The organism is Actinomycetospora sp. NBRC 106375 (assembly GCF_030269665.1).
In the GTDB taxonomy this organism is placed as follows: Bacteria; Actinomycetota; Actinomycetes; order Mycobacteriales; family Pseudonocardiaceae; genus Actinomycetospora.
This window is the reverse complement of sequence record NZ_BSTS01000001.1, coordinates 512241-566973: the sequence shown is the minus strand read 5'-3', so window position 1 is coordinate 566973 and position 54733 is coordinate 512241. Positions and strand designations below refer to the sequence as shown.

General features: G+C 74.8%; 62 protein-coding genes (2 of these 62 only partly in view). 35 read left to right on the top strand and 27 right to left on the bottom strand.

Annotated features, from left to right (window positions below; translation table 11 throughout):
- The 7 genes from QSK03_RS02760 to QSK03_RS02730 all read right to left on the bottom strand — a co-directional run.
- Positions 1-138, bottom strand: partial view of a DUF5995 family protein gene (locus QSK03_RS02760; protein WP_285648419.1) — the start only. 426 nt of this gene lie to the left of the window's left edge; 138 of the gene's 564 nt are visible here — the first part of the coding sequence; the start codon lies at positions 136-138; the stop codon falls past the left edge of the window.
- On the bottom strand, positions 135-3362 hold the full coding sequence (locus tag QSK03_RS02755; RefSeq protein WP_285648418.1) for a helix-turn-helix transcriptional regulator: 3228 nt from the start codon (positions 3360-3362) through the stop codon (positions 135-137). Before QSK03_RS02755 ends, QSK03_RS02760 begins: the two co-directional genes overlap by 4 nt.
- A 270-nt stretch (positions 3363-3632) precedes the next feature.
- Positions 3633-4787, bottom strand: a complete 1155-nt coding sequence (locus QSK03_RS02750) for a cobalamin-independent methionine synthase II family protein (protein ID WP_285648417.1) — start codon at positions 4785-4787, stop codon at positions 3633-3635.
- A 148-nt stretch (positions 4788-4935) separates the two neighbouring features.
- Positions 4936-5754 carry an IclR family transcriptional regulator gene (locus QSK03_RS02745; protein WP_285648416.1) on the bottom strand — a complete coding sequence of 273 codons (819 nt, stop codon included), beginning with the start codon at positions 5752-5754 and terminating at the stop codon, positions 4936-4938.
- A 4-nt stretch (positions 5755-5758) separates the two neighbouring features.
- Positions 5759-6832, bottom strand: a complete 1074-nt coding sequence (locus QSK03_RS02740) for a histidine phosphatase family protein (protein WP_285648415.1) — start codon at positions 6830-6832, stop codon at positions 5759-5761.
- Positions 6829-7767, bottom strand: coding sequence for a catechol 2,3-dioxygenase (locus QSK03_RS02735; protein WP_285648414.1), 939 nt, complete (start codon positions 7765-7767; stop codon positions 6829-6831). Before QSK03_RS02735 ends, QSK03_RS02740 begins: the two co-directional genes overlap by 4 nt.
- A gap of 10 nt (positions 7768-7777) precedes the next feature.
- A complete protein-coding gene (locus tag QSK03_RS02730; protein WP_285648413.1) occupies positions 7778-8692 on the bottom strand; it encodes a catechol 2,3-dioxygenase in 915 nt (304 codons plus the stop codon).
- A gap of 125 nt (positions 8693-8817) precedes the next feature.
- On the opposite strand from QSK03_RS02730, the gene QSK03_RS02725 reads away from it, so the two are divergent.
- From QSK03_RS02725 to QSK03_RS02695, 7 genes are all read left to right on the top strand, one after another.
- Complete coding sequence (locus QSK03_RS02725; RefSeq protein WP_285648412.1) at positions 8818-9507, top strand: hypothetical protein; 690 nt, start codon at positions 8818-8820, stop codon at positions 9505-9507.
- Complete coding sequence (locus QSK03_RS02720) at positions 9504-10295, top strand: IclR family transcriptional regulator (RefSeq protein WP_285648411.1); 792 nt, start codon at positions 9504-9506, stop codon at positions 10293-10295. Before QSK03_RS02725 ends, QSK03_RS02720 begins: the two co-directional genes overlap by 4 nt.
- Complete coding sequence (locus QSK03_RS02715) at positions 10296-11084, top strand: 2-keto-4-pentenoate hydratase (protein WP_285648410.1); 789 nt, start codon at positions 10296-10298, stop codon at positions 11082-11084.
- Complete coding sequence (locus QSK03_RS02710) at positions 11084-11851, top strand: 2-keto-4-pentenoate hydratase (RefSeq protein ID WP_285648409.1); 768 nt, start codon at positions 11084-11086, stop codon at positions 11849-11851. Before QSK03_RS02715 ends, QSK03_RS02710 begins: the two co-directional genes overlap by 1 nt.
- Before the next feature lie 28 nt (positions 11852-11879).
- Positions 11880-12110 (top strand): 2-hydroxymuconate tautomerase, encoded by a 231-nt coding sequence (gene thmT, locus QSK03_RS02705; RefSeq protein WP_285648408.1) that lies wholly within the window; start codon positions 11880-11882, stop codon positions 12108-12110.
- Positions 12107-12448 carry a Rieske (2Fe-2S) protein gene (locus QSK03_RS02700; protein ID WP_285648407.1) on the top strand — a complete coding sequence of 114 codons (342 nt, stop codon included), beginning with the start codon at positions 12107-12109 and terminating at the stop codon, positions 12446-12448. Before thmT ends, QSK03_RS02700 begins: the two co-directional genes overlap by 4 nt.
- A 102-nt stretch (positions 12449-12550) precedes the next feature.
- Complete coding sequence (locus QSK03_RS02695) at positions 12551-13399, top strand: proprotein convertase P-domain-containing protein (protein ID WP_285648406.1); 849 nt, start codon at positions 12551-12553, stop codon at positions 13397-13399.
- 559 nt (positions 13400-13958) lie between these two features.
- On the opposite strand, the gene QSK03_RS02690 is transcribed toward QSK03_RS02695, so the two are convergent.
- Genes QSK03_RS02690 through QSK03_RS02680 form a run of 3 tightly spaced genes read right to left on the bottom strand, consistent with a single transcriptional unit; the run spans position 13959 to position 16643 of the window.
- Positions 13959-14198, bottom strand: coding sequence for a hypothetical protein (locus QSK03_RS02690; RefSeq protein ID WP_285648405.1), 240 nt, complete (start codon positions 14196-14198; stop codon positions 13959-13961).
- Between the two features lie 11 nt (positions 14199-14209).
- Positions 14210-15559: a Rieske 2Fe-2S domain-containing protein gene (locus QSK03_RS02685; protein WP_285648404.1), complete on the bottom strand. Its 1350-nt coding sequence runs from the start codon at positions 15557-15559 to the stop codon at positions 14210-14212.
- A gap of 37 nt (positions 15560-15596) precedes the next feature.
- Positions 15597-16643, bottom strand: a complete 1047-nt coding sequence (locus QSK03_RS02680; RefSeq protein WP_285648403.1) for a GlxA family transcriptional regulator — start codon at positions 16641-16643, stop codon at positions 15597-15599.
- 72 nt (positions 16644-16715) lie between these two features.
- Between QSK03_RS02680 and QSK03_RS02675 the strand changes: the two genes are divergently transcribed.
- From QSK03_RS02675 to QSK03_RS02665, 3 genes are read left to right on the top strand one after another with little or no spacing between them, the layout of a single operon-like run.
- On the top strand, positions 16716-18026 hold the full coding sequence (locus QSK03_RS02675; protein WP_502872114.1) for an MFS transporter: 1311 nt from the start codon (positions 16716-16718) through the stop codon (positions 18024-18026).
- A 9-nt stretch (positions 18027-18035) separates the two neighbouring features.
- Positions 18036-18656 carry a carboxymuconolactone decarboxylase family protein gene (locus QSK03_RS02670; protein ID WP_285648402.1) on the top strand — a complete coding sequence of 207 codons (621 nt, stop codon included), beginning with the start codon at positions 18036-18038 and terminating at the stop codon, positions 18654-18656.
- 10 nt (positions 18657-18666) lie between these two features.
- Positions 18667-19434 (top strand): IclR family transcriptional regulator, encoded by a 768-nt coding sequence (locus QSK03_RS02665; protein WP_285648401.1) that lies wholly within the window; start codon positions 18667-18669, stop codon positions 19432-19434.
- A gap of 3 nt (positions 19435-19437) precedes the next feature.
- On the opposite strand, the gene QSK03_RS02660 is transcribed toward QSK03_RS02665, so the two are convergent.
- From QSK03_RS02660 to QSK03_RS02650, 3 genes are read right to left on the bottom strand one after another with little or no spacing between them, the layout of a single operon-like run.
- Positions 19438-20706, bottom strand: coding sequence for an MFS transporter (locus QSK03_RS02660; protein WP_285648400.1), 1269 nt, complete (start codon positions 20704-20706; stop codon positions 19438-19440).
- Between the two features lie 50 nt (positions 20707-20756).
- A complete protein-coding gene (locus tag QSK03_RS02655; protein ID WP_285648399.1) occupies positions 20757-21854 on the bottom strand; it encodes a PEP/pyruvate-binding domain-containing protein in 1098 nt (365 codons plus the stop codon).
- Entirely contained in the window at positions 21851-23659 is a 1809-nt protein-coding gene (locus QSK03_RS02650; RefSeq protein WP_285648398.1) for a PEP-utilizing enzyme, read from the bottom strand. Before QSK03_RS02650 ends, QSK03_RS02655 begins: the two co-directional genes overlap by 4 nt.
- A 182-nt stretch (positions 23660-23841) precedes the next feature.
- On the opposite strand from QSK03_RS02650, the gene QSK03_RS02645 reads away from it, so the two are divergent.
- Positions 23842-24597: an SDR family oxidoreductase gene (locus QSK03_RS02645; protein ID WP_285648397.1), complete on the top strand. Its 756-nt coding sequence runs from the start codon at positions 23842-23844 to the stop codon at positions 24595-24597.
- A 136-nt stretch (positions 24598-24733) separates the two neighbouring features.
- Here the strand turns inward: QSK03_RS02645 and QSK03_RS02640 are convergent, their stop codons facing one another.
- The 9 genes from QSK03_RS02640 to QSK03_RS02600 all read right to left on the bottom strand — a co-directional run bounded on the left by QSK03_RS02640 (position 24734) and on the right by QSK03_RS02600 (position 31850).
- Positions 24734-25465: a pentapeptide repeat-containing protein gene (locus tag QSK03_RS02640; protein WP_285648396.1), complete on the bottom strand. Its 732-nt coding sequence runs from the start codon at positions 25463-25465 to the stop codon at positions 24734-24736.
- 40 nt (positions 25466-25505) lie between these two features.
- Entirely contained in the window at positions 25506-26018 is a 513-nt protein-coding gene (locus QSK03_RS02635; protein WP_285648395.1) for an SRPBCC domain-containing protein, read from the bottom strand.
- On the bottom strand, positions 26015-26347 hold the full coding sequence (locus tag QSK03_RS02630) for an ArsR/SmtB family transcription factor (protein ID WP_285648394.1): 333 nt from the start codon (positions 26345-26347) through the stop codon (positions 26015-26017). Before QSK03_RS02630 ends, QSK03_RS02635 begins: the two co-directional genes overlap by 4 nt.
- Positions 26348-26399: 52 nt before the next feature.
- Positions 26400-27635, bottom strand: a complete 1236-nt coding sequence (locus QSK03_RS02625; protein WP_285648393.1) for a cytochrome P450 — start codon at positions 27633-27635, stop codon at positions 26400-26402.
- A gap of 44 nt (positions 27636-27679) precedes the next feature.
- Complete coding sequence (locus QSK03_RS02620) at positions 27680-28669, bottom strand: AraC family transcriptional regulator (protein WP_285648392.1); 990 nt, start codon at positions 28667-28669, stop codon at positions 27680-27682.
- Between the two features lie 7 nt (positions 28670-28676).
- On the bottom strand, positions 28677-29084 hold the full coding sequence (locus QSK03_RS02615) for a tautomerase family protein (RefSeq protein ID WP_285648391.1): 408 nt from the start codon (positions 29082-29084) through the stop codon (positions 28677-28679).
- Positions 29084-30118 carry a 4-hydroxy-2-oxovalerate aldolase gene (gene dmpG / locus QSK03_RS02610; protein ID WP_285648390.1) on the bottom strand — a complete coding sequence of 345 codons (1035 nt, stop codon included), beginning with the start codon at positions 30116-30118 and terminating at the stop codon, positions 29084-29086. The genes QSK03_RS02615 and dmpG overlap by 1 nt, the downstream gene beginning before the upstream one ends.
- The gene (locus QSK03_RS02605) at positions 30115-31056 is read right to left on the bottom strand and encodes an acetaldehyde dehydrogenase (acetylating) (RefSeq protein ID WP_285648389.1); all 942 of its coding nucleotides are present in this window, start codon (positions 31054-31056) and stop codon (positions 30115-30117) included. The genes dmpG and QSK03_RS02605 overlap by 4 nt, the downstream gene beginning before the upstream one ends.
- A gap of 74 nt (positions 31057-31130) precedes the next feature.
- Positions 31131-31850, bottom strand: a complete 720-nt coding sequence (locus QSK03_RS02600) for an IclR family transcriptional regulator (RefSeq protein WP_285648388.1) — start codon at positions 31848-31850, stop codon at positions 31131-31133.
- A gap of 109 nt (positions 31851-31959) precedes the next feature.
- Between QSK03_RS02600 and QSK03_RS02595 the strand changes: the two genes are divergently transcribed.
- The 10 genes from QSK03_RS02595 to QSK03_RS02550 all read left to right on the top strand — a co-directional run bounded on the left by QSK03_RS02595 (position 31960) and on the right by QSK03_RS02550 (position 39469).
- On the top strand, positions 31960-32940 hold the full coding sequence (locus QSK03_RS02595) for a DODA-type extradiol aromatic ring-opening family dioxygenase (RefSeq protein WP_285648387.1): 981 nt from the start codon (positions 31960-31962) through the stop codon (positions 32938-32940).
- Positions 32940-33752, top strand: coding sequence for a class III extradiol ring-cleavage dioxygenase family protein (locus tag QSK03_RS02590; protein ID WP_285648386.1), 813 nt, complete (start codon positions 32940-32942; stop codon positions 33750-33752). Before QSK03_RS02595 ends, QSK03_RS02590 begins: the two co-directional genes overlap by 1 nt.
- On the top strand, positions 33752-34042 hold the full coding sequence (locus QSK03_RS02585; RefSeq protein ID WP_285648385.1) for a BMC domain-containing protein: 291 nt from the start codon (positions 33752-33754) through the stop codon (positions 34040-34042). The genes QSK03_RS02590 and QSK03_RS02585 overlap by 1 nt, the downstream gene beginning before the upstream one ends.
- Before the next feature lie 4 nt (positions 34043-34046).
- Complete coding sequence (locus tag QSK03_RS02580; protein WP_285648384.1) at positions 34047-34379, top strand: BMC domain-containing protein; 333 nt, start codon at positions 34047-34049, stop codon at positions 34377-34379.
- Complete coding sequence (locus QSK03_RS02575) at positions 34376-34621, top strand: EutN/CcmL family microcompartment protein (RefSeq protein ID WP_285648383.1); 246 nt, start codon at positions 34376-34378, stop codon at positions 34619-34621. The genes QSK03_RS02580 and QSK03_RS02575 overlap by 4 nt, the downstream gene beginning before the upstream one ends.
- A 67-nt stretch (positions 34622-34688) precedes the next feature.
- Positions 34689-35789 (top strand): PEP/pyruvate-binding domain-containing protein, encoded by a 1101-nt coding sequence (locus tag QSK03_RS02570; protein WP_285648382.1) that lies wholly within the window; start codon positions 34689-34691, stop codon positions 35787-35789.
- Positions 35779-37602, top strand: a complete 1824-nt coding sequence (locus QSK03_RS02565) for a PEP-utilizing enzyme (RefSeq protein WP_285648381.1) — start codon at positions 35779-35781, stop codon at positions 37600-37602. Before QSK03_RS02570 ends, QSK03_RS02565 begins: the two co-directional genes overlap by 11 nt.
- Entirely contained in the window at positions 37599-38306 is a 708-nt protein-coding gene (locus tag QSK03_RS02560) for an HAD-IA family hydrolase (protein ID WP_285648380.1), read from the top strand. The genes QSK03_RS02565 and QSK03_RS02560 overlap by 4 nt, the downstream gene beginning before the upstream one ends.
- Before the next feature lie 40 nt (positions 38307-38346).
- Positions 38347-38796: a RidA family protein gene (locus QSK03_RS02555; protein WP_285648379.1), complete on the top strand. Its 450-nt coding sequence runs from the start codon at positions 38347-38349 to the stop codon at positions 38794-38796.
- Complete coding sequence (locus QSK03_RS02550) at positions 38786-39469, top strand: alpha/beta hydrolase family protein (protein WP_285648378.1); 684 nt, start codon at positions 38786-38788, stop codon at positions 39467-39469. Before QSK03_RS02555 ends, QSK03_RS02550 begins: the two co-directional genes overlap by 11 nt.
- A gap of 55 nt (positions 39470-39524) precedes the next feature.
- Here QSK03_RS02550 and QSK03_RS02545 read toward each other — a convergent pair whose 3' ends face one another.
- Positions 39525-40373 carry a mycofactocin-coupled SDR family oxidoreductase gene (locus QSK03_RS02545; RefSeq protein ID WP_285648377.1) on the bottom strand — a complete coding sequence of 283 codons (849 nt, stop codon included), beginning with the start codon at positions 40371-40373 and terminating at the stop codon, positions 39525-39527.
- 183 nt (positions 40374-40556) lie between these two features.
- On the opposite strand from QSK03_RS02545, the gene QSK03_RS02540 reads away from it, so the two are divergent.
- From QSK03_RS02540 to QSK03_RS02525, 4 genes are all read left to right on the top strand, one after another.
- Positions 40557-41453, top strand: a complete 897-nt coding sequence (locus QSK03_RS02540; RefSeq protein WP_285648376.1) for an AAA family ATPase — start codon at positions 40557-40559, stop codon at positions 41451-41453.
- A 194-nt stretch (positions 41454-41647) separates the two neighbouring features.
- Positions 41648-42436 (top strand): vWA domain-containing protein, encoded by a 789-nt coding sequence (locus tag QSK03_RS02535; protein ID WP_285648375.1) that lies wholly within the window; start codon positions 41648-41650, stop codon positions 42434-42436.
- 80 nt (positions 42437-42516) lie between these two features.
- Positions 42517-43485 carry an ATP-binding protein gene (locus QSK03_RS02530; RefSeq protein WP_285648374.1) on the top strand — a complete coding sequence of 323 codons (969 nt, stop codon included), beginning with the start codon at positions 42517-42519 and terminating at the stop codon, positions 43483-43485.
- Entirely contained in the window at positions 43422-43613 is a 192-nt protein-coding gene (locus QSK03_RS02525) for a helix-turn-helix domain-containing protein (RefSeq protein ID WP_285648590.1), read from the top strand. Before QSK03_RS02530 ends, QSK03_RS02525 begins: the two co-directional genes overlap by 64 nt.
- Positions 43614-43631: 18 nt before the next feature.
- Here the strand turns inward: QSK03_RS02525 and QSK03_RS02520 are convergent, their stop codons facing one another.
- A complete protein-coding gene (locus QSK03_RS02520) occupies positions 43632-44093 on the bottom strand; it encodes a nuclear transport factor 2 family protein (RefSeq protein WP_285648373.1) in 462 nt (153 codons plus the stop codon).
- An 85-nt stretch (positions 44094-44178) separates the two neighbouring features.
- On the opposite strand from QSK03_RS02520, the gene QSK03_RS02515 reads away from it, so the two are divergent.
- The gene (locus tag QSK03_RS02515; protein ID WP_285648372.1) at positions 44179-45474 is read left to right on the top strand and encodes an alpha-hydroxy-acid oxidizing protein; all 1296 of its coding nucleotides are present in this window, start codon (positions 44179-44181) and stop codon (positions 45472-45474) included.
- A gap of 18 nt (positions 45475-45492) precedes the next feature.
- On the top strand, positions 45493-46242 hold the full coding sequence (locus tag QSK03_RS02510; RefSeq protein ID WP_285648371.1) for a histidine phosphatase family protein: 750 nt from the start codon (positions 45493-45495) through the stop codon (positions 46240-46242).
- A 20-nt stretch (positions 46243-46262) separates the two neighbouring features.
- On the opposite strand, the gene QSK03_RS02505 is transcribed toward QSK03_RS02510, so the two are convergent.
- Positions 46263-46595, bottom strand: coding sequence for a GYD domain-containing protein (locus QSK03_RS02505; RefSeq protein WP_285648370.1), 333 nt, complete (start codon positions 46593-46595; stop codon positions 46263-46265).
- Between the two features lie 245 nt (positions 46596-46840).
- Here QSK03_RS02505 and QSK03_RS02500 point away from each other — a divergent pair, with 245 nt between their 5' ends.
- The 4 genes from QSK03_RS02500 to QSK03_RS02485 all read left to right on the top strand — a co-directional run bounded on the left by QSK03_RS02500 (position 46841) and on the right by QSK03_RS02485 (position 49192).
- Positions 46841-47149, top strand: a complete 309-nt coding sequence (locus tag QSK03_RS02500; RefSeq protein WP_285648369.1) for a hypothetical protein — start codon at positions 46841-46843, stop codon at positions 47147-47149.
- Entirely contained in the window at positions 47146-47820 is a 675-nt protein-coding gene (locus QSK03_RS02495) for a DUF4383 domain-containing protein (protein ID WP_285648368.1), read from the top strand. The genes QSK03_RS02500 and QSK03_RS02495 overlap by 4 nt, the downstream gene beginning before the upstream one ends.
- A gap of 90 nt (positions 47821-47910) precedes the next feature.
- Entirely contained in the window at positions 47911-48729 is an 819-nt protein-coding gene (locus tag QSK03_RS02490) for an enoyl-CoA hydratase (RefSeq protein WP_285648367.1), read from the top strand.
- Positions 48730-48790: 61 nt separating this feature from the next.
- Positions 48791-49192: a VOC family protein gene (locus QSK03_RS02485; protein WP_285648366.1), complete on the top strand. Its 402-nt coding sequence runs from the start codon at positions 48791-48793 to the stop codon at positions 49190-49192.
- A gap of 121 nt (positions 49193-49313) precedes the next feature.
- On the opposite strand, the gene QSK03_RS02480 is transcribed toward QSK03_RS02485, so the two are convergent.
- Entirely contained in the window at positions 49314-50027 is a 714-nt protein-coding gene (locus QSK03_RS02480) for a hypothetical protein (protein ID WP_285648365.1), read from the bottom strand.
- Positions 50028-50196: 169 nt separating this feature from the next.
- Here QSK03_RS02480 and QSK03_RS02475 point away from each other — a divergent pair, with 169 nt between their 5' ends.
- The 3 genes from QSK03_RS02475 to QSK03_RS02465 are packed head-to-tail and all read left to right on the top strand — an operon-like array spanning position 50197 to position 52744.
- On the top strand, positions 50197-51357 hold the full coding sequence (locus QSK03_RS02475) for a sensor histidine kinase (RefSeq protein WP_285648364.1): 1161 nt from the start codon (positions 50197-50199) through the stop codon (positions 51355-51357).
- A 4-nt stretch (positions 51358-51361) separates the two neighbouring features.
- Complete coding sequence (locus QSK03_RS02470) at positions 51362-52030, top strand: response regulator (protein ID WP_285648363.1); 669 nt, start codon at positions 51362-51364, stop codon at positions 52028-52030.
- 57 nt (positions 52031-52087) lie between these two features.
- A complete protein-coding gene (locus tag QSK03_RS02465; RefSeq protein WP_285648362.1) occupies positions 52088-52744 on the top strand; it encodes a winged helix-turn-helix transcriptional regulator in 657 nt (218 codons plus the stop codon).
- 25 nt (positions 52745-52769) lie between these two features.
- Here the strand turns inward: QSK03_RS02465 and QSK03_RS02460 are convergent, their stop codons facing one another.
- Positions 52770-53486 carry a TetR/AcrR family transcriptional regulator gene (locus QSK03_RS02460; RefSeq protein ID WP_285648361.1) on the bottom strand — a complete coding sequence of 239 codons (717 nt, stop codon included), beginning with the start codon at positions 53484-53486 and terminating at the stop codon, positions 52770-52772.
- Positions 53487-53530: 44 nt separating this feature from the next.
- Between QSK03_RS02460 and QSK03_RS02455 the strand changes: the two genes are divergently transcribed.
- Positions 53531-54733 carry the 5' portion of an MFS transporter gene (locus tag QSK03_RS02455; RefSeq protein WP_285648360.1) on the top strand. Its footprint extends 261 nt past the window's final position, so the window shows 1203 of its 1464 coding nt (coding positions 1-1203); the start codon lies at positions 53531-53533; its stop codon lies beyond the right edge, outside the window.

Sequence of the window (54733 nt, the reverse complement as noted above, 5' to 3'; positions counted from 1 at the left end):
GCCCCGCGGCTGCAGCGTGGCCGCCACCGCGGAGATCCTCGTGAGCCGGTCCACGACGGACGGGACGTCCGTGAGCGCCGGTCGGGCGAGGCCGGTCAGCGACCCGAGGTTGCCGGCGAGGGTGTGGTCGTCGTTCATCGCGGGCCTCTCTCGGCGCTGGTGGGTCGGGCGCGGACGCGCTGCAGGAGGGCCGCGGCCTGGGTGCGCGAGCGGGTGCCGGTCTTCGCGAGCACGCGGGAGACGTGCACGGCGACGGTGCGCTCGCTGATGTAGAGCCGGTGCGCGATCTCGCGGTTGGACAGCCCGTCGGCGAGCACGGCGAGCACCTCGTGCTCCCGCGACGTCAGCGCCGCGAGCTCGGGGGCGCGCCGGGTCGCGGCGCCGGCGTCGGGCGCGGCGCCCGGGCGGTCCGCGGTGGTGACGACGGCGTCGCCGGCGTGCGCGACGTCGAGACGGGCGCGCCGGGCGAGGGCGTCGATCTCGGCGAGGAACGGCCCGGCGCCCATCGCGTGGGCGGTCTCGGCGGCGGCGCGCAGCGCCCGGGCGGCCTCCCCGCGCCGCGCGCCGGTGGCGAGCAGGGCCTCGGCGCGGCGCAGCAGGGCGTAGGCCGCCGGGTAGGGGTTGAGCTGGGCGCTCCACATCTCGGCCACCTGCCCCCAGGCGGCCGGGTCGCTGGCCCCGGCGGCGCGACCCGCCTCGGCCCGGCACATCCGCACGTAGGCCAGGACGGTGCGGCGCAGCGCGGGCACGGTGTGCGGGACCCGGCGCTCGAGGTGCACGACGTGGCGCCCGAGCCGGTCGAGCGTCGCGCGGTCTCCCGCCATCCCGCGCCCCGCGGCCTCGGCCTCCGCACGCAGCCCGTGCCAGACCAGCGGCGCGATGAGGAAGACGTCGTCGGGCGTGTGCTCGGCGACGTCCAGGCCCCGGGCGACGAGACCGCGCGCGAGGTCCGGGCGCCCCCGCCACATCTCGACCCCGGAGCGCAGCGTGAGCAGCGGGACCCGGTAGCGCGAGGCGACGGTGACGCGCCGGGGGGCGCGGTCGCCGTGGTCCCCGGGGTCGTCGTGATCCTCGGGGTCGTCGTCGGGGTCCTCCTCGCCCGTGCCGTCGAGGGCGAGCAGGTCCACCGCCCGGAGGTCCTCGTCGGCCTCGACGAACTCGCCGCGCCCCACCTGGAGCCGGCAGCGGGCCAGCCGCACCTCGAGCGCGTCGGCGCCGGTGGGGGAGAGCGCCCAGGCCTCGTCGACGGCGTCGGAGGCCTCCGCCCAACGCCCGAGCCGGAACAGGCCGTTGGCCGCGGTGGCGAGCAGCCGCACGCCCGCCGAGCGCGACAGCCCGAGGTCGCGCATCCGCGCCACGCCCTGGCGCGCGATCTCGACGCCCTCGTGGATCTCGGCGAGCGGGCCGGAGAGCAGGTCCGCCCAGGCCTGGTAGGCGCGCCCGACCGCCGCGGCGTCCCCGGTGCGCTCGGCGATCATGAGGCCGTCGGCGACCGACGCGAGCCCGGCGTCGGGGTTCTCCAGGTAGGCCTGGGCGAAGCCGAGCGTCGCGAGCATCGGCGCCTGCTCGGCCTGCTCGCCGCCGGCGCGCGAGACCGCGAGCGCCCGCTCGGCCTCCTGCTGCGCGCCGCGCACGTCCCCGGTGATCAGCAGGGCCTCGGCGTGGGCGGCGTGCACCGCGGCCAGCGCCGGGTCGTCCCCGACGCGTCGCCCGGCCCGGCCCGCGTCGTGGAGCACGGCGACGGCGTCGCCGGTGCGCCCGGCGTCGAGCAGCGAGCGCCCGAGCCGCACCACCGCGGGCAGCTCGCCGACCCCGGCGGACGCCGGGTCCGGGACGATCCGGCGCAGCAGGTCGACGGCCGCGTCGTACTCGCCGGCGAGCTGCGCGGTGTCCGCCGCCCTGTTCAGCAGCGTGCCCGACTCCGGATCGCCCGGCGGCAGCGCCCGCACCCGCCGGCCGGGCAGCAGCTTGTCGGACGGCGGCGCGGTGCGGGCCGCGGCGAGCTCGAGGGCGGCCATCCACTGGCGGTGGGCGGTGCCGAACTCGTGCATCTGTTCGGCGAGGGTCGCGGCGTGCACCACGGCCGGCAGCGCGCGCTCCGGGTCGTCGGCGCGGGCCCAGTGGTGGGCCCGACGCAGGGCGACGGCGGGATCGGTGTCGTCGGCCACCGCCCCCACCGCCCCCACCGCCCCGAGGGCGTCGCGGGCCGCCGCCGGGTCCATCGCGGCGTCCAGGGCGAGGGCGTACCGGCGGTGCAGGCGCCGCCGCTCGCCCGGCATGAGGTCGGCGGCGACGACGTCGCGCATCAGGCCGTGGCGCAGGGCGTAGCCCTCGACGTCCGGGTCGACGACCACGACGGCCGCGTCGGCGGCCTCGCGCAGGGCCTCGACCAGCTCGGACTCCTCGGCGCCCACGACCGCGGCGAGCAGGCCGTGGGCCACGGGCTCCTCGCCCAGCGCGATCGCCTGCACGGCCGCCCGCGCCGCCCGTCCCAGCCCCGCGACGCGGCCGAGCACGACGCCGCGCAACCCGGGGGAGAGGCCGTCGTCGGCGCCCTCGGAGACCGCGGCCAGGGTCTCGGCGACGATGAAGGCGTTGCCCGCCGAGCGGTGCCAGACGAGCCCGGCCAGCGCGTCGTCGCCGCCGGCGTCGCGCACGATCCCGGTCACCGCGCGGTGGGGCAGCGGCGCCAGCTCGACCGTGCGCACGGCCCGGTCGCGGGCGAGCTCGGGCAGCATCCGCCGCAGGGGGTGGGTCGCGTCGAGGGCGTCGGAACGGGCGGTGGCGACGACGAGGATCCGCTCGTCGGCCAGGTGCGCCACGAGGGAGACCAGCAGCTCGCGGGTGGTGCGGTCGGCCCAGTGCAGGTCATCGACGACGACGAGGACCGGCGCCGCGGCGGCGACCGCGTGCAGCACCCGGCGGACCAGTTCCAGCAGGTGCCCGGTCGACGGCGGCACCGCGGCCGGACCGGGGTCGAGCAAGGGCGCGAGCCCCTCGCGCCACGGCTCCACGGCGGTGCGCGCGGCGAGCGTGGGCGCCGGGGCGTCGTCGGGGGCGCGCAGCACGCGGCGCAGGCCCGTCGCCACCGGCCACAGCGGAAGCTGCTCGCCGACGTCCACGGCCGCCCCCGACACGACGACCCCGCCGTCGGCCTCCACCCGCTCGGCGAGCCCGCGGACGAGACGGGTCTTGCCGGCGCCGGCGTCACCGGTGACGACGACGGTGAGGGCCCCCGAGGTCCGCGCCCGGTCCCAGCACCGGGCCAGGGCCGCGGCGTCGCCCGCCCGCCAGGGCGCCGGGGCCGCGGGGGCCGCAGCGACGTCCGCTGCGCCGCCCCCCGACGCCTCCTGACCTGGCACGACGAGGACGCTAAGCCGCCCCCGGGCGTCCGTCCAGCGGCGTACGCAGGCGGTCGGCCGGGCTAGTCATTTCTGCTGATGCCCCGGGTCCCGCTGTCGACCAGGCTTCTCCTCCGAGGGCGGGACGACGGTCGTCGGGGGACCGGGAGGGGGTCGCTCCGAGTCCTCGCCCGCCCCGGCCGGCCGGCCGGGCGCGCGACGGGAGGGGGAGGCGGAACGGCACGGCGCCCGGGGGGACGCACAGCCGCCTGCCTCCCCCTTCCCGTTCGCTCAGAACAGGCGCGAGGTCGCGATCTCCGCGCCCTGCGACAGCGCGCGGAACTTCTCCCACACCACCGTGGGGTGCACCTCCGGCGCGTAGCTCGCCCGCGAGGAGAACCCGCAGTCGGCGCCGGCGATGACGTTCTCCCGCCCGACGCACGAGGCGTACCAGCCGATCATGTCGGCGATCAGCTCCGGGTGCTCCACGTAGTTCTGCGCGTGGCCGAGCAGGCCCGGGATGAGCACGGCGCCGTCGGGCAGCGGGAGGTCCTGCCAGATCTTCCACTCGTGCAGGTGGCGGGGGTTGGCGACCTCGAACGAGTACGCCCCGGCGTGGATGCCGAGCATGTACAGGGCGACCTCGCCCATGCCGATGTCGTGGATCCGGGGGCCGTGGTTGAGGCCGTAGCAGGTGTGCAGGCGGATCTTCTCGGTCGGGATGCCCCGCAGGCTGTGGTTGACGATCTCGGCGTGCTCGCGGGCGGTGCGGTCGCGCTCGGCGGGCTCGAGGGTCGGGTCGGAGAGGATCTCGATGAGCCACGGGTCGTCGACCTGCAGCAGGAACCCGGCGTCGACGATGGCGAGGTACTCCTCGCGCAGCGCCTCGCCGACGGCCTCGTAGTACTCGCGGTCGCTCGCGTAGTACTCGTTGCGCCCGAAGCCGCGCGGTGACGTCGACGGCATGAACGTCTCGACGACGCCGGAGACGCCCGCGACGGCCTTGTGCAGGTTGGCGAGGTCGGTCGCGAGCTCCTCCTGGCCGGTGTAGGAGACGGGCCCGACGCAGGCGATGCTCTGCATCGGCGCCACCGTCTTCTGGTACTTGCCGAGATAGCCGTCGTAGTACTCCGGGAAGGCGTCGATCTCGACCTGCCACGACGGCGGGAGCAGCCGCTCGCCGGAGTCGGGGGAGAAGCCGTCGAGCCGGCGCTGGACGTAGGTCGCGAAGCTGACCTTGCCCATCTCGCCGTCGGTGACGACGTCGAGGCCGACCTCGCGCTGGCGGGCGACGACGTCGGCCACGGCGTCGGTCACCTGGCGGGCGAACAGGTCGGCGTCGTACGGCCGTCCGTGCTCCTTCTCCCGCATCGTGTCGAGCAGGGCCTCGGGTCGGGCGAGGCTGCCGACGTGGGTCGTCAGGACGCGGTCGGTGCTGCGCTGCATGGTGACGACGCTAGGAGCGCTCCCGCAGCGCCGTACGCGTGATGTTCCGGCCCGGCGAACGGGTCGGGGCGGCGTGTCGCGCGACCGAGCATGTGGCGATCCTGGCGTCACACGCCAGCAAAGCCGCATCGCTCGAACACCGGCCGGCTCAGCCCCGGGCGCGCTCCAGGTCGGCGGAGACGCGGGCGGCGGCGCGGCGCACGCCCTGGACGACCGCCGGCTTGCGGTGCCCGAGGATGCGGGAGGTCGGCGCGACCACCGAGAGCGCGGCCACCGGGTGGGGCCGCCCGCCGCGCGTGAGCGTGATCGGCGCGGCGATCGACGACCAACCGGGCTCGAACTCCTCGCGCGACGTGGCGTAGCCCTGCTCGCGGGTGGTGGCGAGGACCTGCCGGTAGCGCATCGGGTCGACCACCGTGAACGGCGTGTAGCGCTTGAGGCCCCGCTCGAGGATGGCGGTGATCAGCGCCGGGTCGCCGGCCGCCAGCACCCGGCCCGCGCTCGACGAGTGCGCCGGGTTGCGGCGGTGCTCGCTGCGGAAGCGGACGTTCATGCTCGCGGCCTCGGCGCGCTCGACGTAGAGGACGTCGGTGCCGACGACGACGCCGAGCTGGACGGTCTCGCGCAGCAGCTCGCGCAGCTCGCCCATCGCGGGCAGGGCGACGTCGCGCAGCATGAGCCGGTCGACGGCGAGCTGCCCGTACTCGAACAGCCGCAGCCCCAGGCGGTAGCGGCCGGACCCGGTGCGCTCGAGCAGCCCGCCGGTGGACAGCGCGGCGAGCATCCGGCAGGCGGTGCTCTTGGCGATGCCCAGCCGCGCGGCGACCCGGGTCGCGCCGAGCTCGGCCTCGTCGGCGAAGCAGTCGAGGACGGCGACGGCGGTCGACACCGACCGCAGCGGGGAGTCGTCCTCGCTGCCGGCGGCCGGCGCGTCCAGGTCCAGGGGCGGCAGTGACAACACGGTCATGCGATCAGGCCTCCCACTGCGGGAACTCGTCGGGCGGCGGGACGTTCACCTCGGTGACCCGGTTGCGGTACGAGACGAACGCGGAGCGACCGCCCTCGCGCATCTTGATCCGGATCTCCTCGGTGTTGAGCGGCTCGCCCGGGTCGTAGCCGTGGGCCCAGGTGGCGAAGGCCCGCATCGGCCCGGAGTGCGTCGCGGCGAGGATGCGGCCGTGGCGCAGCGTGCCGTCGGGCTGCTCGTCCTCGGTCATGAGCCGGTGGAACCCGCGCCAGAAGCGGCGCACGCACATCGCCGGCGGCTCGAAGTACATCATCGGGATCGTCAGCCACTCCTGGATCGGGTCCGCCCCGCCCAGCTGCGTGCGGTAGAAGCGGTCGATCTCGACGAGCCAGCGCGGGCGGTCGCCGACGGCGAGGCGCTCGAGGGTCTCGTTGGTGGCCTGGTACTGGCGGAACGCCGAGGTGACGTCGCGCAGCCCGTCCGGCGTCCACACCCCGAAGTTGCGCAGCTCCGGGATGGGCTCCTTCTCGGTGATCTCGGCGTCGATGCCCCACATCGCGAGGCCGTCGGTGACCCCGTTGTAGAGCTGGTCGGCGGTCTGGCGCGCGCGGTTGGTGTCGGCGCAGACCAGGCGGACCCTGTCGCCGTGGTCGAACCGGCGCGCGAGCTCGTGGCCGCGGCGGTGGGCCTGCCAGCCGCCCATCGGCGTCAGGCCGGCGTCGGTGGAGTAGCCCTGGGTGATGCCGTGCCGGATGATCGAGATCTCGCAGACGATCTTCTCGGAGCCGCGGCGCTCGACCGGCGCGGCGATCTCCTTGCCACGGCTGGCCTCGGCCAGGGCCGGCGTGAACGTCTTTCCCTCGTAGGAGACGGTCCCCGTCTCGACCGGCGCGGACCCCCGCTCGCGGAACCGGCGCAGGTAGAGCGGGGTGTCGTCGGGCTCCGGGGGAGCCGCGGGGGCCGTGGTGGCCTCCGGCGCCCTGTTCTCACCGCGGCGCGAGCGGTAGCGCGACAGGTAGTCCGGGGCCTCGTACCGGTCGACGCGGCGGGCGTCGGGGCGGTCCTCCACCCCCGTCACGAGTGCACCGTGAAGAAGCGCTCGTTGACCTGGCGGTGGTAGTAGAAGATGGCGCGCCCCATCTCCTCCTCGGTCCAGGTGATCGGCTCGAAGTCCGGGTCGACCCAGTAGCCGCCGGTGAAGAGCTCGTTGCGGTTGCCGGCCGGGTCGAAGAAGTACGTCGTGTACCCGCGGGTGACGCCGTGGCGCGTGGGGGCCACGTCGATCGTCACGCCGTGGTAGGCGAGCGCGTCGGCGGCCTCGCGGATGCCGTTCCAGTCGTCCATCCAGAACGCGAAGTGGTGCAGCGCCCCGTTCGGTCCCGTGATGACGGCGATGTCGTGCGGGGTGTGGGAGTGCTCGAGGAACGTCGCGAGCTGGTGCCCGTCGTTGGCGAGGATCTGCTCGGTGAGCCGGAACTCGAGCATCTCGGTGAAGAACGCCGTGAACGCCTCGACGTCCTCGGCCATGACGAAGAGGTGGTCCAGGCGCGGCGGCGCGATCCCGATGAGGTCCTGTGGCCGCGGCGGCGGGTTGGTCTTCGGCAGCATGTTGCCGATGCGCTCGGTGCCGTGGGTGAGCTCGACGAGGTGGCCCGACGGGGCCTCGAAGCGGATCGCCTCGCCCCACCCGGGGCCCAGCTCGCGGAGGGCGAAGCGCTTCACCGGGACGCCGGCGGCCTCGAGCTTCTCGGTGAAGTGGTCGAGGTCGGAGCTCTCGTTGAGCTTGAACGACATGTGGTCGAGGCCGTAGGTGGGGGCCTCGCGCAGGATCACCGAGTGGTGCTCGCGCTCGTCCCAGCACTTGAGGAAGACCCGCGGGGCGCCGTCGCGCTCGTCGCGGGCGGTCTCCACGAGGCCCAGGACCTCGGTGTAGTAGGCGGTGGCGAGCTCCAGGTCGGGGACCCGGACCTCGACGTGCTGCAGCCGGATGATCCGGTCGGAGGTGGTGGCCACGATCGGTCCTTTACGTGTGCATCCGCAGGAAGCGCTGGCTGATGACGTTCTCGTAGTAGAAGAGGCCCTTGCCGAAGTTGTCCTCGGTCCAGGTGAGGATCTCGGTGTCGGGGTCGACCCAGTAGCCGCCGGTGAAGACCTCGTTGCGGATGCCGAGCGGGTCGAAGAAGTAGATGGTGTTGCCGCGGGTGACGCCGTGGCGCGTCGGGCCCTGGTCGATCTGCACGCCGTTGTAGGCGAGCGTGTCGGCCGCCTTGCGGATGTGGTCCCAGTCGTCGAGCCAGTACGCCCAGTGGTGCAGGGCGCCGTTCGGGCCGTTGACGATGGCGATGTCGTGCGGGGAGCGGGTGTTGCCCGCGAGCCACACGCCGAGCTGGTGGCCGTTGCCGTCGAGCACCTGCTCGGTGAGGCGCATGCCGAGCACGTCGATGAAGAACGCCGCGGACTCGGCGACCTCCTCGGCGTTGACCAGCATGTGGTCCATGCGCGGCGGGGCGATGCCGGCGAGGTCGGGCGGTGGGACCGGCGACGGGTTGTGCTTGCCCAGCAGGTTGCCGGTCTTCTCGATGTCCCAGACCAGCTCCATGATCTGGCCCGACGGGATCTCGAACCGGATCGACTCGCCCTGGCCGACGGCGCCGCCGCGGCTCACGCGCGTCGTGGGGCAGCCGTACGCCTCGACCTTCTTCTCGAAGTCGTGGAGGTCGTCCTCCTCCTCCACGCGGAAGGTGAAGGAGTCCATCCCGGTGCGCGGGTTGTAGCGCATCCGCAGGGAGTGGTGGTCCTCCTCGTCCCAGCACTTGAGGTAGACGCAGTCGTCGGTGCGCTGCACCTGCCGGAGGCCCATGACCTCCGTGTAGTACGCCGTCGAGAGGTCCAGGTCGGGAGTGCGGACGTCGATGTGGGCCAGGCGGAGGATTCCCATGCGAGATGCCCTTCCGGGGGCGGGCCGGCTTCCTTGACGCCGCGACGCTAACCGCCCTAGCGTTCCGGAAGGAAGACAGCATGTTCCGATATGCGGAATGACGACCCTTGACGGAGGAGGCCGGGGTGCCGGACCCGATGGCGATGCGCACGGCCGTCGCCGGCTACGTCGAGGGCATCCACCGCGCCTACCTCACCCAGGCCGCGACGTTCCCGCCGGCGATCCAGGGGCGCCTGCCGCTGCTGGCGGGCGGCCGGCTGACGGTCGCGGCGGTCGGCGCGCGCAACCTGCACATCCTCGCCACCACCGAGGGCCTCGGGCCGACGCGCGGCCAGGAGGTCGAGCTGCCGGGGTCGGTCGAGGGGCTCGAGTGGGTCGTCCGGTTCTACGACCCCGTCGTGGTGCCGGCGCTCGGGCTCATCGACGAGTCCGAGGGGCCCGCGTCGGAGAAGGTGCGCGGCGCGCTGGGGATCTCGACGGTCGTCTACCACGTCGTCACCCAGCCCGGTTCCGGTCTCTCGCCGCACCACGCGGGGCACGTCGGCTCCGGCCTGGCGAGCGCCCACTCCGCCGCGGCCCGCGACTTCGAGCGCCTGCGCGACCGGGCGCGCGGCCGCGAGGCGCTGGTCGACGAGATGGAGGGGGCCGCGGTCGCCGGGCTCCCGCGGGCCCAGGTGCTGCTCGCCCGCGCGATCCGTCCGTACGACACCGCCGTCGGCGCGGCCGTCGACGCCGCGATGGCGCCCGGCGCGACGCCGGACCCGGACGCGGTCCGCAAGGTGCTGCTGGCGGCGTTCACCGAGGAGCCGGCGTGACCGACGCGCCGCTGCAGACGGTCACCAACGCCGCGCGGCTGCTCAAGGCGTTCCTCACGCGCGAGGAGTCCCTCGGCGTCTCGGAGCTGTCCCGTCGCCTCGGGCTCGGCAAGAGCGCCGTGCACCGGCTGCTCGCCACGCTCGCCGCCGAGGGGTTCGTCGAGCAGGACCCCCGCACGGGCGGCTACCGCCTCGGGCTCGTCGTCTTCGAGCTCGGCGAGGCCGTGCGCGTGCACATGGATCTGCACGCCGCGGCCGGCTCCGTGCTCGCCCACCTGCGGGAGGAGACCGGCGAGTCCGCGCAGGTCGGGATGCTCGACGGCCACGACGTCGTCTACGTCGACCGCCTCGAGTCGAGCCACGCGCTGCGGCTGTTCACCGAGACCGGCCGGCGCGTGCCGGTGCACTGCACCAGTTCGGGGAAGGTGCTGCTGGCCTTCGCGCCCGAGCACGTCCGGGAGCGCTACCTCGCGACGGCCGCCCTGGCGCGACACACGCCGCACACGCTGGCCGACGCCGACGAGCTGCGCCGGGCCCTGGTCACCGTCCGCGCCCGCGGCTGGGCCGACGCCGTCGACGAGCGCGAGATCGGCGTCGCGTCGCTCGCGGCCCCGATCCGCGACGCGCGCGGCACCGTCGTCGCGGCCATCGGGATCGGCGCGCCGGTGAGCCGGTTCCGCGCCATGCCCCGCAAGCGCCTGGCCCGCACGGTCGTCGAGGCGGGCGAGGCCGTCTCCCGCCGGCTCGGGTGGTCCGAAGAAGCACCGTTGCTCGAGAAGGAGAGCTGAGTGGCCGTCACCGACGCCGCCGCGAAGGCCCGCGCGCTCTACGAGGCGCGCCGCACCCGCGTGCCGATCGCGCCGTTCACCGACAGCGAGCCCGGTCTCGATATGGCCGACGGCTACGCGATCCAGCAGGAGCTCGTGCCGCTGCTGCTCGCCGACGGCGACCGCGTCGTCGGGCACAAGGTCGGCGTCACGTCGGCGGCGATGCAGAAGATGATCGGGATCGACACCCCCGACTACGGCCCGGTGCTCTCGTCGACGGTCTACCGCGACGGCGACGCGATCCCGCTCGACCGCTTCATCCAGCCCAAGGTCGAGGCCGAGATCGTCTTCGTCCTCGGGCAGCGGCTGCAGGGGCCGGGGATCGGGCCGACCGACGTGGCGCCCGCGGTGGCCGGTGTGGCCGCGGCGATGGAGATCGTCGACTCCCGCATCGCCGACTGGCGCATCAAGCTCGCCGACACCGTCGCCGACCTCGCCTCCAACGGCGCGGTCGCGGTGTCGTCGCACCTCGTGCCGCTGACCGGCCTCGACACCCGGCTGATCGGGATGACGTTCACCCGCAACGGCGAGCTCGTCGACACCGGCGCAGGCGCGGCCGCCCTCGGCGACCCGCTGGCCGTCGTGGCGTGGCTGGCCAACGTGCTCGGCGAGGCCGGGGTCGCGCTCGAGCCCGGCCACATGATCATGACCGGCGCGCTGCACGCCGCCGTGCCGCTGGCCGCGGGCGACGTGTTCCGCGCCGAGTTCGACCGGCTGGGTCCGGTGACGATCCGGGTGAAGGAGTCCTGATGGCTTCCGTCGACGTGCACGACCTGGCCGACCGGCTGACCAAGGCGGTCACCGAGCGCACCGCGATCGCGCCGCTCACCGACGACGTCAGCGACCTCGACCTCGAGACCGGGTACGCCGTCCAGCGCGTGCTGCGCGACCGGGCGGGCTCGCGGGTGGGCTGGAAGCTCGGCGTGACCTCGCGGGCCAAGCAGGCCCAGGTCGGCGTGTCCGACCCGGTGTGCGGGTTCCTGCCGGGCACCGGGGCCCTGGACCTCGGTGAGCCGCTGCGGACCGGCGAGCTGATCCAGCCGCGCGCCGAGCCGGAGATCGTGTTCCAGATGGGGCGCGACCTCGCCGGCGAGCACGTCACCGCCGCGGACGTGCTCGGCGCGACCGCGGGGCTCGCGGTCGGCATCGAGATCCTCGACTCCCGCTTCCGCGACTACCGCTTCACGATGGCCGACGTCGTCGCCGACAACACCTCGGCCGCTCGCTTCGTCGTCGGTACGCCGGTCCCGGCCGCCGGGATCGACGTGCGCCTGGTGGGCGTGCTGCTGGAGAAGAACGGCGAGCTGGTGGCCACGGCCTCGGGCGCCGCGTCGCTCGGGCACCCCGCCGCGGCCGTCGCCTGGCTGGTGCGCCGGCTCGCCGCGTCCGGCGAGGGCCTGGTGGCCGGCGACGTGATCCTCTCCGGCGGCCTCACCGCCGCCACCCCCGTCGCCCCCGGCGACGTCGTCACCGTGACCATCGACCGCCTCGGGACGGTGGAGCTCGCCTGTACGTGAGCAGTTGCGTGCCCTATAGGGGCCTCAAGTGCTCACATGGACTCGGAGGTTCGGGATGCCGCTCGTGCAGATCACCCTCGCCCGGGGACGGACCCCCGAGCAGCTCGCCGCGCTCGGGGAGGAGGTCACCGCCGCGGTGACGAAGGCCGTCGGCGCGCCGGCGGAGAACGTGCGCGTCGTCGTCACCGAGTGCGAGCCGGAGCACTGGTTCGTCGGCGGGGAGTCGCTGGCGGCCCTGCGGGCGTCCGGGAAGCGGTGACCCTCGTCCGCGTCGAGGGGCCGGGCGTCGTCACGAGCGACGACGGCCGGCGCTTCGTCGTGCTCGCCGTGCCCGACGGACTCCGGGTCGTCGACGCCGTGTGCCCCCACAACCGCGGGCCCCTGGAGCAGGGCTGGGTCCGCGAGGGACGCACGCTGGTCTGTCCGTGGCACTGGTACCGCTTCGACCTCGACACGGGGGAGTGCGCCACGTCCCCGCAGCACGTCCTCGGGGTCCACCCGGTCCGCGAGATCGACGGCGTGACCTACGCCGACGTCGGCGACCCGCCGCGCCCGATGTCGTGGTCGGAGCGGCTGCGGGCCCACGCCCGGGAGTGACCCGTCCGGTTCGTCCGGTCCTCCGCGGATGCGTCGAATCCACCCGAACCGATCTTGTGAGGGAGAGCCTCGCGGTACCGGGCGAGAGGTATGTTCCCGCCCGTGTCCTCCCCCTTCGGCGGTTCCGGCTCGGGTGACCCGAACCGCCAAGAGTCGTTCGGGTCCCAGCCCACGCAGTACGGGCCACAGGCCGATCCGTCGGCGGGCGGGTACAACCCCTACGGCCAGCAGCAGGGCTCCGGGCCGCAGCCGTACTACGGGGATCCCTCGCAACAGGGCTACGGCCAGCAGGGCTACGGCCAGCAGCAGGGGTACGGCACCCAGCCCTACGCGAACCCGTACGGCCAGCAGCAGCCCTACGGCACCCAGCCCTACGCGAACCCGTACGCCCAGCAGGGCTACGGGCAGCCCTACGGCCAGCAGCCGTACGGGGCGCCCTACGGCCAGCCCGGATACGGCTACGGCCAGCAGCCGCCGAAGAAGAACAAGGCGCTGCCCTGGATCCTCGGCGGGGTCGGCCTGCTCCTCGTCATCGTGGTGGTCGTCGTCCTCATCGTCACCCTCGGCGCCAGCGGCCCGCTGACCGGCGCGTCGGCGCGCTCGCAGCCGATCCCGGACAACAGCCCCGCCGGCGTCACCGACGTCATCAACCTCGACGGCCGCGGCTCGGTCTCGGCCCTCCAGGTCCAGGTGACGATCACGCACCCCTACACCTGCGATCTCGTCGTCACCCTGCGCTCGCCCGCGGGCGCCACCGCGACGCTCGCCGACAGCAACGCCTGCGACCGCGCCCGCCCGGGCCTCGCGCTCAACCTCGACAGCCGCCAGGGCGGCCCGCTCTCGCCGCTGGTCGGGCAGCCGGCGGGCGGACCGTGGACGCTGCAGGTCGTCGACAGCGTCGCCATCGACCGCGGCACCCTCGACAGCTGGAACATCACGGTCGACCGGTAGGGGTGCGTCCGGTCCGGGTGATCAGGCGCGCCGCGGCGTCGACGGCCGGAGATCCGAACGTGGTGAGCGGGCGTTCCGGTGAGCGGAGCGATCGCTCACCAGCTCCGGATCTTGCCGCTCGCGGCGTGTCGCGCCGGCGAGGGTGTGGCGATCCTGGCGTCACACGCCAGGAAAGCCGCATCGCTCGCACGCGGAACGCACGATTCCCTGGCGAGCGGCACGTCTCGCAGGCCCGTGAGCCCGGCGATCATGCGCGAGGTGCCTCTCGCGGACGGCTTCGCGCGTCGGCGACCGGGCGCGACGCGAGTGGCGCCCGCGGCAGTCCGGGGCACCGATCCCGCCCACCGCGCCCTCGCGCGGCGTCGACGGCCGGAGATCTGAACGTGGTGAGCGGGCGTTCCGGTGAGCGGAGCGATCCCTCACCAACTGCGGATCTTGCCGCTGACGGCGTGTCGCGCCGGCGAGGATGTGGCGTTCCTGGCGTGACACGCCAGGAAAGCCGCATCGCTCGCAGGCGGAGCGTGCGGTTCTCGCAAGCGCAGCGCGCGTCGGGGACCGCTCAGTGCTCCGGCTCGTGCCCCACGGCCGTGTCACCGGTGGTGGTGACCTCGCCGGTCCAGTCGCAGGCGCTGCACCAGCAGTAGAACCGGCGGGCGTCGCCCTCCCAGAACTCGTTGGCGAGGCCGAGGTCGCGGGCGCACGCCGGGCAGAAGCGCGGGGCGTCGCGGCGGTGGGCCTCGACGTCGGCGGCGAACCGCCGGTCGATGCGCGCACCGGGCGAGCCGTCGGGAGCCGTCACCTCCGACATCCTCACCGCGGGATCAGCCCCGAGTCCACCTGGGCGGAGGTGTCGGGAGCGAGGGTGGCGGTGCCGATGCCGCCCTCGGGGGTGAACGACGGCCGCCCCGCCTCTTTGTCCGCCTCGACGCGCGCGGCGGCGTCGAGGTGCACCGTCTTGATCGCCTCGAGGTCCGGGGAGTAGCGCGTCGATCCCATGTTGCAGAAGTCGATCGCGAACTCGGCGCCGCCGGCGTGGAACTTGTCCTTCTCGCAGGGCAGGTCGATGCGCTCGTGGGGCTCGCGGACGACGCCCAGCGGGTCCTCGCCCTTGGCGACGGCCTGCATCGACTGGCGGAACATCTTGCGCAGCAGCGAGACCCCGATGTCGGACCGGCCGAGGTGCTCGGTGGTGCGGTCGGTGATCGGGCCCTGCGTCACCCAGGCCATGATGTCCTGGCCCTCGACGTAGTTGACGACGTGGTTCCCGCGGTCGTCGAACACCGGGATCTCGTAGTCCGGGACCCGCTCCTGCGCCACCGGCTCGTAGCCCTCCGGGGCGTGCACCGTGTAGAGCATGAACCGCGTCGTCGTGCGGTTGATCGGCACGCGGATCTGCATCTGGTGGATGCCGCCGCCGCCGACGCGCATGTTGTAGGGGAAGACGAGCGGGTGCCCGACCTTCCAGTCGTCGTTGTCCTCGCTCGCCCCGGCGAGCACGCGGCGCTTGATGATGCCCCACTCGAACGCGTCGAAGCCGATGCGCTGGTGCTTCTTGCCGAACGACGCCGGGGCCTCGAAGCCCTCGTGGCGTCCGATGAACTCGAAGTAGCGACCGTGGAGGTGCTCGACGTGGTGCGGGTCGACCGCGTTCTCCATGATCTGCACGTAGTTGCACGGCAGGTCGGCCCAGCCGATGTCGCGGTAGCCGTCCATCACGTAGACGTCGAAGCGGGGCAGCAGCGGCGCCGGGCCCGGCCCGACGTAGGCCCAGATCAGCCCGCCGAGCTCCTCGACCGTGCCGGCGGTGGCGCGCACGCGCTCCTGGAAGTTCGTGTTCTCCTTCTCCGCGGGCTGGTCGGTGCACGCGCCGTCGGTGTCGAACTTCCAGCCGTGGTACGGGCAGCGCAGGCCGTCGCCCTCGACCACGCCGTAGGCCATCGAGGCCTTCCGGTGCGGGCAGGGCTCGGGGATGATCCCGAGCTTCCCGGAGGGCGTGCGCCAGAGCGCGAAGAACTCGCCGAGCAGCTCGACGCGCTTGACCGGGAACTCCTCGAGCTCGCGGGTGAACGCGACCGGGTACCAGTAGCGGCGCAGGACCTCGCCCATCGGCGTGCCGGCCTCGACGGCGGTGAGTTCCTCGTTCTGCTCGGCGGTCAGCACGGTGGCCCCTCCCGGTGGTGTGGCGGTGACCACGACGCTAGGGAGCCGCGCCGCCCCGGAGAAGAGCGCCGTCCCTCTCCGCGGGATGGTGCGCACCCCGGAACCGGCGGCGGTAGGCGAGCGGGGAGAGCCCGACCTCCTCGGCGAGGTGCGCCCGCAGCGACGCCGCGGTGCCGAGCCCCGCGGCCGCGGCGACGCGGTCGACGGGCAGGTCGCTGCCCTCGAGCAGGTGCCGCGCGCGGGCGACGCGCTGGGCGACGAGCCACGCGTGCGGCGACGTGCCGGTCTCCGCGCGGAACCGACGGGTGAAGGTGCGGACGCTCATCGCCGCGCGTGCCGCGAGGGCGGCGGCGTCGAGGTCGGCGTCGAGGTGCTCGACGGCCCACGCCCGCACCGCCCCGGTGGCGCCGGCGCCCTCCTCCGGCAGCGGGCGGTCGATGAACTGGGCCTGCCCGCCGTCGCGCCACGGCGCCACGACGAGGTGGCGCGCGACGGCGTTCGCGACGTCGGCGCCGTGGTCGCGGCGCAGGACGTGCAGGCACAGGTCCAGGCCGGCGGCCAGGCCCGCGGAGGTGGCGACGTCGCCGTCGTCGACGAAGAGCACCGTCTCGTCGACCTCGAGCTCGGGGTGCAGCGCGCGGAGCTCGCCGGCGCGCGCCCAGTGCGTGGCCACCCGGTGGCCGGCCAGGCGCCCGGCCGCGGCGAGCACGAAGGCGCCGGTGCAGATCGACATCCAGCGGGCGTGGCCGGGCACGCGGTCGAGGGCGGCGAGCACGTCGGGCGGGAGCACGCCGTCGCGGCGCGCCGGGACGAAGTGCGTGCCGGGCACGATCACCGTGTCGGCCGCGGCGAGAGCCTCGGGCCCGTGCTCGAGCAGGAGCGAGAAGCCCGCCGTCGTCGCCACCCGGTCGGCGAGCCCGCACACCCGCACGTCGTAGAGCGGGCCGTCGGGACCCTCCGCGGTGCCGAAGACCTGCGGGGGGATCTGCAGGTCGAAGCCGACGACCTCCGGCAGGGCCAGGACGGCGACGACGTGACGGCGGGACGCGGAGCCTGCCGGAGCCGCACCATCGAGCTCGTTCATGGCCGGATTCTTGCACGACATGGCGTTCGGGCCACTGGTTCGTCGACGAGAGATCGCGCAGGCTGACCCCTCGTGACCGAGACGCGCCCCGACACCTCCGCGGACGCACCGCCGAGAACTCGCCCGTCCGCCTGGCCCTGGGCCGTCGCGGCGACCGCCTTCGTGACCCTCCTGGGCGCCTCGGGCTTCCGGTCGGCGCCCGGGGTGTTCGTCGAGCCGCTCCACACGGAGTTCGGCTGGTCGACCGCGACGATCTCGTCGGCGGTGTCGCTGAACCTGCTGCTCTACGGCGTCGTGTCGCCCTTCGCCGCCGCGCTCATGGAGCGGTTCGGGATGCGGCGGGTCGTGAGCGTCGCCCTGCTGCTGGTCGCCGCGGGCAGCGGGCTGACGGTGTTCATGACCTCGGCCTGGCAGCTGGTCCTGCTCTGGGGCGTGCTCGTGGGGGTCGGCACCGGGTCGATGGCGCTGGCGTTCGTCGCCACCGTGACCGGGCGCTGGTTCGTGGCTCGCCGAGGCCTCGTGTCGGGGGTGCTGACCGCCGCGCAGGCCGCCGGCGGGCTGGTCTTCCTCCCGCTCATGGCGTCGCTCGCGGGGTCGGTGGGCTGGCGGGTGGCGTCGCTCGTGGTCGCCGGCGGGGCGCTGGTGGTCGTGCCGCTGGTGGTCTTCGTGCTGCGCGACCGGCCGTCCGACGTCGGCACGGTCGCCCACGGCGCGGACCCGGCCGACGCGCCCGCGGAGGAGGTCGTGACGGGCGGCGCGGCCCGCCGCAGCCTCACCGTGCTGCGCGACGCCGCCCGCACCGGCACGTTCTGGCTGCTCGCCGGCGGGTTCGCGATCTGCGGGGCGACGACGGTCGGGCTGCTCAACACCCACTTCGTGCCCGCCGCCCACGAGCACGGCATGCCGGCGACGACCGCGGCCGGGCTGCTCGCCGTCGTCGGGGTGTTCGACGTGATCGGCACGATCGCGTCGGGCTGGTTCACCGACCGCGTCGACCCGCGCAAGCTGCTCGCCGTCTACTACGTGCTGCGCGGCGGGTCCCTGCTGGTGCTGCCGTTCCTGCTCGCGCCGACCGCGGCGCCCCCGCTGTGGGCGTTCATCGTGTTCTACGGCCTGGACTGGGTGGCCACGGTCCCGCCGACCGTCGCGCTGTGCCGGGAGCGCTTCGGCGCCCGCGCCCCGATCGTCTTCGGCTGGGTGTTCGCCGCGCACCAGGTCGGTTCGGCGATCGCCGCGATCGGGGCCGGGCTGATCCGCGATCTCTCCGGCTCCTACGACGGCGCCTGGTGGAGCGCCGGCGCGCTCTGCGTCCTCGCGGCCGGGCTCTCCCTGGCCGTGCCGCGCATGATCGTCCGGCCTGCCCCGGCGCCTGCCGCGGGCTAACGTCCGGGCATGACGACCCCTCTGTACCCGCGCGCCGACGACCGCGACTGGGGCGGGCGGCTCCCGCGGGCCGAGTCGATCGACCTCGACGAGGACCAGCGTGCCGCGCGCCAGGAGCTCCTCGAACGCTCGGGCCGCTGGGCCGAGCGCTCGGGATTCGCGCCGACCGACGACCAGGGCGGGCTCATCGGCCCGTTCAACGCCTTCACGCTGCGGCCGGGTCCCGGGCGGGCGTTCGGCCGCTGGGTGGGGGTCGACCAGCGGGACTCCCTGCTGCCGGCGACGATCCGCGAGGTCGTGATCCTCACGGTCGGCGTGGCGTGGCAGGCGGAGTACGAGGTCTACGCGCACGTGGCGGTCGCCCGCTCCGTCGGGCTGTCCGAGACCGTGATCGACGGTCTGCGGAACGGCACCACCGACGGCTTCGCGCCCGACGAGCTCACGGCGCACCGCTTCGCCGACGAGCTCGTCCGCGACCACCGGGTGACCCGGTCGACCTACGACGGCGCGATCGAGGCCTTCGGGCGCGACGGCGTCCTGGACCTGGTCCACCTCGTCGGCATGTACCTCGCGACCTCGGCCCTGCTCAACGCGTTCGAGGTCCCGGCGCCGCCGATCCCGGCCCCCTAGTCTGTCCCGCATGGCGGGACGTCCGAGCTGGGAGCTGGGCTCGGTCCGCAACGCCGCGCGGCTGCTCAAGGAGTTCTCGTTCACCGACCGCGAGCTCGGGGTCGCCGAGCTGGCCCGGCGGCTGGGGCTCGGCACGAGCACGGTGCACCGGATGCTCGCGACGCTGGCCGACGAGCGCCTCCTCGAGCGCGGGCCGTCGGGGACCTACCGGCTCGGGCTCGCGGTCCACGAGCTCGGCGCGAGCGTCGCGCCCCACGTCGGGCTGCACGAGGCCGCGATGCCGGCGATGGCGGGCCTGCGCCACGTCACCGGCGAGACCGTGCAGCTCGCGGTGCTCGACGGGATGCACTCGGTGTACGTCGAGCGCCTGGAGAGCCCGCACACCGTCCGGATCTTCTCGCGGGTCGGGACGCGCCTGCCCGCGACGACGACGAGCACGGGCAAGGTGCTGCTCGCCGCCCTGCCCGCCGACGAGCTCGACGCACGCCTCGTCGCCTGGACCCCCGAGCGCCCGACGCCGCACTCGATCACCGACGAGGCGACGCTGCGCCGGCGCCTGCGGGAGATCGCCGAGCGGGGGTGGGCCGACAACCGCGAGGAGAGCCGGCTGGGCGTGGTCTCGGTGGGCGCCGCGGTGCACGACGAGCACGGGGCGGCGATCGCGGCGCTCAGCGTGGCCGCCCCCGTCGCCCGCACCGGGGGCACCACACTGCGGCGGCACGTGGCGCAGGTGGTCGAGGCGGCGGGCGTGATCGAGCGCCGCCTGACCGGCTGGTGAGGGTCAGGCGGCCGCCGGGCTCGGCTCCCGCTGCAGGAGCAGGCTGACGAACGCGACGAGCGCGAGCAGGGCGACGATGCCCGCGAAGACGACCCCGGCGGTCACCAGCCCGACCGCCGCGGACGCGACGCCCTCGCCGATCACCGGGATCGAGATCCCGACGTAGAGGACGAGGAAGAAGCTCGACGCCACCTCGCTGCGCCGCGCGGGCGGGCTGCCGGCGCTCACCGCGGCGAGCCCGGCGCGGAAGCTCATGCCCTGACCGACCCCGGCGACCGCGGCGCCGGAGACGAGCACGGGCAGCGACGCGACGCCGATCGCGGTCCCGACGAGCCCCATCCCGACCACCAGCGCCGCGCAGCCGACGAGGAGCGCGGGCCGCTCGCCCAGGCCGGACGACCCGATCTGCCCGAGCGTCGACGCGCCGAGCAGCGTGAACACCACGAGGCCGTTGACCAGGTGGTCCTGCTCGTGCAGGACCTGGGTGAGGAAGGCGGGGGAGACCGCGGTGAAGAGGCCGAGCACGGCGAAGCCCGCGAAGCCGGCGATCGCCGCGCGGACGAACACCCCGCGCACCTCCGGGGGGACCGAGACCTTCTGCGGGCGCCAGGAGACCGGACCGCCGGGCGTCTCGACGGGCTCGACCACGCACCAGAGCGCCGCGCCGACGACGAGCACCAGCACGATGTGCACGAGGTAGGGCAGGACCAGCGGCGCCGGCGCGTACTCGGCGAGGGCGCCCGCGACCACCGGGCCGAGCCCCAGCCCGAGCATGTTCACCGCGGCCGCGAGCAGGCTGTAGGCCTTCTGGCGACCCTCCGGGGCGAAGTCCACGATCGCCGCCGTCGCCGTGCCCGTGAAGATGCCGGCGGACAGGCCGGAGAGCACCCGCCCGGCGAACAGGGTCCCGAGGTCGTCCGGGATGAGGAAGACCGCGCTCGAGACCGCCGCGAGCACGAACCCCGGCAGCAGCACCGCACGGCGCCCGACCTGGTCGGAGAGACGGCCGAACAGGAGCAGCGCCGCGGTGACGCCGACCGCGTAGGCCGCGAAGATCAGCGTGACCATCACGCCGCCGAAGCCCTGTTCCCGCTCGTAGATCGGGTAGAGCGGCGTCGGCAGCGTCGCGCCGAGCATGGTGACGAGGAAGGCGAGGGCGACCACGACGGCCGCGGTCGGTCCGCGCAGGCCGCGCACCGTGGGGGCGTCCGAGGTCGACGAGCTGATGGTGGTCCTCCGTCCGGTCGCGCGCGGTGCGCCGACGGACGGCATTCCCCGGCCGTGCCGGCGCTACGCGGGCGCCGGCACGACCGGGACGCTCGTCACCGCCCCGGGATCGGCTTGCCGGAGAAGAGGTACTTCTGTGCCAGGGCCACGGGGTCGTAGGCGGCCGGGGCCGCCTCCTCCGCGGAGGAGGTCACCGTCACCGGGCGGGTCTGCACGATGCAGACCGGGTCGCCCGCGCGCCGGTGCCGGCCGATCACCCACTCGACGTCGACCGGGTGGCCGTAGTGCTCCTCGATCGCCCGCACCGCCGACGCGATGGCGCTGATCTGCTCGGAGTCGAGCACCTGGCGGTCGGCGAGCTTCGCCGGCATGTCGATCTCGGTGACCGCGCCGACCGCGAAGTCGAACGCCGACACGATCCGCTTGTGCGCGACGTCGTACCGCAGGACTCGGCCGTCGGCCTTGCCGACCTCCACGTGGTCCGGGTCGACGAGCCCCTGCACGATCGCCTCGCCCCAGCCCCAGCTGGTCTCGATGACGATGCGGTCGGCCTTGCCGGTGACCGGATGGACCGAGAACGCGACCCCCGAGGCGCGGGCGTGGATCAGCTCGATGACGCCGACCGCGATCGGCATCGCGTGGTGGCTGATCCCCTTGCGCAGCCGGTAGGCCAGCGCCCGGGCGGTGAACAGCGAGCCCCAGCAGTTGCGGACCGCGTCGAGCACGCGCTCGATGCCCGAGACACCGAGGTAGGTGTCGAAGATGCCCGCGAAGCTCGCGTCCGCCGCGTCCTCGCCGGTGGCCGACGAGCGCACCGCGACGGGCACGTTGACGTCGACCGCCCGCAGGCACAGCTCCTCGTACGCGTCGGTGAGCGTGGTGGTGAGCTCGTCGGACATCGGCGTGTCCACGAACAGCCCGCGGATCTCTGCCGAGGCCGCCTCGACCTCGGCCTCGGGAGCCTGCTCGCCGAGCCGCGAGATGATCGCGTCGATCTTCGCGTCGAGCCCCGTCTCGGCGCAGTGGCGCAGGTAGGCCCCGGTGGTGACGGCGAAGCCGTCGGGGACCTGCACGCCCGAGCGCAGGAGCTCCGAGAGGCGGCCCATCTTCGAGCCGCCCAGCTCGATGGCGGTCGTCGGGTCGGTCTCGTCGACCCAGATGACCGGTGTGGTGGTGGGGTCCGGAGACGTCATCCGACCACCGACCCGATGGTCGAGCTCCGCTGCGCTCCGTCTCCCGCCGCCGCCTCGCTCGCGGGCGCCCGGTCGGCGGCCTTGGTGAGCACGGTGACGGTGCCCGTGGTGCCGTCGACCTCGATCTCGTCGCCGTCGCCGATGGAGAAGGTCGCGACGCCCGTCGCGGTCACGGTGGGGACGCCGTACTCGCGGCCGACGATCGCGGCGTGCGAGAGCATGCCGCCGCCGTCGCACACGGCGCCGGCGATCTTGCCGAAGGCCGGCGTCCAGTTCGGCGAGGTCGACTCGCAGACCAGGATCGAGCCGGGCTCGAGGCGGTGCAGCTCGTCGGAGGACTGGAGCACGCGGGCGGTGCCGCGGGCGGTGCCCTTGGCCGCCGCCACGCCCTGCAGCACCGTCTGCGACTTCGCGTCCGGGTTCTGCACGGCCCTGATCGACTGCGGGTTGAGCCCGAAGATCTCGATGAGGATCGGGTCCTCGACGGCCTCCGGGATCGTGCCGAGCACCTTGGGCATCTCGCTGCGCTTCGCGTGCCAGTGGTCGAAGTACTGGCGGCGCTCGGCCACCAGGCTCTTGAGCTCGCCCTGGTAGGGCTTGCGGCCGGAGGCGACGTCCATCAGCTCGGGCCAGAACAGGTAAAGCATGTCGTCCTTGTTGTCCGCGTTCTCGCGGCGCGCCAGCTCCTGGCACCCCCACCGCAGCGGGAGCATGACCTTGAGGTCGATGTAGTAGTTGTGGTCGTCCTGCCACCAGGGGAAGTTCGCGGCCTGGTTGGACTCCAGGCCGGCGTCGAAGACGGCCTGCTCCTCCTTGGTCAGGCCCGAGCGCGCGGTGTCGATCGCCTCCTCGCGCTCGGCCATCGCGTTGCGCGCCGCGGCCTCGAAGTCGTGGTCCTCGGGGCGCTTGAGGAAGGTCTTCACCAGGCCCAGGGCGATCGCGTTGTCCTCGATCCAGCTCGGGACACCGACGTCGCAGGTCGCCTCGGCCCGCCAGCCGTAGATCTGCAGGAAGTCGTCGAACTCGGTGAGCCACTGCGACGCCGCGCCGCCGTGGCGCCCGAGGGCGGCGCGCAGCTCGTGGGGCTCGTGGGTGTCGAAGACGTCGGCGATGCCCAGCTGCCGGGCCCGGGCGGCGAGCCTGTCGAGCTCGCGGTCCGTCTCCATGATCTTGGTGTCCTCGCCCTGGAGGAACTTGCCGATCTCGTTCGGGTTGATCCCCATGTCCGCGCAGGCGCCGTAGAAGCCGAGGAAGTTGGCGAGCATCGGGTACATGACCCCGAAGTGGATCTCCATGGCGCGCTTGTGGTACCGGCGGCCCTGGCCGAGGAGGTCGCTCAGGTCCGGGGTGCCGGCGAAGTCGACGCCGCGGAAGTACGACCACGTGGACTCGAGCTCGTCGCGGCCGCCCTCCCAGATCGAGCGGTAGTTCTGCAGGAAGTGCGGCAGGTTCGTCGCGATGCGGTTGGCGCGCGCACCGATCTCGCGGGGGTCGGTCTCGGGCAGGGCGCAGCCGTAGAGGTGGGTGCCCGCGAAGCGCGCGGTGACGCCGCGCCCGGGCGGCAGCGGCAGCGACTCGGCGGCGTGCTGGGTGCCCCAGCAGTAGCCGTCGCCGCTCCACAGCGTCGCCGCGAGCGGGGTCAGCCCGCGCGACCAGTGGAAGTCCAGGAACCAGAAGCCCTGCTCGTCCCCGGGCTTGAACGGGCTCGCCGGGTCGACGATCCAGGGCATCTCGAAGTGCTCCGGCTTGTACCCCGGGTACCACTCGCCCGTGGCGAACTCGTCCACCGGCACCACGTTGGCCATCTGATCCTCCTCGTCGATGAGCGCGCGATCACGGTCGTGCCCCCGGGTCTGTGATGCAAGCAACACGTTCCGCGCCCGGGAACGTTGCCAACCGCCGAACGGCCTCCTGCGGTGGTCCGACGGTGATCCCTAGGGTCACGCGCCGTGGGTGGTGCGTTCCTGGAGGTGGGTCGGTGGACGGGGTGAGCGAACCGTCGGCCGTCGTGGTGGGTGCCACCGGTGCCCTGGGCGGTGCGATCGTGCGGCGGCTGCGCTCGCGCGGGGTCCCGGTCCTCGCGGTGGCGCGCTCCGCCGACGCCGTCGCGGCCCTGGGCGCCGACGACGAGGGCGTCGTCCCGTGCGCGGCGGACATCGGCTCCGATGACGCCGGCGCTGCCATCGTCGATGCGCTGACGGCGTGGGGCGCGCCGGTGCGGATGGTCGTGCAGGCCGCGGGGCTCCCGGCGCTGGGCGGGCTGGACGCCGTCGAGCCCGCCGCCCTCGGCGCCGCCGTGGCCCTGAAGGTCGGCGGCCTGCTGCGCCTGGTGCGCGCGGCCGACCCGTGGCTGGGGGAGGGGTCGCGGCTCGTGGCGCTCGGGGGCCACTACGGCGCCGAGCCCTCGCCGCACGTCCCCGGCGCCGGCGTCACCAACGCCGCGCTCGCCAACCTCGTGCGCCAGCTCGCCGACGCCTACGGTCCGCGCGGCGTCACCGCCCACCTCGTCGCCCCGGGGCCCGCGGACACCGACCGCCTGCGCCGGCTCTCGGCGTCCCAGGCCTCGACGCGTGGCCTCGACGTCGAGGAGGTGCTGGCCGAGCGCCGCGCCGAGTCACCCCTGGGCGCGCTCGTCACCCCGGAGCAGGTCGGCTGGGCCGTCGGGACGCTGCTCGACCCCGAGGCCGCGGCGCTCACCGGCTCGACGCTGGCGTTGGACATGGGCGCGCGGCGCGGCATCTGACGGAGATCAGGGGCGACGTCATGCACCCCACGGCCCGAGGCCCGCCGCGGTGCGTGGTGCGCTCCTGATCTCTCGCGGCGGGCGTGAGGGGAGCCCGTCGGCGAGGTCGGCGACCGCCCCGACGACCGCGGGCCCGTCAGATCACCTGGAGCCCGAGGGCGCGGCAGACGTCGGCGGCCTGGCCCGTCGACACGATCGCGCCACGGAGCACCGCCGGTGTCTCGGGGGTGATCTCTCCGAGGTCGGCGCCGCGCAGGTCGGCGCCGGCCAGGCGGGCGTGGGTGAGGTCGGTGCCGCGCAGCGCGCAGTCGGTGAACACGGCGTCGCGGAGGTCGGCGCCGGAGAGGTCGGCGTCGGAGAGGTCGACGCGCTCGAGACGCCAGCCGCGCAGCGCCGCGTCGGCGAGCCGGGCGAGGGCGAGCGAGGAGCCGTCGACGGTGAAGGTCACCGCGAGGCTGCGCATGCCGGTGAGGTCGGCGCCGATCATGCGGCAGTCGCGGAAGGTCGTGTCGGTGAGCCGGGCACCGACGAGGCGGGCGCGGGAGAGATCGACGCCGGTGAGGTCGGCGTCGGTGAGGTCGGCGTCCGAGAGGTCCGCACCGGCGAGCGAGCCGCCCTCGACCCGGACGCCGTCGAGCACCGCGCTCCGCAGGCGGGCGCCGGCGAGGTCGCAGCGTTCCAGGACCGCGGCGCTCAGATCGAGACCGGAGAGGTCGAGCTCGTCGAGGACGCACCGGCGCAGCGTCCACGGCCCGCCACGCCCCAGGGCGTCGCGGACCTCCTCGGCGTCGGCGTCGGCGAGGTCGACGTCGGAGACCTCGGTGCCGTCGCGGAGGGCGGCGAGTGCGTCGAGGCGGGGGGTGCTCACGGGCACCGAGTGTGCCCGGCGCCCCGGCGCGTGGGGCCCGTCAGCCCGGGATGGGGGCGCCGGACGGCACGCCGGCGGCGACGTAGCCCTGGTAGAGCGCCTCCCACGCCGGGGTGCGTCCGCCGGGCGCGCTGGTCGGCGCGCCGGCGGCCGCGGCGTCGAGGGCGTCGAGGCAGAGGTCCCAGCCGGCGGCGTTGCGGGCGGCGCCGTCGCGCTCCTGCATGAGGTGGGTGAACGTCAGCCGGGTCCGCCCGTCGCGGAGGGTCTCGACGTCGAAGCGCAGCTCCTCGCCGTCCCACGAGAACGCGACGCGGTGCGGCGGGTCGTGGGCCAGCACCTCGCCCGTGCCGCCGTCCCCGTCGGCCTCGAACGTGAACGCGAGCGCCGCGCCGACGTCCCACGACGCCGGCGCGACCCGGGCGGGGAACCAGTGCGCGAGCTCCGAGGGGTCGGTGAGCAGCGCGAACACCCGGTCCGCGGCATGGTCGTACTCGCGGACGAAGCGCAGGGCAGGGCGTCCGTCGATCTCCAGGTAGCTGCCGGTGGGGCTCACGAGGCGTCCTTCCGTGGATCGGTCTCCTCGAGGCGCCGGCCGAGGGCGTCGAGGCTGTCGGACCACAGCCGCCGGTAGGGCGCGAGCCAGGCGTCGAGCGCGGCGAGCGGCGTGGGGTCGATCTCGTAGACCCGCCGCTGGGCCTCGGGCCTCGCGCGCACCAGCCCCGCCTCGCGCAGCACCCGCAGGTGCTTCGAGGTGCTGGGCTGGCTGAGATCGAGGCTCTCGACGAGCTCGCCGACCGCCCGGGGGCGCTCGCGCAGCAGCCCGAGCATCGCCCGGCGGTGCGGATCGGCGAGCGCCGTCCACGTCGCGGCGTCGGTGGTCACGGCATCGAGCATGCCCTACCGGTAATATTCCTCGCAAGGCATGGAGCTCGCGTCACCAGGTGACGTCGAGGGTCTCCAGGCCGCGGAAGAAGTAGCTCGCGATGTAGGTGGGCTCGTAGCCGTCGGCCAGGCGCATCCCGGGCAGGCGGCGCACCAGCGTCTCGAGGGCGACGCGGATCTCGGCGCGGGCCATCGGGGCTCCGGGGCACACGTGCAGGCCGCGGCCGAAGGCGAGGTGGTCGCGGACGTTGGCGCGGTCGATGTCGACGACGTCGGGGTCGGGGAACGTCGTCTCGTCGCGGTTCCCCGAGCCGAACAGCAGCAGCACCATCGTGCCGGCCGGCAGGTCGGTGCCGCCGAGGCTCGTGTCCTTCGTCGTGATCCGGAACAGCCCGCGGTGGGGCGCGTCGCGGCGCAGGACCTCCTCGGTGACCTTGGGGATCGCCTTGGCCGGGTCGGCGACGACGCGCTCGTGGACCTCGGGGTTCTGCAGGATCGCCAGCATCGTTGCGGTGATCGCGTCGCGGGTGGTGTCGAAGCCGGCGACGCGGGCGGCGCCGCGCACCACGTTGATGACGTAGTCGTCGTCGAGGCCGGGGAAGCCGTGGGCCCCGTGCACGAGGTCGGAGATCAGGTCCTCGCGCCGGTGCTCGCGCCGGTCGTCGATGAGTGCCTGCAGGTAGCGGGTGTAGTCGGCCATGCGGCGGGCCGAGGCGATGCGGTCGTCGAGCGGCGCGAGCAGGTTCCAGAGCATGTTGACGTCGTCGGTCCACTGCTGGATCCGCTCGCCGTCCTCGGCCGGGAAGCCGATGATCGCGTTGATCACCGACTGCACGAACGGGACGGCGTAATCGCCCACGAGGTCCGCGCGGCCCTCGACCCAGCCGTCGATCAGTGACTCCGCGGTCGCGCGCATCGTCGGCAGCATCGCCCGCACCCGGGCCCCGGTGAACCCCGCGTCGAACACGCGGCGGATCGGGTGGTGGGCGGGCTCGTCCTCGTTCACCACGGCGTTGGTCTCCGGGACGCCGCCGGCCTCGAGGACCTCGGTGACCTCGGGCGGGTTCCAGTAGATCTTCGGGACCGCGACTGCCGACGAGTAGGTCGCCGGGTCGTCGATGACCGTGACCAGGTCGTCGTACCGGGTCACCATGTACGCGCCGAGGACCGGGTTGATCATCGGCGAGTGGGCGCGGGCCTCGCGGTAGAACAGGTGCGGGTCCTCCCGGTGCGGGCTGACCATCGGGTTGAACTCGAGCGCGGGGCTGCTCTCGTCGGTGGCGGTCACGGCGTCGTGCCTCCCCGGAGACGGGTGGTGGTGGCCGCTCGACGCTAGGTGTGGCGTGGCTCACGGGTCGAGCCGCGCGCGGTAGGCCTCGTGCCGGATCCGGCAGTGCGCGAGGGCGGCTCGCCGAAGGTCGCGCGGTAGGACCGCGCGAAGCGGCCGAGATGCGTGAAGCCCCAGCGCATGGCCACGTCGGCGACGCTGCCGCGCCCCGCGGCGAGATCGTCGCGGGCGCGGCGCAGGCGGACGTCGCGCACCATCGCCATGGGGGAGACGCCGTGGTGGCGTGCCATGCCGTCGCGCAGGCCGCGCGCGCTGACCCCGGCGACCTCGGCGAGCAAGGCGACCGTCCACGGGTGCTCGGGACGTTCGGCGACGGCCGCCATCGCGCGACGCACCGATTGCGGTCCGACCGCGGTGGCCGGCGCGGCGAGGGCGTCGCGGTAGGGGTGGTCGACGGTGTGCAGCAGGCCCGCGACGACGGCCTCCACCAGCGGGCACATCACGCGGGGGTCGGCCGCGAGACCGCGCGGGTCGGCGGCCAGGTCGGCGAGCGTGCGCACCAGCGACCACCACCGCCCCCCGTCCTCGGACGCGAGGTCGATCGTCGGTGCCAGCGCCACCGCACCGCGCACCGGCCGGTCGAGCAACGCCGCGAGCTGGTTCTCCAGCGCTCCACGTTCGATCTTGAGGCCGAACAGCCGTCCGCCCTCGGCCCATCCGTGCAGCCGGGCGGTGCCGTCGGGCCGGTAGACCGCCGCGGTCGCCGCGGTGGAGCACACGTCGGCGCGCCCGCTGCGGGTGCGCAGGACGCCGTCGAGGGCGATGTTGACCTCGTAGCCGGTGGCGAGCTCACCGGTGTCGATGACGACTTCGCCGCCGTAGGACAGCACGCCGGCCGCCACCGGCCCGAGGTCGACCGCCGAGAGCCGCATCGAGAACTCGGACGGGTCGTGCAGCATCGTCAACCGGTGCGGGAAGTAGATCTCCGCACACTCCGCCTGGGCGCGGTCCGGGTCGGACGTGCTGACGTCCACGCCCGGCCTACCCGGCCGCCGCCCGCGCGGCGATCTCGTCCCGGCGCGCACCCGACGCCGGCACGCCGCCGATGGCCCAGTCGTCGGGCGGCACCTGGATGATCCGCCCGCGCACCCGCTCCCGGGCCGCGCCCAGGACGTCGACGACGATGTCGGTGACGTCCGCGAGCAGCCGGTGGCGCTGCTCGACCGGCCGGCCCTCGAGGACGATCGCCGTGAAGTACGGCGCGGGGGCACCGCCCGTCTCCCCGCCGACCGCCCAGTGCTCGGGCGCGTGCAGCGTCAGGTAGGCCCGCACGCGCTCGATCGGCGACGCGAGCACCTCGGCGTAGCGGCTGCTCAGGCGCTCGAGGAGGCGCTGGTGCTCCGCGGCCGTGTGGTCGCCCTCGACGAGGTGGACCTCGAGGATCGGCATCAGCCCTGTTCCCGCTCGCGGGCGAGCTCGAGGGCCACGTCGATGATCATGTCTTCCTGGCCGCCGACGAGGCCCAGCTCGCCGCACCGACGCAGGATGTCGGGCACCGGGACCTTGTAGCGCTCGCCGGCGTGCTCGGCGTGCAGCAGGAAGCTCGAGTAGACGCCGGCCCAGCCCTGGGTGATGGCGTTGCGGTCCATCTTCGGCCAGCGGTGCAGGTAGGGGCGCACGACGTCCTCGGCCGCGTCGAGCAGCGCGGTGACGTCGAGGCCGGTCTCGATGCCCATGCGGTCGAACACCGCCGCGAGCACCTCGGTGGGGGAGTTGCCGGAGCCCGCGCCGAGCGCGCACAGCGAGCCGTCGATCTCCTTGACGCCGACCTCGGCGGCGATCACGGAGTTGGCGACGCCGAGCGAGAGGTTCTGGTGGCCGTGGTAGCCGACCCACGCCTCGTCGCCGACCTCGGCGAGCAGCGCCTCGAACCGGGCCCGGGCGTCGTGCATCAGCAGCGCGCCCGCGGAGTCGGTGACGTACGGGCACTGGCAGCCGGCGTCGACCATGATCCGCGCCTGCTTCGCGAGGTCCTCCGGCGGCGTGCGGTGGGCCATCATGAGGAACCCGACGGTCTCCATGCCGAGGTCGCGGGCCACCCCGAAGTGCTGGGGCGAGACGTCCGCCTCGGTGCAGTGGGTGGCGACCCGGACGACGTCGGCGCCGGCGTCGCGGGCGCGGCGCAGGTCGTCGACCGTGCCGATCCCGGGCACCAGCAGCACCGCGATCCTCGCCTGCTTCACCTCCTCACGGGCGGCGGCGATGAGCTCCAGCTCGTTCGTGTGGGAGAAGCCGTAGTTGAAGCTGGAGCCGCCGAGGCCGTCGCCGTGGGTGACCTCGATGACCTCGACGCCGGCGCGGTCGAGGGCCCGGACGGTGTCGCGGACCTGCTCCTCGGTGAACTGGTGCGCCTGCGCGTGGGAGCCGTCGCGCAGGGTCGTGTCGGTGATGCGGACGTCGTAGCGGATCTCGGGACGGGTCATGCCGGCACCTCTGCTTCCTGGGTCGAGCTCCGCTCCGCTGCGTCTCCCGTGCCCGCGGCGAGCAGCTCGCCGACCTGCGCCGCGGCGGCGGTCATGATGTCGAGGTTGCCTGCGTACTCGGGCAGGTAGTCGCCGTTGCCCTTGACCTCGAGGAAGACGGCCACCCGGCCCCGCCCACCCCACTTCTCCGAGGGCGGGTCGAACTGCGGCTCCGCCCGCATCGTGTAGCCCGGGACGTACTGCTGGACGCGGCCGATCATGTCGTGGATCGACGCCGCCACCGCGTCGGTGTCGGTGCCCTCGGGCAGCGAGCAGAACACCGTGTCGCGCATGATCATCGGCGGCTCGACAGGGTTGAGGATGATGATCGCCTTGCCGCGCTCGGCGCCGCCGACCTCCTCGACCGCCCGGGCCGTGGTCTGCGTGAACTCGTCGATGTTCGCGCGGGTGCCGGGCCCGGCCGACCGTGACGCCGTCGACGCGACGATCTCGGCGTAGCTCACCGGCACCACCCGCGAGACGGCCGCGACGATCGGGATGGTGGCCTGCCCGCCGCAGGTGATCATGTTGATGTTCGGGGCGTCGAGGTGCTCGGGCATGTTCACCGCCGGGCACACCATCGGGCCGAGGTGCGCCGGGGTCAGGTCGACGGCCCGGATCCCCGCGTCGGAGTAGCGCGGCGCGTTGGCCGCGTGTGCCTTGGCCGACGTCGCCTCGAACACGATCTTCGGGAGCGGGTCCTGGCGCAGCAGCCAGTCGACCCCGTCCGACGACGCGGGCACGCCCATCGCCCGCGCCCGCTCGAGCCCGTCGGACTCGACCACACCCACCATCGCCGTGACCTCGAGGCGCGCGCTGCGCGCGAGCTTGGCCAGCAGGTCGGTGCCGATGTTGCCCGGGCCGACGATCGCGGCCGGGACCTTCGCAGGCGCACTCATGCCCGCAGAGTGACACCGCTCACCGGTACCCGGGAACCGCAGCGTTCCGCCGGACGGGACAGCGGGACGCGGGATCAGACCAGCTGCCGCCCGGCCCGCGCCGCGGCGGTGACGACGTCCTCCGCGGCCCGGGCGAGGACCGCGCGGGAGAACAGCGGCGTCGGGCCGGCGACCGAGAGCCCGCCGACCGGGCGGCCGTCGGCGTCGACCACGGCCGCGGCGACCGAGGTGCGCCCGGCCTGGAACGCCGAGCTGACGAGGAAGCCCGCTCGCCGGGCGGCGTCGAGCTCGGCGTGCAGGGTCGCGCGGTCGGGCGGGGCGAGGTCCTCGTCGCGGCACAGCCGATCGATGCGCGCGTCCGTCTCCGCCGCCGACAACCGCGAGAGCGCCGCCTTGCCGCAGCCGCCGCGCCAGGCCGGCGCGCGCAGGCCGACGCGGTTGTCCATCGGCGTCCGCAGCGGCCCGGTCTCCCGGTGCAGGTAGACCGTCCAGCCGCCGACGAGCTGCCCGACGTGGACCTCCTGCCCGGCGACGCGGCACAGGCCGCCGAGGCCGCCCTCCACCGCCGCGACGAGCCCGGTGCGCTCGATGATCTGCCCCGCGAGGCCGACCAGCAGCGGTCCGAGCCGCCAGCCCCGCCGGGGCACCGTCTCGAGCAGGCCCTCGTCGGCGAGGGTCGTGGCCAGGACGTGGACGGTGCTGCGGGGGATGCCGGTGCGCTCGGCGAGCGCCCGGGTGGAGAGCACGTCGCTGCCCGGCCCGAACGCGCGCAGCAGCAGCGCCGACTTGCTCACCGCCGCCACCGTCACCCGGTGGAGCTTCCTCGGCCCCGGAAGGCGGTGTCCAGCACCGCGGGACGGCGGCCTGGGTGACGGACGGCGGCGCTCCCTAGCGTGCGCCGGCATGGGTCGGGTGTTCCACGTCACGGCCGGCAGCGGCCGGTCGGCGTCACGGCGGGCGGAGCGCACCGCGGCGACGGCGCCCGCTCCCGCCCGGCGACCGGGGGAGACGGGGCGCGGCGGCATCGTCGCCGGCTACCTCGCCCCGCACCCGCCGCACCTCGTCTACGCCGAGAACCCTCCGCAGAACGAGCCGCGCTCCACCGGCGGCTGGGAGGTGCTGCGCTGGGGCTACGAGGAGCTGCGGAAGCGGCTCCGCGCCCACCGGCCGGACGTGCTCGTGGTGCACGCCCCGCACTGGATCACCATGGTCGGCCACCACGTCAACTGCGTGCCGAACCCCCGCGGCGTCTCGGTCGAGCCGATCTTCCCGCACCTGTTCCGCTACCACTACGACTTCCGCACCGACGTCGAGCTCGCCGAGGCGGTCGTCGAGGAGGGCGCGAAGGCCGGGCTGGTCACCAGCGGGCTGCGCGAGGAGGGGGTGCGGGTCGACTACGCGACGATCGGCGCGCTGCACCTCGCCAACCCCGACTGGGACCTGCCGGTCGTCTCGCTCTCGGCCAACAACAACCCGTACTACTACTCCGACGCCTCGCTCGCCGAGATGGAGACGCTGGGGGAGGCGACGCGGAAGGCGATCGAGCGGACGGGACGCCGCGCCGTGCTGCTCGCGTCCAACTCGCTGTCCCACCTCCACTGGGACAGCGAGCCGGAGCTCCCCGAGGACATGGGCGTCGAGCGGCCGTTCGACCACGCCCAGTACGCGGGCGACATGGAGCTGCTGCAGACGATCCGCGAGGGCCCGACGTCGCGGTTGAAGCAGGCCGTGCCCGCGCACATCGAGGCCACCTCGTCGGAGACCAAGGCCGGCAGCCTCACGTGGCTGATGGCGGCCATGGGCTGGCCCGCGATCGCCGGCGACGTGCTCGCCTACGGCACGGTCATCGCCACCGGGAACGCCGTCGTGGAGTGGGTGCCCTGATGGCCCCGCCCGCCGCCCTCGTCCCCGCCATGCCCCACCTCCTGGCCGGCGACCCCGCCGGGAGCTGGGCCGAGCTGGCCGCGGCCACCCGCACCGTCGGCGACCGCCTGCGTGCCGCCGGCGTCGACACCGTCCTGCTGCTCTCGACGCAGTGGTTCACCGTGCTCGGCCACCAGGTGCAGTGCGACGACCGTCTGCGCGGCCGGCGCACCGACGAGAACTGGTACGCCTACGACTACGGCCACCTCGACCACGACCTCGCGATGGACGTCGAGCTGGCGCACGCCTGGGCCGACGCGATCGACGCCGCGGGCATGCAGGCCCGGCGGACGCGCTACGACGGGTTCCCGGTCGACACCGGCAGCGTCGTCGCGTCGCGGCTGCTCGACCCGCGGCACCAGGGCCGCTGGGCCCAGGTCTCCTGCAACCTCTACGCCGACCCCTCGGCCATGGCCGCGGTCGCCGCCACCGGCGTGCGGGCGGCGTCGGGGCTCGGGCGTCGACTCGGCGTCGTCGCGGTGAGCGGGCTGTCGTCCGGCCTCACGCCGCGCTGGATCCGCCCCTCCGAGGACCGCGTCGAGCCCGAGCACGACCGGTGGAACCGCAAGGTGCTCGACGCGATCCGCACCGGCGACCGCGAGGCCGTGCTCGGGATGCGCGAGGAGTTCGCGGCGGCGGCGCAGGCCGACAGCCAGTTCCGGGCGTTCGCGTTCCTCGCCGGCAGCGGCACGGTGGACCGGCCCGGCGAGGTCCTGGCCTACGGGCCGGTGTGGGGCACGGGAGCAGCAGTCGTCTGGTGGGGAGAGAGCTGATGGCACGGGCAGTGGGGTTCATCGAGGCCGAGGGCTTCGTGCCCGTGTTCGACGCGGTCGACGCGATGGTGAAGGCGACCGAGGTCGAGGTCCGCGGGGCCGTCCGGCTCGGCGGCGGGCTGGTCGCGGTGGCGGTCACCGGCGACCTCGCCACGGTCGAGGAGGCCGTCGAGGTGGGCGAGGAGGTCGCGCGCGCGGTGTCCGGGCGCGCGGTGAAGTCGATCGTGTTCGCGAGCCCGTGCACGCCGGTCCAGGCCCTGGCCGGCGACCTGTCGATGGTGGGGAGCTAGAGCGATGGCTGAGCGGGGTGCGGGCGCCATCGGGATCCTCGAGACGCGCGGCGTGGTGGCGCTCGCGGCGGGGATCGAGGCGATGATGAAGACCGCCGACGTCGAGACCGTGGCCGTCGAGCGGGTCAGCAGCGGCTACCTCGCCGCCGCCGTCCGGGGGCCGCTCGCCGCGGTCCGGCAGGCGATCAACGCCGGGTCGGCGGCGATCGAGCAGTACGGCGAGCTGCGCGCGGCGCAGGTCTACCCGAAGCCGCACGGGGTGTCGGTCGGCCTGCTCGAGAACGGGAGCTCCGAGCGGCTCGCCCGCGCGATCGAGGCGTCTGGGTCGGGACAGTGATCCTCGGCGAGGTCGTCGGACGCGTGTGGTCCGAGCGCGAGGTCGACGGGCTCGGCGGCGCGCGCATGGTCGTCGTCCGCGACCCGGAGTCGGGGGCTAAGCGCGTCGCGGTCGACCTGCTCGACGCCGGCACCGGGACGACGGTGCTCGTCGCGACCGACGAGGCCGCCGCGGCGGTGACCGGACGCAGCTGCGTCGACGCCGCCGTCGTCGCGCTCGTCGCCGGGTGGGACAGCCCATGAGCCCCCGCAACGACCGCCGCCGCGGTCGCTCCTTCGTCGCACCGCGTCGCCGTCGGCGGTGGTGGCCGTGAGCGGGGACTGGGTGGTGCCGCTCGGCGACGCGGCCGCCGGCGACCCCGACACCGTCGGCGGCAAGGGCGCCGGGCTGCACCGGCTCGTCGACCTCGGGGTCCGGGTGCCGTGCGGGTTCGTCGTCACCACCGACGCCTTCCGGGCGGCGCTCACCGACGCCGCGGGCACCGTCGACACCGTCGAGGCGCCGCTGCGCGACCTCCCGCCCGACGCCCCGATCGACGTCGTCGAACGCGCGGCGTCCACGACCCGGGCGCGCCTGCTGCGCGCGGTGGCCGCCGGTCCGGTGCTCGACGCGGTGCGCACGGCCTACGACGAGCTCGCCGGCGGCATCTGCCGGGTCGCCGTGCGCTCGTCCGCGGTCGGCGAGGACGCGGCCGGCGCCTCGTACGCCGGCGAGCACGACACGTACCTCGAGCTGCGCGGCCGGGACGCCGTCGCCGACGCGGTGTGCCGGTGCTGGGCGAGCCTCTACACGGCGCGGGCCGTGTCGTACCGGGCGCACGCGGGACTCGGCGCGGCCGGGGCGATGGCCGTGGTCGTCCAGGAGATGGTCCCGGCGCGCGCGGCCGGGGTGTTCATGACGCTCAACCCGGCGAACGGGGACCGCTCGACGGTGGTCTGCGAGGCCGTGTGGGGGCTGGGGGAGCCGCTGGTCTCGGGCGCGGTGACCCCGGACCGGTTCGTCATCGACAAGATCAGCGGCGAGGTCGTGCGCCGGGAGATCGCGACGAAGGAGCGCTCGCTCGTGCGCTCCGCCGAGCACCCGGGCACCGTCGAGGTCGACGTCCCCGCCGACCGGCGGGACGAGCCGTGTCTCGACGACGCCGAGCTCGCCGAGCTGCTCGAGCTCGCCCGGCGCGTCGAGCGGTCCGCGGGCGTGCCGCAGGACGGCGAGTTCGCCGTCGCCGAGCCGGGCGGACCCGCGCGCGTTCAGCTGCTGCAGACCCGCCCCGAGACCGTCTGGAGCGCCCGCGCCCCCCGCGCGGCCGCTCCGTCGGGCTCCGGCTCCGCGCTCTCGGCCGTGCTGGCCACGCTGACCCGGGGCGCCTCCGCCGCCCCACCGCACGAAGGGACGCCCGACCATGGTGGCTGACCGTTTCCCGAGCCCGTTCGACATCGAGACCCCGGCCGGCGCCGAGGGCTGGGAGTCGATGTACGACTGGTACCACCTGTTCGGGCCCGAGCGGCGCGAGCTGGACGAGGGCCGGTTCTGGTTCGCCGACCGGCTGCACCACCCCGACGTCCTGCACCCGTACGACGAGATCCAGTGCGAGTGCTGGTGGCAGGCGCTCGGCGCCTTCAACACGCGGATCTTCGCGATGCCGCCGGCCTTCGGCGTCGACCAGCGCATCCTCAACGGGCGCCTCTACGTCACCCCCGTCGCCGCGCCGCCCGACGACGTCGCCGCCCGCGCCGAGGAGTTCGGCCGCCGCGCCGGGCACTACTACGAGCGCTGGGACGCGATCTACGCGGAGTGGAAGGAGAAGGTCACCGCGAAGCTCGCCGAGATCCGGGCGATGCGCTTCGACCCGCTGCCCGACCTCGAGCCCGAGAGCACCGTGTTCGACCACGTCGGGCACTCGGCCGGCTTCCGGATGATCCGGGACTTCGACCGGCTCGTGCTGACGATGTACGAGACGTACCAGTACCACTTCGAGCTGCTCAACATCGGCTACGCGGCCTACCTGACGTTCTTCGCGATGTGCCGCCAGGCGTTCCCGGACATCTCCGACCAGTCGATCTCCCGGATGGTCGGCGGGCTGCGGGTCGAGCTCTACCGGCCCGACGACGAGCTCAAGCGCCTCGCCAAGGAGGCCCAGCGCCTCGGGCTGGGCGACCGGCTGTCGGGCACCGAGGACGCCGCGACGCTGTTCGCGTCCCTGCGGGAGGACGCTGCCGGCGCCGAGTGGGTCGCCGACTGGGAGCGCACGGCCGACCCGTGGTTCCTCATCAACACCGACCCCGGCCACCCCGGCGGCTACCACACGTACCCGACCTGGGCCGACCAGCCGGACATCCCGCTGGCGTCGGTCCGCGAGTACCTGCGCCGGCTCACCGACGGCGAGTCGATCGACCGGCCGACCGACGAGGTGCTCGCCGAGCGCGACCGCATCACCGCGGGCTACCGCGAGCTGCTCTCCGACGCCGACCGCGCCACGTTCGACGACACCGTCGGCCTCGCCCGGCAGGTGTTCGCGTTCATCGAGGAGCACGTGCTCTACATCGAGCACTGGATGTGGGCGACGTTCTGGGCCAAGTCCCACGAGCTCTCGCGGGCGCTCGCCGCGATGGGCGAGGTCGACGAGCCCGAGGACATGTTCTTCCTGCGCCGCTACGAGGTCGCCGAGGCGATCTACGACTGCGTCGCGGCGTGGTCGGTCGGGTCGCGCCCGCGCGGCGCCGACCACCTCCGGCCGCTCATCGCCCGCCGCCGTGAGATCTACACGGCGCTGCGGGCCTGGGAGCCGCCGCCCGCGCTCGGCCCGCCGCCGTCGCAGATCGACGAGCCGTTCACCGTCATGCTGTGGGGGATCACGACGTCGTCGGTGTCCGAGTGGCTGCGCGCCGACGGCGACGACGGCACCCTGCGCGGCACCGCCGGGTCGCCCGGGATCGTGGAGGGCCCGGTCCGCGTCGTGACCCACCCCTCCGAGCTGCCCGACGTCCAGCCCGGCGACGTGCTGGTGTGCCCCGCGACGTCGCCGGCCTGGGCGCCGGTCTTCGCCCGCATCGCCGCCACCGTCTCCGACGTCGGCGGGATCATGAGCCACACGGCGATCGTGTGCCGCGAGTACGGCATGCCCGCGGTCGTCGGCACCGGCAACGCGGTGTCCTCGCTGCGGACAGGCCAGCGCGTCCGGGTGGACGGGAACGCCGGCGTGGTGACGGTGCTGGAACCCGCGTGACGTCCTGCGCCCCCCGCCCGCCGGGGCCCGGGGACCCCACCCCGCCCGATCCGGTCCGGGCCGCCCGCCGCCGCGCGCTGCGCCGGACCCGGACGGCCGGCGGCACCCTGCTGCTCGACATGGGCGGGGTCGTCATCCCGACGCTGTTCGAGTCCACGGACGTGCCCGGCTTCCCGGCCGGCCCGACCGGTGTCGACGCCGACTACCGGACGGTCGAGGCCGGCGAGTCCCAGGAGCGCGACTACTGGGCCCGGCTCGCCCGGCGCCGGCCCGACATCGACATCGGCGCGCTGTGGCGGGACTGCTCGTACGTGCGCGGCGAGGTGCTCGGGCTGATCGCGCGTCTCGCCGGGCGCGTGCGGGTCGTGGCGTTCACCAACGACATGGCGCACTGGTTCGGCGACGACTGGCCGGCGCGCTTCCCCGCGGTGGCGCGCTTCGACGGGGTGCTGGAGGCGGCGAAGATGGGCGTGCTCAAGCCCGACCCGCAGGCCTTCCGCGCCGCCGCGGACGCCTTGGGCGAGGACCCCGGGCGCTGCCTGTTCGTCGACGACCTCGCCGCCAACCTCAACGGGGCCCGCGCGGCCGGGATGAACGCCGAGCTCTTCGACGTGACCGACCCGGCCGGCTCCGTCGCCCGCGTCGCCCGGGCGCTGGGCCTGCCGGCCGACGAGCCCCGGCGGCGGAGGGTGTGGGCCCCGTGAGCGCCGTGACGGGACACGGAGCGGAGCGGGAGTGGACCCGATGACACCGTCCCCGGAGGAGAGGGTCGCCGAGCTGGGCCTGGAGCTCCCGCCGCTGCGGCGTCCCGCCGGCCACTACCGCGGCTGGACGACGGCCGGGGACGTGCTGCACCTCGCCGGGCAGGGCGCCGACGGGCACACCGGACGCCTCGGGGCCGACCTCGGCGTCGACGACGGCTACGCCGCGGCGCGGGCGTGCGCGCTCAACCTGCTCGCCCAGGCCCGCGACGCCGTCGGCTCGCTCGACCGCGTCGCGCAGGTCCTCGTGCTGCGCGGCTACGTCGCCTGCACCGACGACTTCGTCGACCAGCCCGCGGTGATCGACGGGGCGTCGGACCTGCTGGCGTCGGTGTTCGGCGAGCGCGGCGAGCACGCCCGCACGGCGATCGGCGTCCGGGCGCTGCCGCGGGGCTTCGCCGTCGAGCTGGACGCGATGCTGCGTGTCCGCTGAGCGTCGCTGGTACGGGGACGATCCCTCGCAGTTCGTCGAGGTCCACCGCGGGACCGGCGCCGGCGTCGTCGTCCTGCTGCACGGCGGGTTCTGGCGTGCCCGGGTCGGGCTCGACCACATCGCGCCCGTGGCGCGCGATCTCCACGCCCGCGGGCACACCGTCGGGAACGTGGAGTACCGACGGGTCGGGCAGGGGGCGTGGCCCGCCACCCTGCAGGACGTCGAGGCCGCGGTGCGCACGGTCGAGGGCCCGGCGGTGGTCGTCGGACACTCCGCCGGCGGGCACCTCGCCGCGTGGGTCGCGTCGCGGGTCCCCGTCGCCGGCGTCGTCTCCCTGGCCGGGGTGCTGACCCTCGCCGACGCCGCGCGGGACGGCGTCGGCGGCGCCGCGGTGCCCGACCTCCTCGGCGGGATGCCCGACGAGGTGCCCGACCGCTACGCCGAGGCCGACCCGGCCGCCCGGATCCCGCTCGGCGTCCCGCTGCGGGCCGTCCACGCCCCCGACGACGACCGCGTCCCGATCGCGATCAGCCGGGTCTACGTCGACCGCGCCCGGGCGGCCGGCGACGACGCGCGGTTCGTCGAGGTCGCGGGCGACCACTTCACGCTCGTCGACCCGACCCACCCGACCTGGCCGACCGTCTACCGGCAGATCACCGACCTGCTGGCCTGATGTGAGCGGAATTCCCGGCCAGGGCCGGGAATTCCGCTCACGTGCGCCGATCGGGTCAGACGACGTTGGGGAACCGGTAGGGCTGGGTGCCGCCGGCGTCGACGGCCTGCGTCGTGCCGGTGACGTAGCGCGCCTCGTCCGAGGCCAGCCAGAGCACGGCGTTCGAGATGTCGACCGGGTCCACCCACGGGATCGGGATCGCGTTGACGTTCTTGTAGGCCTCGGTGGCCTGCGCCTTCGTCGCGCCCTCCACGCCGGTGAACAGCTCGTAGATGGCCTGGTTCTGGATCATGTCGGTGTTCACGACGGTGGGGTGGACCGAGTTGCAGCGGATGCCGTGCTGGGCGAGCTCCACCGCGAGCACGCGCATCAGCCCGGTGACGCCGTGCTTGGCCGCCGTGTAGTGCGCGAGGTTGCCGAACGCGACGAGGCCCGCGGTCGAGCTGGTCAGCACGATCGACCCGCCGTTGCCGGCCGCGAGCATCGCGGGGATGGCCGCCTTGCAGGTCTTCCAGACCCCGGTCAGGTTGACGTCGATCATCTCCTGCCAGACGTCCTCGGACAGCTCCCAGGCGGGCGCGAACGAGGCGATGCCGGCGTTGGCCGAGACGATGTCCAGGCGGCCGAACTCGCTGACGCCGTCGGCGACGGCGGACTCGAGGGCGCCGAGCTCGCGGACGTCGGCCACCCGCGCGAGGACGCGCCGGTCGAGCTCCTCGATCTGCCGGACGGTCTCGTCGAGGTCCTCCCGCCGGGCCTGGGGGTAGGGCGTCGTCTTCGCGTCCTCGCACGAGTCGACGGCGATGATCTCCGCGCCCTCCTGTGCCAGGCGGAGTGCGTGGCTGCGTCCCTGGCCCCGCGCCGCCCCGGTGATCAGCGCGACCTTGCCCTCGACCCGACCCATGACGTCCTCCGTCTCCGCCGGGCGCCGTCGCCCGGCCCGCGTTCCACCGTGGAGCTGGTCGTTAGCGCAGGTCAATCGAACGATCGGACGCCCCGGTTCGTCCCTACCGACCGGTGGTTTGGCAGGTCCCGGAGCGGGCTGGTAGTCATGGTCGGACCGACCCGCGCCGGGAGGGTGCACGCGATGACACGAGCCGACCCCGCCGCCCGGCGCGACGCGATCACCAGCGAGCTGGTCGGTCGCCGCCGGGAGCTCGACCTCGTCCTGGCCGCGGTCACCGCCGGCCGCGACATCCTGCTGGAGGGTCCGCCGGGGACCGGGAAGTCGACCATGCTCCGCGCGATCACGCGGAACTGGGGCATCCCGTTCGTGCTGGTGGAGGGCAACGCCGAGCTGACGCCCGCCCGGCTCGTCGGCCACCACAACCCGGCCCGGGTCCTGCGGGAGGACTACTCCGAGGACAACTTCGTGGCCGGGCCGCTGGTCGAGGCGATGCGCTCGGGCGGGTTCCTCTACATCGAGGAGCTCAACCGGGCCCCGGAGGACACGCTCAACGTGCTGCTCGCCGCGATGGCCGAGCGGGAGGTCGCCGTGCCCCGGGTCGGCACCATCCCCGCCGAGGCCACGTTCCGGGTGCTGGCCTCGATGAACCCGTTCGACAACGTCGGCACGGCGCGGATCTCCGACTCCGTCTACGACCGGTGGTGCCGCCTCGCCGTCGGCTACCAGGACGCGGCCGAGGAGACCGACATCGTCGCCGTCCGCACCGGCTCCGTCGACGGGACGCTGATCGGCGACGCCGTCGCCATCACCCGGGCCACCCGCCACCACCCGGAGCTGCGCCGGGGCTCCAGCGTGCGCGGGGCGATCGACACGGTGGCGATCGCGACCGAGCTGGAGGCCCTCGGGAGCTACGAGGAGCGCACGCGCCTGGTGCTCGACGCGGCCCTGCTCGCGCTGACCGCCCGGGTGGGCGTCGACGAGGCCTCCGACGCGAGCCCCGAAGAGGTGATCACCGAGATCTGGGAGAACCATTTTTTCTCCTCCCCCGGCGGGCGGCGCCGGGTCCGCACCGCCTGAGCGTCGACAACGCCGTCGCGATCCCGACCGCCGAGGGACGCGAGCGCCGGACGCTCGATCCCCTGCGGCGCAGGCCCAAGCAGCTCGCCGAGGCGCCGGCGCTGTTCCGTGAGGGCTCCGACCCCCTCGTCGTCGACCTCGGCGGCACCCGGGCCGGGGACGGCGCCGACACCCGGCCTGCGGGCGGGCAGGGGGTGCTCCTCACGGGCCAGACCGCGCGCCTGGCCGACCTCGACGAGCTGCTCGAGGACCGGACCGCGGACCCCGAGGTCGCCGCGATGGCGCAGCGGATCGCGCGTCGGCTGGCCGTGCGCCGCCGCCCCCGCGAGGCCCGCGCGGAACGCGGTGCGGGGCGTCTCCTCTCGGTGCCCTACCGCTACCGCAGCGACGACATCGACCTCGACCGCACCATCGAGGTGCTCGCCGAGCGCCCGGTGCCCGAGGACACCGACATCGTCGTCCGCGAACGGATGCGGGCGCGCCGGGCCGTCGTGCTGGTGGTGGACGTGTCCGGGTCGATGCGGGGGGAGAAGGTCAAGATCGCCGCGGCCACCGTCGCCGCCCTGTCGGCGGATCTCGTGCACGACGTGCTCGGGCTGGTGGCGTTCTGGTCCGATGCGGCGCTCCTCGCGTCCACGGCGAAGCCGGTCCCGCCCGCGCGGCTGCTCGACCAGCTGGTGCGCATCCCCGCCCGGGGGCTGACCAACGTCGGGTTCGGGCTCTCCGTCGCCCGCGCGGAGCTCGCCCGGTCGACGGCGCGCCGGCGGACCGCGGTGCTGCTCACCGACGCGGTCCACAACGCGGGCCCCGACCCGCGCGAGATCGCGCGCCGGTGCGACGAGCTGCACGTCCTGTGCGAGACCGACGGCGAGCACGACGCGCCGCTCGCCCGCGACATGGCCCGCCTCGGGCACGGCCGGTTCGCCGCGATCGCCACCCACCGCGACGTCGCCCCGGCGCTGAACCGGCTGCTCGCGGGGTGAGGCCGTGACGCACGCACCGTGACCGCCGCGGGACGCTGCGCGCCTGGTGAGACACCGCGCTGACCTGCGACGATGGGCTCATGGCGGCCGGGCTGCTCGAGCGCACCGAGGAGCTCGGGACCCTCGACGCCGCGCTCGCGTCGGCCGCCGGCGGGCGCGGCAGCGTGGTGCTGGTCGCGGGCGAGGCGGGGATCGGGAAGAGCACGCTCATCCGGTCGTTCACCGCGGGGCCCTGGGCCGACACCCGGGTCCTCGCCGGGGCCTGCGACGACCTGATCACCCCGCGCACGCTGGGGGCGGTCCGCGAGGCGTTCTCCGGGCGGTCGCCCCGGCTGGAGGAGCTCCTGGCCCGGGGCGCCCGCGACGACCTGCTCGCCGGCGTCCTGGCCGAGCTCACCGACCCCGTCCGCCCGACCGTGCTCGTCGTCGAGGACGTCCACTGGGCCGACGACGCGACCCTCGACGTCCTCCGGTACGTGTGCCGGCGCGTCGAGCGGACCTCGGCGGTCGTGGTCGTCTCCTACCGCGACGACGAGATCGGGCGCGACCACCCGGCCCAGCGGCTGCTCGGCGGGCTCACCGGCGTCCCGGTGCACCGGCTCGCGGTGCCACACCTCTCGGCGGCCGCCGTGGCGTCGCTGGCCGGCGGGACCGCGCTGGCGTCGGCCGAGCTGTACCGGCTCACGGGCGGCAACCCGTTCTACGTCACCGAGGTGGTCGCCGACGGCGACGGAGCCGCGGCGACTGGCGCGCCGCGGCCGCGGGGTGGGGCGCGCAGGGCGCCCCGTACCCGCGGGCGCTGGAGCTGCTCGACTCCGGCGCGGTCGAGCCGACGCTGGAGGCGCTCCAGGTCCTCGACGAGCTCGGCGCCCGGCCGGCCGCCCAGATCGCCCGCCGCCGACTGCGCGACCTCGGCGTCAGCCAGATCCCGCACGGTCCGCGCCGGGCCACGCGCGCCAACCCCGCCGGCCTCACGGCCCGGCAGATCGACGTCCTGCGCCTGCTCGCCGAGGGGCTCACCAACGGGGAGATCGCGGCACGGCTGGTGATCACGGAGAAGACCACCGACCACCACGTGTCGGCGATCCTGACCAAGCTCGACGTCCCCCACCGGCGGGCGGCCGCCGCCGCGGCCCGGACGCTCGGCATCGCCCCCGACCGGCGCCGCGTGCCGTAGTCCGGCCGGCGCCGCAGGTCAGGCGTGCGGGTAGCCGCGGCCGGCGTAGTCGAAGCCCCCCAGCTCGAGGCGCGTGTACCCGGTGGCCTGGGGCGAGGCGTAGTACGCGCGGATCTCGGTGATGCGCCCGTCGTCGTCGAACTCGTACCACTCCGCGCCGCGCAGGATCACGCCCAGCGAGCCCTTGTGGTGGGTCCACTCGCAGACGGCCCGGCGCCGGGGCTCGTCGACGACGATCGCGTCGACGGTCCACGACGACCCGCGCTCGCGGACCGCGGTCGCCCAGCGCTGCCCGATCACCCGCGCGCCGACCCACGGCCCGTCGTACATGTCCGGCGGGAAGTAGTGCCGGGCGTTGCCGGCGAGGTGGGCGGCGACCAGATCGGCGTCCCCGGCCGTGCAGGCGTCCATGTAGCCGCGGACGGTGGCCTCCAGCTCGGCGGCCGTGGTGCCGCCGGCGAAGCCCGCTGCTGCGCTCAACGCGTCTCCTCGAGGATGGTGATTTTCTGACCCTGCCGGCGTGCTGTCGTGGACTCGTCAGCGTGGACGCCAGGCTTGCACGAGGATGCCCGCCGTGGGTGCGAGCGGACGAGTGCGTCAGGACGAGGTCTACCGGGGCGGGATCACGGGGCGGCGCCCGGTGGTGCCGACGGCGTTCCCCGCACTGGAACGGCGGGCGAAGCGGGCCATGACCCGGCGGGCCTGGGCCTACGTCGCGGGTGGGGCCGGCAGCGAGGAGACCGTCGCCGCCAACCGGGCCGCGTTCGCCCGGCACCGGATCGTGCCCCGCATGCTGCGCGGGGTGGGGGAGCGGGACACGTCGGTGGAGATCTTCGGGCGGAGGTACGACCATCCGCTGCTGCTCGCCCCGATCGGCGCGCTGGACCTGGTCTCGCGCCGGGCCGACCTCGCCGTCGTGCACGGGGCCGCGCAGGCGGGCGTCCCGATGATCGTGTCGAACCAGGCGGGCTTCCCGTCCGAGGAGATCGCCCCGTACGCCACGGCCGGCTGGTGGTCGCAGCTCTACTGGTCGACCTCCGACGACCTCGTCGACTCCTTCCTCGCGCGCGCCGAGGCGGCCGGGGCGGGCGCGGTCGTCGTCACCCTCGACACCACCGTGCTCGGCTGGCGCCCGCGCGACCTCGACCTCGGCCACCTGCCGTTCGCCCGCGGCCTGGGCATCGCGCAGTACACCTCGGACCCGGTGTTCGCCCGCCTCACGCGGGAGACCGCCGACGGTCCCTCCCGGGCCGCCCCGACGCCGACCCCCGCGGCCGTCCGCACACTGCTGGAGATCAGCCGGAACCATCCCGGGCGGTTCGCCGACAACCTGCGCTCGCCGCTGCCCCGCGCCGCGGTGGAGACGTTCCTGCGCGTCTACTCCCGCCCCACGCTGAACTGGGACGACATCGCCACCCTGCGTACCCGCACGCGCCTGCCGGTGGTGCTCAAGGGCGTCCTGCACCCCGACGACGCGCGGCGCGCCCTCGACGTCGGGGTCGACGGGGTGCTGGTCAGCAACCACGGCGGGCGGCAGGTCGACGGGTCGGTCGCGACCCTCGACGCGCTGCCCGGCGTCGTCGCGGCCGTCGACGGGCGGGCGCCGGTGCTGCTCGACTCGGGGGTGCGCAGCGGCTCGGACGTCGCCCGCGCGCTCGCCCTCGGCGCCACCGCGGTCTGCCTGGGCCGCCCGTTCGCCTACGGGCTCGCGATCGCCGGTGCGGCCGGGGTGGCCCAGGTCGTGCGGGATGTGCTCGCCGAGCTCGACCTGACCCTCGCCCTCGCCGGCGCGCAGCGACCCGCCGATCTGGAGGTCGCGCCGTTCGGCACCACGGAACCGGTCGTGCGGCCGCGGGGCTGATCACGACAGGGTGGGCGCATGAGTCGTGTGTTGCTGATCCGCCACGGCGAGACCCACGGGTACTACGACGACGTCGGGCTCACCGCGCTCGGCGAGGAGCAGGTGCGCGCCAAGGGCAAGGAGCTCGCCGCGACGCTGCCGCCGGGGACCCGGGTCGTGATGCCCCACGCGCCGACCGCCCGCGGCACGGCGACCGCGGAGCTCCTGCGCGAGGTGCTGCTCGCCGAGCTCCGGCCGGAGGACGACGTGACCGTCGGCGAGCTGGTGCCCGACGCGCGCTTCGACAGCCTGCAGTTCCTGTTCGACGGGGAGGCGCGCGAGTCCTCCGGCGTCGCCAGGCACCGGCGTGCCCTCGACGGGGACCCGCCGGACTGGGCGCGGGCCTTCGACCGCTTCGACACCGACTTCGGCGCGGGCTCCAAGCTCGGCGGGCCGATCGACCGGTGGATGGTCGCGACCGACCTGCACTTCGAGCCGCCCCAGGTGATCGCCTACCGCGCCTGGGCCGGTATCCGGGCGCAGCCGGCGGACACGATCGCGCTGGCCAGCTCGCACTCGGCGCTGCTGCGGGCGTTCGCGAGCGCGGCGACGGGCCACGACGTCGGCGAGCCGCACAACCTCGAGCACGTCGACGTCGAGCTCGCGGGCGGGCGGGCGACCGTGACGTTCCGCGGGGAACGGGCCGACGTCGCGGTCCCGACCGAGCTCCCGCCGTGGCTGGACCCGTCCTACCTCGATGCGGGGGAGCGGGCCGCCCACCGGTGGTGAGGCGCGGCGGCGCCCTCCCCTCAGTCGCCGGGTCGCCGGTACCCACCGCGCGCGGTGCCGGCGGCGGTCAGCACGTCCGGGAGGTCGCCGGCCGCGATGAGCTGCGCGGTCCGCACGGACGAGAACGAGCCGCTGCTGGTGACCGCGAGCGAGAGCGCGGCGGCCGCCGACGCGTCCGGCACCTCGAACAGCACCATGCCGTCGTCCTCGCCGAGCATGTACCAGAGCGCGTCGAGCGTGCCGCCCACGCCCTCGACGGCCTCGCGCACCGCGGCCGTGCGGTCGGCGGGCTTCGTGAGCAGCGCCGCCCACGTCTCCGGGGTGTACGAGAAGAACAGGGCGAACTGGGGCATGGCTCCTCCGCTCGGTCGCGGGCACCGCGTCCGGGGAGTGTCGCGCCGGGCGCGGCGTCACGTCAGTAGGTGACCCGGGGCCCTAGGTGCGCCTGTCCTGCGTCGTGTGGTTCCCGGGGTTCCCGTGGTGCAGCGTCCGCGCTGCTGACCTGCGGGCCCGGGGCGGCGCCGGAACGTGACGTTTCGCGGCCCCTGCCCGCGCCGATGCTCCTGGGTCCTGCCGTCGCGATCCCGGAGCGTCCGCCATGTCCCTCGCCGACGCCCTCGCCCGCTGGCGTGCGCGCCTGACCGGCGAGGGCGGTCCTGTCGGCCCGTCGCCCGCGTCCGACCCCTCCGAGTCCGACGCCGGCCACGATCCGCGCACCGCGGCGTCCCGCGTGGCCGGCGGCGCGCACGCCGAGCACCGGGGCGACCAGGGCGCGGTGACCGGGACCGGCGACACCGACACGTTCGTCGGCCGCGCCGCGGGCCGCGACCTGGGCTACGCGGGGGAGACGGGCGCCGAGGCGCGCCGCGAGGCCCAGCGGGAACGCACGCAGGAGCCCGGGCGGTGAGCCCGGACGCCGTGCGCGCCGACCACCGCGTCGTCTGGGTGCACCGTGTCGGCGCGGTCGTCGTCGCCGTGGTCATCGCGGTCTTCGGCGCCCTCGGGTTCGCCGGCGGCCTCGGATTCTTCGACACCGACGGCGCGCCGGTCCTCGGCCTGTCCACCAACGGTGCGCTGTCGACGATCTCGCTGGTGACCGCGGTCGTCCTCGTGGCCGCCGCGATCCGGGGCGGCCGGGCGTCCTCGACGGTGATGATCGTGGTCGGGGTGCTGTTCCTCGTCTCGGCGTTCGTCAACCTCTGGCTGATCGGGACCAGCGCCAACGTGCTGGCCTTCCGGCTGCCCAACGTCTTCTTCTCGATCGCCGCCGGCTGCGTCCTGCTGTTCACCGGCGCCTACGGCCGGATCTCGGCCGGGCTGCCCGCCGACAACCCGTACGCGCACGAGGGAGAGACCGACGACGACGGTCCCGGCGTGCCCGAGGACGCCGACCGGCAGCCGCGCCCGGCCTCGCCGGCCGAGGCCGCGGCGGACGAGGCGATGGCCGAGGCCGAGCGGGCGGTCGCCCAGGGTGCCGCCGACGACGGCCTGCGGCGCCGCCTGGCCGCGGCCGACGAGGCCCGGACCCACGAGGAGCGGCGGGCCATCTGGATGCGGGGCGAGGGCACCAGCGCCTGACAGGGCCGCCGCCGCCCTGCCCGGTCGGGCAGGGCCGGGTGGCCCGCTCCGCGCTGGTCCCGCGGGCTCACGACTGATAGACGTGGACGCATGAGCGTGAGCACGGCCACCCCCGACACCTCCGAGGCCGGCAGCGGCCCGTCCGCGGTCCGCGTCGAGGTCGACGGCCCCACCGCGGTCCTGACGCTCGACAACCCGAAGCGCCGCAACGCGCTGTCCGTGGCGACGATGACCGAGCTGACCGCCGCGCTGCGCGAGGTCTCGGCGCGCGACGGTGTCCGGGCCGTCATCCTGCGCGCCGAGGGCCCGGCGTTCTCTGCCGGGCACGACCTCTCCGAGATGGTCGACCGGACGCTCGAGGAGGAGCGCGAGGTCTTCGCCGTCTGCACCGACCTCATGTCCGCGCTGCACGCGGTGCCCCAGCCCGTGATCGCCGCCGTGCAGGGCGTGGCGGTCGCGGCCGGCTGCCAGCTGGTGGCCGCCTGCGACCTCGCGGTCGCCGCCGACGTCGCCGTCTTCGGGACCCCGGGCGTGAAGATCGGCCTGTTCTGCTCCACCCCGATGGTCGCGGTCACGCGCGCGATCGGCCGCAAGCGCGCCATGCAGCTGCTGCTCACCGGCGAGACGATCGACGCCGTCACGGCCGCCGACTGGGGCCTGGTCAACCAGGTCGTCGCGCCGGACGAGCTGGACGCGAGCGTCCGCGCGCTGGCCGCCAAGGTCGCCGACGCCAGCGCGGTCACGCTGCGCATCGGCAAGGAGGCGTTCTACCGGCAGGTCGACCTGCCGGAGGACGCGGCCTACGAGGAGATGCGGGAGACGATGGCGACCAACGCCATGACCTGCGACGCGCAGGAGGGCATGTCCGCCTTCCTCGCCAAGCGCCCCCCGAACTGGCAGCACCGCTAGACCCGAACACCGCCGAGCACACCCGAGCACACCCGAGCACGAGGCAAAGGAGCCCGCCACCATGGCCTTCCCCGGCCTGCAGCACGTCGCGATCACCGTCTCCGACCTGCAGCGCAGCACCGAGTGGTACAGCCGTCTCTTCGGCGCCGAGCCGGTGCTCGACGAGGACGAGGAGGGCGGCGAGTTCCACCACACCGTCTACGCGCTGGACGGCGGGCAGCTCTTCGGCCTGCACACCCACCAGGGCCGCGAGTCGAAGGACCGCTTCCAGGAGACCCGCACGGGCCTCGACCACGTCGGCTTCGCCCTCGGGGGCACCGCGGAGCTCGAGAAGTGGCGCGACCGTCTCGACGAGCTCGGCATCCAGCACGGCGGCATCAAGAAGGCGCACTACGGCTCGGGCGTCTCGTTCCGCGACCCCGACGGCATCGCCCTCGAGTTCTTCATCGCGCCCGGCACCTGACCCGCACTGACCTGTTCGGACGGGTGCGCTCGCCCGTCCGCCGCCCGCCTCCCGAAACGAACGGCGCTCTCGCTGCTTGCGAAGCAGCGAGAGCGCCGTTCGTTCGTCGCGGGGGCGCGCATCAGGCGGCCGCGAGCTCCTCGCGGCGGACGCGGGCCGCGGCGCGCTGGATCAGTCGGACGCCGACCACGATCATCGGCGCCGTCGCGACGGCCATCCCCGCGAGGACGCCGTAGGTCCCAGGCACGACGAAGCCGGCGAACCCGATCACCGAGACGCCCAGCAGCCACCAGCTGACGACGCCGGCGCGGGCGAGAGCCGCGATCACCAGCGGGATGCCGACGAAGCCCACGACACGGCCGCTGATCGTCCACGTCGACACCCAGGGGTCGGCCCACACGCCCTCGGTCAGCGCGGTGGCGGCCTCGAGCGGCATCGCGCGGGCGGCGGCGCCGGTGAACCAGTCGGAGAGCAGGAGCCCGGAGAGCTGGATCGCGGAGAACGACGTGACGATCGCGGCCAGCGGCACGACCACCCGCCCGCGGGGCCCCCGCACCAGCCCGATGATCGCGAGCACGCCCAGGGCGAACGCCACCCACGAGTAGTGCAGCAGCCCCGCCGACAGCGCCGTCAGCCCGGGATCGGTGCCCAGGCTCGCGACGTAGTCCGCCGGGGCGTCCGAGGCCTGGGGTGGCGACGTGGCGACGCCGGCGACCAACAGGACCGGGAACGCGATCAGGGCGAGGCCGGCGGCCAGGCGGACCGGGGAGGTGCCGGTCGCGGGCGCGGCGGTGGGAGTGGCGATCGCGGTGGTGGGCGCGGAGGTCGTGCTCATCGTGGCTCCTCGTGATCCTGGTTGCGCTGTTCGAGCGATGAGCAGAACGGTAGGGAGCGGCTTACGCTCACACATCGTGTTCACGGCTCGATCACGTCGTCCCGAGGGCCACCCCTGGTCGTCCCGCAGGAGGACCCCGCGCGGATCGGCGCCGCCTACCCTCCGCGTGATGGGCCCCGTGCCGTCCCGGCTCCTCGCCGGTCTCGTCGCCGCCGCGCTCGTGCTCGCCGCGAGCCTGGTCGAGGCCCTCACGTACCGGGGCGCGCCGCCGCAGTCGTTCGTCCTGCCGCTGGCGCTGCTGGTCGTCGGGGCCGCACTCGCGCCGCTGCTGCCCGCGGTCGGGCTCGTCGTCGCGGTGATCGCCTACCCGGTGCAGCTGCTGCTCGACCCCGGGAGTCCCGGCGTCGGCGGGACGACGCTGATCGTGATGATGGTGCTCGTCGGCCTCGCCGCCCGCCGGCTGCGGCCGCGCTGGAGCGCCCCCGGCGCCGCCCTCACCGCGCTGAGCGGCTCGGGTGCCCTCGTCGCGTCCGGCGAGGAGGTCTTCGAGTTCCTGTTCTTCGCCGTGACGATGGGCGGCGCCTGGCTCGTCGGCTGGCTGCTGCGCCGCCAGGCCCGTCGCGGCGCCGAGCTGCGTGAGCTCGCCGCCGCCCTGGCCGCCGAGCGGGAGCGCTCCGGGCGCCTGGCCGTCGTCGAGGAGCGCGCCCGCATCTCCCGCGAGCTCCACGACGCCGTCGCGCACACGGTCAGCGTCATGACCCTGCAGGTCGGCGTGCTCCGCCGACGGCTGCAGGACACCCCCGAGGGGGAGGCGCTGCGGGCGGTCGAGGAGCTCGGACGGCGCTCGGTCGACGAGCTGCGGCGGGTCGTCGGCGCGCTGCGCCCCGACGCCGGCGACCCCGATCCGCGCGACCCGGCGCCCTCGCTGTCCCGGCTCGCCGGCCTGGTCGACGAGCTGGGCCGCGTCGGCCTCGCCGTCACCGTGCGCGAGGACGGCGAGCCGGCGGTGCTCGCGCCGGCGATGGACACCTCGGCGTACCGGATCGTCGCCGAGGCCCTGACCAACGTGCTGCGCCACGCGGACACCGCCGCAGCCGAGGTCGTGCTCACCCACCGCCGGGAGGCGCTGACGATCACCGTCCTGGACCGGGGACAGGGGCGACGGGCACGGCCGATCCCCACGGCGGCCACGGCCTGCTGCACCTGCGCGAGCGCGCCGCCCTCTTCGGCGGGACGCTCACGGCCGGTCCTCGCGAGGGCGGCGGCTACCGCGTGGAGGCGGTGCTCCCGCTCGCCCCGGCGACACGGACCACGACGACGCCCGCGGTGATCTCGTGACCGACCCGGCCGGCGCCATCAGGGTCGTCCTCGCCGACGACGAGACGCTCGTGCGTGCCGGCCTGCGGATGCTGCTCGAGGGCGAGCCCGACGTCGTGGTCGCGGGGGAGGCGGCCGACGGGCGCGCCGCGGTGCGGACCGCCCTCGACGTGCGGGCCGACGTCGTGCTGATGGACGTGCGGATGCCCGGGCTGGACGGCATCGGGGCGGCGCACGCCCTGACCGAGGCCGGGTCACCGGCCCGGGTGCTGGTGCTGACCACGTTCGACGAGGACGAGACCCTCGAGGCGGCCCTGCGCGCCGGCGTCGCCGGGTTCCTGCTCAAGACCGCGCCGCCGGAGGACATGCTCGACGCCCTGCGCCGGGTCGCCGCCGGGCAGGGCGCGCTGGATCCGTCCGTGGTGCCCCGGGTGGTCGCCGCCGTGGCGCGCAGCCGCCCCCGCCCGGCCGCGCCCCCGGCGCTCACGGCGCGCGAGGCCGAGGTGCTCGCCGAGGTGGCGCGCGGGCTGTCGAACGCCGAGGTGGCCGCCCGGCTGCACCTGGGGGAGACCACGGTGAACACCCACCTCGGCCGGGTGCTCGACAAGCTCGGCCTGCCCGACCGTCCCCGGGTCATCGCGTGGGCGTGGCGTCACGGTGTGGTGGACGCCGACGACGGACCGTGAGAGTCCTAATACCGAACTTTCCGAGGCGGTAGTCGTATCCGGTGGTAGGGTACCCGTATGGCTGCACGACGGGACTACTTCGACGGTTGCGGCGCCGCCCACGCGCTCGACCTCGTGGGCGAGCGGTGGGCGCTGCTCGTGGTGCGCGAGCTGATGCTCGGACCCAAGCGGTTCACCGACCTGCGGGCCGGGCTCCCGCACGCGAGCCCGAACGTCCTCTCGCAGCGCCTGCGCGAGCTCGAGGACGCCGGCGTCCTGCAGCGGCGGCGGCTGCCCCCGCCGGCGGCCTCGGCGGTCTACGAGCTCACCGAGTGGGGCCTGGAGCTCGAGCCGGTGCTGCAGACACTCGGCCGGTGGGCCGCGCGGGCGCTCCCGCCCTCGGACAGCATCAAGGTCGACTCGTTCATCCTCTCGCTGCGCACCCTCTTCGTGCCCGAGCGCGCGACCGACGTCGACGTGACGCTGCAGCTCGTCCTCGACGAGCAGCCGTTCCGCGTGCACCTCGCCCACGGCGAGCTGGACATCGAGCGCGGCGAGACCCGCGAGACCGACGTGACCCTGCGGTGCTCGCCGACCACGCTCGCGCAGGTCGTGCACATGGGGCTGCCGGCGGCGGACGCGCAGGCGGACGGCTCCCTGGTGCTCACCGGCGACGTCGCCGCGCTGAACCACCTGGTCGACAGCGTGCAGATGCCGGCGCCGCTGCCCGCCTGAGCCTCGCGACCCCGGTCAGCCCCGGTCAGCGGCGGGCGAGCCCGTCGATCATCAGGCCGAGCGTGAAGTCGAAGCGGTCGTGGCCCTCGCCGGCGGTCAGCTCGGCGGCGTGCCGGACGGTGTGGGGGAAGCGGTCGGCGGGCAGCGAGGTCAGCCGCCGCTGGAGCTCCGCACGGTCGACCACCCACACGGCGTCGTCGGTGCTCGCCCGCTGCCGCACCAGCGCGGCCTCGAGGCAGTAGCCCGCCACGTAGAGCAACAGGGCGTCGATGGCCCAGGCGGCGTCCTGCGGCGGGACGCCGCCCGCGAGGAGGATCGCGAGCATGCCCTCGCTGACGCGTGCGGTCTCGAGGTCGGTCGGCGCCATGGCGAGCGCGGCGCGCGAGACGCCGGGGTAGGCCAGGAAGCGGTCCCGCAGCTGGACGCACACGCCCCGGATCTGGTCCCGCCACGTCGCCGGGTCGGGCTCGGGCAGCACCAGCTCGGCGGAGAGCCGCCCGATGAGCAGCTCGTCGAGGTCGGCCTTGTTGACCACGTGGGCGTAGAGCGAGGCCGGACCCGTGTCGAGGGCGGTGGCGAGCCGGCGCATGGTGAGGGCCTCGTAGCCCTCGGCGGCGACGACGCCCAGGGCGGTGTCCACGACCTGCTCGACGGTGATCGGGGCCGTCCGGCGCCGCGGCCGGCCGTCGGCCTCCTCGCGCGGCGCCTGGTGGCGCGCCGCGCGCCGCTCTCGGGGGTTCACCGCACCACTCTAGCTTGACACGAACGTCGTTCGCACATAGAACGATGTTCGTGTCCACCGACTCCCGCCGCTCGCCCACCTCCCTCCGCGAGGCGTGGGTCGCCCTCGCGGGTCTGTCCGCGGTGTTCCTGTTCGAGATGCTCGACAACTCGATTCTCACCGTCGCGCTGCCCACGATCGGGCGCGAGCTGGGGGCGTCGACGGTCGCGCTGCAGTGGGTCACCGGCGCGTACGGGGTCGTGTTCGGCGGGTCGATGCTCGTGTTCGGCGCCGTCGCCGACCGGTACGGACGCCGCCGCGTCATGATCGTCGGCCTGGTCCTGCTGGGCGTGGCGAGCCTGGCGACCGCGCTCGTCACGACCGCGCCCGAGCTGATCGCCGTCCGCGCGCTCATGGGCGTCGCGGCGGCGATGACGACCCCGGGGTCGATCGCGCTGGCGTTCCGGCTGTTCGCCGACGACGGCCTGCGGGTGCGGGCGACCACCCTCATCTCGACCGTGGGCCTGGTCGGGCTCGCCGTCGGCCCGACCGCGGGCGGCCTGGTGCTCGCGGTCGCCCCGTGGCAGGTCCTGCTGCTGGTCAACGTGCCGATCGCGGTGCTCGCGATCCTCGGCATCCGCCTCGGCATCGCCGCCGACGACCCCACCGACCTCCGCCGGGACCCGGTCGAGGTGCCCGGCGCCGTGCTCGGCACCGCGACGATCGTGCTCGCCCTCCTCGCCCCCACCCTCTTCGTCGAGGAGGGCGCCGGCTCGTGGGCGCCGTGGACGGCCGCCGCGGCCGCCGTCGTCGCCGCGGTCGCGTTCGTGCGGCGCGAGCGCTCGGCGCGCCACCCGCTGCTCGACCTCGCGCTCGTCGCCCGCCCCCTGGTGTCCGGGGGCCTGGCCTACAAGGCGGCGGCCGGGGTGGCGACGGCAGGGCTCGGCTACCTGGTGACCCTCCAGCTGCAGCTCGACCTCGGCTGGTCGCCCGCGGCGGCGGCGCTGGGCATGCTGCCGCAGGTCGTGGTCCTCATCGCCGCAGGTCCGTTCGTGAACCCGTTCGTCCAGCGCGTCGGCTTCGACGCGGCCGCGTGGTCCGGTGCGGTGGCGATCGTGGCCGGGCTCGCCGCCTACACGCTGCTCGGCGGCCTCGGCTACCCCGCGATCGCCGCCGCCCTGGCGCTCGTCGCCGCTGGGCTGCGCATCTCCGGCGTCGTCGCCGCGGTGAACGTGCTGCGCGGCCTGCCCGAGGACCGGACCTCGATC

Coding starts and splice junctions, on each gene's coding strand:
- QSK03_RS02750 (WP_285648417.1), bottom strand. CDS start 4,787: ATGCAGCGCAGCACCGACCGCGTCCTGACGACCCACGTCGGCAGCCTC.
- QSK03_RS02680 (WP_285648403.1), bottom strand. CDS start 16,643: ATGAACGAGCTCGATGGTGCGGCTCCGGCAGGCTCCGCGTCCCGCCGT.
- QSK03_RS02615 (WP_285648391.1), bottom strand. CDS start 29,084: ATGCCGATCCTCGAGGTCCACCTCGTCGAGGGCGACCACACGGCCGCG.
- QSK03_RS02515 (WP_285648372.1), top strand. CDS start 44,179: ATGCCCGCCGTGGGTGCGAGCGGACGAGTGCGTCAGGACGAGGTCTAC.
- QSK03_RS02745 (WP_285648416.1), bottom strand. CDS start 5,754: ATGACCGTGTTGTCACTGCCGCCCCTGGACCTGGACGCGCCGGCCGCC.
- QSK03_RS02590 (WP_285648386.1), top strand. CDS start 32,940: ATGGCCCCGCCCGCCGCCCTCGTCCCCGCCATGCCCCACCTCCTGGCC.
- QSK03_RS02595 (WP_285648387.1), top strand. CDS start 31,960: ATGGGTCGGGTGTTCCACGTCACGGCCGGCAGCGGCCGGTCGGCGTCA.
- QSK03_RS02605 (WP_285648389.1), bottom strand. CDS start 31,056: ATGAGTGCGCCTGCGAAGGTCCCGGCCGCGATCGTCGGCCCGGGCAAC.
- QSK03_RS02650 (WP_285648398.1), bottom strand. CDS start 23,659: ATGGCCAACGTGGTGCCGGTGGACGAGTTCGCCACGGGCGAGTGGTAC.
- QSK03_RS02555 (WP_285648379.1), top strand. CDS start 38,347: ATGACACCGTCCCCGGAGGAGAGGGTCGCCGAGCTGGGCCTGGAGCTC.
- QSK03_RS02490 (WP_285648367.1), top strand. CDS start 47,911: ATGAGCGTGAGCACGGCCACCCCCGACACCTCCGAGGCCGGCAGCGGC.
- QSK03_RS02660 (WP_285648400.1), bottom strand. CDS start 20,706: ATGCCGTCCGTCGGCGCACCGCGCGCGACCGGACGGAGGACCACCATC.
- QSK03_RS02475 (WP_285648364.1), top strand. CDS start 50,197: ATGGGCCCCGTGCCGTCCCGGCTCCTCGCCGGTCTCGTCGCCGCCGCG.
- QSK03_RS02730 (WP_285648413.1), bottom strand. CDS start 8,692: ATGGGAATCCTCCGCCTGGCCCACATCGACGTCCGCACTCCCGACCTG.
- QSK03_RS02580 (WP_285648384.1), top strand. CDS start 34,047: ATGGCTGAGCGGGGTGCGGGCGCCATCGGGATCCTCGAGACGCGCGGC.
- QSK03_RS02500 (WP_285648369.1), top strand. CDS start 46,841: ATGTCCCTCGCCGACGCCCTCGCCCGCTGGCGTGCGCGCCTGACCGGC.
- QSK03_RS02665 (WP_285648401.1), top strand. CDS start 18,667: ATGGCGGGACGTCCGAGCTGGGAGCTGGGCTCGGTCCGCAACGCCGCG.
- QSK03_RS02710 (WP_285648409.1), top strand. CDS start 11,084: ATGGCTTCCGTCGACGTGCACGACCTGGCCGACCGGCTGACCAAGGCG.
- QSK03_RS02530 (WP_285648374.1), top strand. CDS start 42,517: ATGGCGGCCGGGCTGCTCGAGCGCACCGAGGAGCTCGGGACCCTCGAC.
- QSK03_RS02480 (WP_285648365.1), bottom strand. CDS start 50,027: ATGAGCACGACCTCCGCGCCCACCACCGCGATCGCCACTCCCACCGCC.
- QSK03_RS02655 (WP_285648399.1), bottom strand. CDS start 21,854: ATGACGTCTCCGGACCCCACCACCACACCGGTCATCTGGGTCGACGAG.
- QSK03_RS02465 (WP_285648362.1), top strand. CDS start 52,088: ATGGCTGCACGACGGGACTACTTCGACGGTTGCGGCGCCGCCCACGCG.
- QSK03_RS02540 (WP_285648376.1), top strand. CDS start 40,557: ATGACACGAGCCGACCCCGCCGCCCGGCGCGACGCGATCACCAGCGAG.
- QSK03_RS02510 (WP_285648371.1), top strand. CDS start 45,493: ATGAGTCGTGTGTTGCTGATCCGCCACGGCGAGACCCACGGGTACTAC.
- QSK03_RS02565 (WP_285648381.1), top strand. CDS start 35,779: ATGGTGGCTGACCGTTTCCCGAGCCCGTTCGACATCGAGACCCCGGCC.
- QSK03_RS02485 (WP_285648366.1), top strand. CDS start 48,791: ATGGCCTTCCCCGGCCTGCAGCACGTCGCGATCACCGTCTCCGACCTG.
- QSK03_RS02585 (WP_285648385.1), top strand. CDS start 33,752: ATGGCACGGGCAGTGGGGTTCATCGAGGCCGAGGGCTTCGTGCCCGTG.
- QSK03_RS02505 (WP_285648370.1), bottom strand. CDS start 46,595: ATGCCCCAGTTCGCCCTGTTCTTCTCGTACACCCCGGAGACGTGGGCG.
- dmpG (WP_285648390.1), bottom strand. CDS start 30,118: ATGACCCGTCCCGAGATCCGCTACGACGTCCGCATCACCGACACGACC.
- QSK03_RS02545 (WP_285648377.1), bottom strand. CDS start 40,373: ATGGGTCGGGTCGAGGGCAAGGTCGCGCTGATCACCGGGGCGGCGCGG.
- QSK03_RS02670 (WP_285648402.1), top strand. CDS start 18,036: ATGACGACCCCTCTGTACCCGCGCGCCGACGACCGCGACTGGGGCGGG.